General features: G+C 68.2%; 57 protein-coding genes (1 of these 57 cut by a window edge). 23 read left to right on the forward strand and 34 right to left on the reverse strand.

What is annotated here, in order from left to right; translation table 11 throughout:
* Nucleotides 1–39: 39 nt before the first annotated feature.
* Nucleotides 40–1,220, reverse strand: a protein-coding gene (locus D466_RS0110915) for an IS3-like element ISThsp4 family transposase (protein WP_156004198.1) whose coding sequence is annotated in 2 segments (ribosomal slippage) — nucleotides 40–974 and nucleotides 974–1,220 — 1,182 coding nt in all. Because the reading frame shifts where the segments join, the coding sequence is not laid out codon by codon here.
* A gap of 158 nt (nucleotides 1,221–1,378) precedes the next feature.
* Entirely contained in the window at nucleotides 1,379–1,888 is a 510-nt protein-coding gene (locus tag D466_RS23925; protein ID WP_156004200.1) for a hypothetical protein, read from the reverse strand.
* 419 nt (nucleotides 1,889–2,307) lie between these two features.
* On the opposite strand from D466_RS23925, the gene D466_RS0110925 reads away from it, so the two are divergent.
* A complete protein-coding gene (locus D466_RS0110925) occupies nucleotides 2,308–3,219 on the forward strand; it encodes a WYL domain-containing protein (RefSeq protein ID WP_038166031.1) in 912 nt (303 codons plus the stop codon).
* A 605-nt stretch (nucleotides 3,220–3,824) separates the two neighbouring features.
* On the opposite strand, the gene D466_RS0110935 is transcribed toward D466_RS0110925, so the two are convergent.
* From D466_RS0110935 to D466_RS0110945, 3 genes are all read right to left on the reverse strand, one after another.
* Nucleotides 3,825–4,844, reverse strand: a complete 1,020-nt coding sequence (locus tag D466_RS0110935) for a site-specific integrase (protein ID WP_018913757.1) — start codon at nucleotides 4,842–4,844, stop codon at nucleotides 3,825–3,827.
* 211 nt (nucleotides 4,845–5,055) lie between these two features.
* Nucleotides 5,056–6,462 (reverse strand): replication initiation factor, encoded by a 1,407-nt coding sequence (locus D466_RS21465; protein WP_156004202.1) that lies wholly within the window; start codon nucleotides 6,460–6,462, stop codon nucleotides 5,056–5,058.
* 99 nt (nucleotides 6,463–6,561) lie between these two features.
* Entirely contained in the window at nucleotides 6,562–7,335 is a 774-nt protein-coding gene (locus D466_RS0110945; RefSeq protein ID WP_156004204.1) for a hypothetical protein, read from the reverse strand.
* Nucleotides 7,336–7,376: 41 nt separating this feature from the next.
* Between D466_RS0110945 and D466_RS23330 the strand changes: the two genes are divergently transcribed.
* Nucleotides 7,377–8,966 (forward strand): RNA-directed DNA polymerase, encoded by a 1,590-nt coding sequence (locus D466_RS23330; protein WP_081629921.1) that lies wholly within the window; start codon nucleotides 7,377–7,379, stop codon nucleotides 8,964–8,966.
* A gap of 339 nt (nucleotides 8,967–9,305) precedes the next feature.
* On the opposite strand, the gene D466_RS24450 is transcribed toward D466_RS23330, so the two are convergent.
* The 6 genes from D466_RS24450 to D466_RS0110970 all read right to left on the reverse strand — a co-directional run bounded on the left by D466_RS24450 (nucleotide 9,306) and on the right by D466_RS0110970 (nucleotide 17,411).
* On the reverse strand, nucleotides 9,306–9,758 hold the full coding sequence (locus D466_RS24450; RefSeq protein WP_196803465.1) for a hypothetical protein: 453 nt from the start codon (nucleotides 9,756–9,758) through the stop codon (nucleotides 9,306–9,308).
* Nucleotides 9,755–10,516: a hypothetical protein gene (locus D466_RS23930; RefSeq protein ID WP_156004206.1), complete on the reverse strand. Its 762-nt coding sequence runs from the start codon at nucleotides 10,514–10,516 to the stop codon at nucleotides 9,755–9,757. The genes D466_RS24450 and D466_RS23930 overlap by 4 nt, the downstream gene beginning before the upstream one ends.
* A gap of 284 nt (nucleotides 10,517–10,800) precedes the next feature.
* On the reverse strand, nucleotides 10,801–11,370 hold the full coding sequence (locus D466_RS25140; protein ID WP_018913760.1) for a HigA family addiction module antitoxin: 570 nt from the start codon (nucleotides 11,368–11,370) through the stop codon (nucleotides 10,801–10,803).
* Between the two features lie 166 nt (nucleotides 11,371–11,536).
* Nucleotides 11,537–12,475, reverse strand: coding sequence for an HD-GYP domain-containing protein (locus D466_RS22830; RefSeq protein WP_231385703.1), 939 nt, complete (start codon nucleotides 12,473–12,475; stop codon nucleotides 11,537–11,539).
* 18 nt (nucleotides 12,476–12,493) lie between these two features.
* Complete coding sequence (locus D466_RS21480; RefSeq protein WP_081629922.1) at nucleotides 12,494–16,555, reverse strand: EAL domain-containing protein; 4,062 nt, start codon at nucleotides 16,553–16,555, stop codon at nucleotides 12,494–12,496.
* A 199-nt stretch (nucleotides 16,556–16,754) separates the two neighbouring features.
* Nucleotides 16,755–17,411, reverse strand: coding sequence for a DsbA family protein (locus tag D466_RS0110970; protein ID WP_018913763.1), 657 nt, complete (start codon nucleotides 17,409–17,411; stop codon nucleotides 16,755–16,757).
* A gap of 109 nt (nucleotides 17,412–17,520) precedes the next feature.
* On the opposite strand from D466_RS0110970, the gene D466_RS21485 reads away from it, so the two are divergent.
* The 4 genes from D466_RS21485 (at nucleotide 17,521) to D466_RS0110990 (ending at nucleotide 20,411) form a co-directional block, all read left to right on the forward strand.
* A complete protein-coding gene (locus D466_RS21485) occupies nucleotides 17,521–18,189 on the forward strand; it encodes a TetR/AcrR family transcriptional regulator (RefSeq protein WP_156004208.1) in 669 nt (222 codons plus the stop codon).
* Between the two features lie 9 nt (nucleotides 18,190–18,198).
* Nucleotides 18,199–18,924, forward strand: coding sequence for a glutathione S-transferase family protein (locus D466_RS0110980; protein ID WP_018913765.1), 726 nt, complete (start codon nucleotides 18,199–18,201; stop codon nucleotides 18,922–18,924).
* Nucleotides 18,921–19,607 (forward strand): haloacid dehalogenase type II, encoded by a 687-nt coding sequence (locus D466_RS0110985; RefSeq protein ID WP_018913766.1) that lies wholly within the window; start codon nucleotides 18,921–18,923, stop codon nucleotides 19,605–19,607. Before D466_RS0110980 ends, D466_RS0110985 begins: the two co-directional genes overlap by 4 nt.
* A gap of 162 nt (nucleotides 19,608–19,769) precedes the next feature.
* Nucleotides 19,770–20,411 carry a thiol:disulfide interchange protein DsbA/DsbL gene (locus D466_RS0110990; RefSeq protein WP_018913767.1) on the forward strand — a complete coding sequence of 214 codons (642 nt, stop codon included), beginning with the start codon at nucleotides 19,770–19,772 and terminating at the stop codon, nucleotides 20,409–20,411.
* A gap of 44 nt (nucleotides 20,412–20,455) precedes the next feature.
* Here D466_RS0110990 and D466_RS0110995 read toward each other — a convergent pair whose 3' ends face one another.
* Together D466_RS0110995 and D466_RS0111000 are read right to left on the reverse strand one after the other, a co-directional pair.
* Nucleotides 20,456–20,842 carry a type II toxin-antitoxin system VapC family toxin gene (locus D466_RS0110995; protein ID WP_018913768.1) on the reverse strand — a complete coding sequence of 129 codons (387 nt, stop codon included), beginning with the start codon at nucleotides 20,840–20,842 and terminating at the stop codon, nucleotides 20,456–20,458.
* Nucleotides 20,839–21,084, reverse strand: coding sequence for a type II toxin-antitoxin system Phd/YefM family antitoxin (locus tag D466_RS0111000; protein ID WP_018913769.1), 246 nt, complete (start codon nucleotides 21,082–21,084; stop codon nucleotides 20,839–20,841). Before D466_RS0111000 ends, D466_RS0110995 begins: the two co-directional genes overlap by 4 nt.
* Nucleotides 21,085–21,280: 196 nt before the next feature.
* Here D466_RS0111000 and D466_RS0111005 point away from each other — a divergent pair, with 196 nt between their 5' ends.
* From D466_RS0111005 to D466_RS0111020, 4 genes are read left to right on the forward strand one after another with little or no spacing between them, the layout of a single operon-like run.
* Nucleotides 21,281–21,625: a cupredoxin domain-containing protein gene (locus D466_RS0111005; protein ID WP_018913770.1), complete on the forward strand. Its 345-nt coding sequence runs from the start codon at nucleotides 21,281–21,283 to the stop codon at nucleotides 21,623–21,625.
* Nucleotides 21,626–21,642: 17 nt separating this feature from the next.
* Nucleotides 21,643–22,470, forward strand: a complete 828-nt coding sequence (locus tag D466_RS0111010; RefSeq protein WP_018913771.1) for an FTR1 family protein — start codon at nucleotides 21,643–21,645, stop codon at nucleotides 22,468–22,470.
* Nucleotides 22,467–23,921, forward strand: a complete 1,455-nt coding sequence (locus D466_RS25040) for a 4Fe-4S binding protein (RefSeq protein ID WP_018913772.1) — start codon at nucleotides 22,467–22,469, stop codon at nucleotides 23,919–23,921. Before D466_RS0111010 ends, D466_RS25040 begins: the two co-directional genes overlap by 4 nt.
* A 56-nt stretch (nucleotides 23,922–23,977) precedes the next feature.
* The gene (locus D466_RS0111020; protein WP_018913773.1) at nucleotides 23,978–24,520 is read left to right on the forward strand and encodes an iron transporter; all 543 of its coding nucleotides are present in this window, start codon (nucleotides 23,978–23,980) and stop codon (nucleotides 24,518–24,520) included.
* A gap of 43 nt (nucleotides 24,521–24,563) precedes the next feature.
* Here the strand turns inward: D466_RS0111020 and D466_RS22835 are convergent, their stop codons facing one another.
* Nucleotides 24,564–25,337: a Spy/CpxP family protein refolding chaperone gene (locus tag D466_RS22835; RefSeq protein WP_051083742.1), complete on the reverse strand. Its 774-nt coding sequence runs from the start codon at nucleotides 25,335–25,337 to the stop codon at nucleotides 24,564–24,566.
* A 162-nt stretch (nucleotides 25,338–25,499) separates the two neighbouring features.
* Here D466_RS22835 and D466_RS0111035 point away from each other — a divergent pair, with 162 nt between their 5' ends.
* The 6 genes from D466_RS0111035 to D466_RS0111060 all read left to right on the forward strand — a co-directional run bounded on the left by D466_RS0111035 (nucleotide 25,500) and on the right by D466_RS0111060 (nucleotide 30,668).
* Nucleotides 25,500–26,210, forward strand: a complete 711-nt coding sequence (locus D466_RS0111035; protein WP_026285158.1) for a fumarylacetoacetate hydrolase family protein — start codon at nucleotides 25,500–25,502, stop codon at nucleotides 26,208–26,210.
* Complete coding sequence (maiA, locus tag D466_RS0111040) at nucleotides 26,207–26,851, forward strand: maleylacetoacetate isomerase (protein WP_018913775.1); 645 nt, start codon at nucleotides 26,207–26,209, stop codon at nucleotides 26,849–26,851. Before D466_RS0111035 ends, maiA begins: the two co-directional genes overlap by 4 nt.
* Complete coding sequence (locus tag D466_RS0111045; RefSeq protein WP_018913776.1) at nucleotides 26,848–27,510, forward strand: LysE family translocator; 663 nt, start codon at nucleotides 26,848–26,850, stop codon at nucleotides 27,508–27,510. Before maiA ends, D466_RS0111045 begins: the two co-directional genes overlap by 4 nt.
* A 319-nt stretch (nucleotides 27,511–27,829) precedes the next feature.
* The gene (locus tag D466_RS0111050; RefSeq protein WP_018913777.1) at nucleotides 27,830–28,357 is read left to right on the forward strand and encodes an OmpA family protein; all 528 of its coding nucleotides are present in this window, start codon (nucleotides 27,830–27,832) and stop codon (nucleotides 28,355–28,357) included.
* A gap of 155 nt (nucleotides 28,358–28,512) precedes the next feature.
* The gene (gene queE, locus D466_RS0111055; protein ID WP_018913778.1) at nucleotides 28,513–29,145 is read left to right on the forward strand and encodes a 7-carboxy-7-deazaguanine synthase; all 633 of its coding nucleotides are present in this window, start codon (nucleotides 28,513–28,515) and stop codon (nucleotides 29,143–29,145) included.
* Between the two features lie 86 nt (nucleotides 29,146–29,231).
* Nucleotides 29,232–30,668 (forward strand): DEAD/DEAH box helicase, encoded by a 1,437-nt coding sequence (locus D466_RS0111060; protein WP_018913779.1) that lies wholly within the window; start codon nucleotides 29,232–29,234, stop codon nucleotides 30,666–30,668.
* Nucleotides 30,669–30,696: 28 nt separating this feature from the next.
* Here D466_RS0111060 and gluQRS read toward each other — a convergent pair whose 3' ends face one another.
* From gluQRS to D466_RS0111085, 5 genes are all read right to left on the reverse strand, one after another.
* Nucleotides 30,697–31,650, reverse strand: a complete 954-nt coding sequence (gene gluQRS / locus D466_RS0111065) for a tRNA glutamyl-Q(34) synthetase GluQRS (protein WP_018913780.1) — start codon at nucleotides 31,648–31,650, stop codon at nucleotides 30,697–30,699.
* 22 nt (nucleotides 31,651–31,672) lie between these two features.
* Nucleotides 31,673–32,572, reverse strand: coding sequence for a heme o synthase (locus D466_RS0111070; RefSeq protein WP_018913781.1), 900 nt, complete (start codon nucleotides 32,570–32,572; stop codon nucleotides 31,673–31,675).
* Nucleotides 32,569–33,678: a COX15/CtaA family protein gene (locus tag D466_RS0111075; RefSeq protein WP_026285160.1), complete on the reverse strand. Its 1,110-nt coding sequence runs from the start codon at nucleotides 33,676–33,678 to the stop codon at nucleotides 32,569–32,571. The genes D466_RS0111070 and D466_RS0111075 overlap by 4 nt, the downstream gene beginning before the upstream one ends.
* Nucleotides 33,679–33,749: 71 nt before the next feature.
* Entirely contained in the window at nucleotides 33,750–34,448 is a 699-nt protein-coding gene (locus tag D466_RS0111080; RefSeq protein ID WP_018913783.1) for a hypothetical protein, read from the reverse strand.
* On the reverse strand, nucleotides 34,445–35,140 hold the full coding sequence (locus D466_RS0111085; RefSeq protein WP_231385705.1) for an SURF1 family protein: 696 nt from the start codon (nucleotides 35,138–35,140) through the stop codon (nucleotides 34,445–34,447). The genes D466_RS0111080 and D466_RS0111085 overlap by 4 nt, the downstream gene beginning before the upstream one ends.
* Nucleotides 35,141–35,245: 105 nt before the next feature.
* On the opposite strand from D466_RS0111085, the gene D466_RS0111090 reads away from it, so the two are divergent.
* The gene (locus D466_RS0111090) at nucleotides 35,246–35,458 is read left to right on the forward strand and encodes a twin transmembrane helix small protein (protein WP_018913785.1); all 213 of its coding nucleotides are present in this window, start codon (nucleotides 35,246–35,248) and stop codon (nucleotides 35,456–35,458) included.
* 81 nt (nucleotides 35,459–35,539) lie between these two features.
* Here D466_RS0111090 and D466_RS0111095 read toward each other — a convergent pair whose 3' ends face one another.
* The 6 genes from D466_RS0111095 to D466_RS0111120 all read right to left on the reverse strand — a co-directional run bounded on the left by D466_RS0111095 (nucleotide 35,540) and on the right by D466_RS0111120 (nucleotide 39,293).
* Entirely contained in the window at nucleotides 35,540–36,397 is an 858-nt protein-coding gene (locus D466_RS0111095) for a cytochrome c oxidase subunit 3 (RefSeq protein ID WP_026285162.1), read from the reverse strand.
* Nucleotides 36,398–36,413: 16 nt separating this feature from the next.
* On the reverse strand, nucleotides 36,414–36,608 hold the full coding sequence (locus D466_RS0111100) for a DUF2970 domain-containing protein (RefSeq protein WP_018913787.1): 195 nt from the start codon (nucleotides 36,606–36,608) through the stop codon (nucleotides 36,414–36,416).
* Between the two features lie 40 nt (nucleotides 36,609–36,648).
* Nucleotides 36,649–36,762 carry a cytochrome oxidase small assembly protein gene (locus tag D466_RS24790; RefSeq protein ID WP_018913788.1) on the reverse strand — a complete coding sequence of 38 codons (114 nt, stop codon included), beginning with the start codon at nucleotides 36,760–36,762 and terminating at the stop codon, nucleotides 36,649–36,651.
* Nucleotides 36,763–36,801: 39 nt separating this feature from the next.
* Nucleotides 36,802–37,650 carry a cytochrome c oxidase subunit II gene (gene coxB / locus D466_RS0111110; protein ID WP_018913789.1) on the reverse strand — a complete coding sequence of 283 codons (849 nt, stop codon included), beginning with the start codon at nucleotides 37,648–37,650 and terminating at the stop codon, nucleotides 36,802–36,804.
* 30 nt (nucleotides 37,651–37,680) lie between these two features.
* Nucleotides 37,681–38,166 (reverse strand): DUF2244 domain-containing protein, encoded by a 486-nt coding sequence (locus D466_RS0111115; protein WP_196803466.1) that lies wholly within the window; start codon nucleotides 38,164–38,166, stop codon nucleotides 37,681–37,683.
* A gap of 224 nt (nucleotides 38,167–38,390) precedes the next feature.
* A complete protein-coding gene (locus tag D466_RS0111120; protein WP_026285163.1) occupies nucleotides 38,391–39,293 on the reverse strand; it encodes a methyltransferase domain-containing protein in 903 nt (300 codons plus the stop codon).
* 157 nt (nucleotides 39,294–39,450) lie between these two features.
* On the opposite strand from D466_RS0111120, the gene D466_RS0111125 reads away from it, so the two are divergent.
* Both D466_RS0111125 and D466_RS0111130 read left to right on the forward strand, forming a co-directional pair.
* On the forward strand, nucleotides 39,451–40,161 hold the full coding sequence (locus D466_RS0111125) for a ComF family protein (RefSeq protein ID WP_018913792.1): 711 nt from the start codon (nucleotides 39,451–39,453) through the stop codon (nucleotides 40,159–40,161).
* Between the two features lie 14 nt (nucleotides 40,162–40,175).
* On the forward strand, nucleotides 40,176–40,646 hold the full coding sequence (locus D466_RS0111130) for a tRNA (cytidine(34)-2'-O)-methyltransferase (RefSeq protein ID WP_018913793.1): 471 nt from the start codon (nucleotides 40,176–40,178) through the stop codon (nucleotides 40,644–40,646).
* Here D466_RS0111130 and D466_RS0111135 read toward each other — a convergent pair whose 3' ends face one another.
* From D466_RS0111135 to argB, 8 genes are all read right to left on the reverse strand, one after another.
* Complete coding sequence (locus D466_RS0111135; RefSeq protein WP_018913794.1) at nucleotides 40,647–41,411, reverse strand: enoyl-CoA hydratase; 765 nt, start codon at nucleotides 41,409–41,411, stop codon at nucleotides 40,647–40,649.
* A gap of 3 nt (nucleotides 41,412–41,414) precedes the next feature.
* Nucleotides 41,415–42,644 carry an acetyl-CoA C-acyltransferase gene (locus tag D466_RS0111140; protein WP_018913795.1) on the reverse strand — a complete coding sequence of 410 codons (1,230 nt, stop codon included), beginning with the start codon at nucleotides 42,642–42,644 and terminating at the stop codon, nucleotides 41,415–41,417.
* Between the two features lie 44 nt (nucleotides 42,645–42,688).
* Entirely contained in the window at nucleotides 42,689–45,085 is a 2,397-nt protein-coding gene (locus tag D466_RS0111145; RefSeq protein WP_018913796.1) for a 3-hydroxyacyl-CoA dehydrogenase/enoyl-CoA hydratase family protein, read from the reverse strand.
* Between the two features lie 58 nt (nucleotides 45,086–45,143).
* On the reverse strand, nucleotides 45,144–46,940 hold the full coding sequence (locus D466_RS0111150) for an acyl-CoA dehydrogenase C-terminal domain-containing protein (protein ID WP_018913797.1): 1,797 nt from the start codon (nucleotides 46,938–46,940) through the stop codon (nucleotides 45,144–45,146).
* A 41-nt stretch (nucleotides 46,941–46,981) separates the two neighbouring features.
* On the reverse strand, nucleotides 46,982–47,563 hold the full coding sequence (locus tag D466_RS0111155) for a TetR/AcrR family transcriptional regulator (protein ID WP_018913798.1): 582 nt from the start codon (nucleotides 47,561–47,563) through the stop codon (nucleotides 46,982–46,984).
* Between the two features lie 266 nt (nucleotides 47,564–47,829).
* On the reverse strand, nucleotides 47,830–48,450 hold the full coding sequence (gene slmA, locus D466_RS21495) for a nucleoid occlusion factor SlmA (RefSeq protein ID WP_018913799.1): 621 nt from the start codon (nucleotides 48,448–48,450) through the stop codon (nucleotides 47,830–47,832).
* A gap of 78 nt (nucleotides 48,451–48,528) precedes the next feature.
* Nucleotides 48,529–49,296 (reverse strand): pyrimidine 5'-nucleotidase, encoded by a 768-nt coding sequence (locus D466_RS0111165; protein ID WP_018913800.1) that lies wholly within the window; start codon nucleotides 49,294–49,296, stop codon nucleotides 48,529–48,531.
* A 2-nt stretch (nucleotides 49,297–49,298) separates the two neighbouring features.
* Nucleotides 49,299–50,204 carry an acetylglutamate kinase gene (argB, locus tag D466_RS0111170; RefSeq protein WP_018913801.1) on the reverse strand — a complete coding sequence of 302 codons (906 nt, stop codon included), beginning with the start codon at nucleotides 50,202–50,204 and terminating at the stop codon, nucleotides 49,299–49,301.
* A gap of 202 nt (nucleotides 50,205–50,406) precedes the next feature.
* On the opposite strand from argB, the gene D466_RS0111175 reads away from it, so the two are divergent.
* The 4 genes from D466_RS0111175 (at nucleotide 50,407) to D466_RS0111190 (ending at nucleotide 53,859) form a co-directional block, all read left to right on the forward strand.
* The gene (locus D466_RS0111175; protein WP_018913802.1) at nucleotides 50,407–51,054 is read left to right on the forward strand and encodes a DUF1345 domain-containing protein; all 648 of its coding nucleotides are present in this window, start codon (nucleotides 50,407–50,409) and stop codon (nucleotides 51,052–51,054) included.
* 82 nt (nucleotides 51,055–51,136) lie between these two features.
* Entirely contained in the window at nucleotides 51,137–51,808 is a 672-nt protein-coding gene (locus tag D466_RS0111180; protein ID WP_018913803.1) for a phosphoribosyltransferase, read from the forward strand.
* A gap of 12 nt (nucleotides 51,809–51,820) precedes the next feature.
* Nucleotides 51,821–52,285 carry a CBS domain-containing protein gene (locus D466_RS0111185; RefSeq protein WP_018913804.1) on the forward strand — a complete coding sequence of 155 codons (465 nt, stop codon included), beginning with the start codon at nucleotides 51,821–51,823 and terminating at the stop codon, nucleotides 52,283–52,285.
* Nucleotides 52,286–52,521: 236 nt separating this feature from the next.
* A complete protein-coding gene (locus D466_RS0111190; protein WP_018913805.1) occupies nucleotides 52,522–53,859 on the forward strand; it encodes a class I SAM-dependent methyltransferase in 1,338 nt (445 codons plus the stop codon).
* Nucleotides 53,860–54,083: 224 nt separating this feature from the next.
* On the opposite strand, the gene D466_RS23935 is transcribed toward D466_RS0111190, so the two are convergent.
* Nucleotides 54,084–54,871, reverse strand: the 3' portion of a protein-coding gene (locus tag D466_RS23935) for a hypothetical protein (RefSeq protein ID WP_156004210.1). The gene runs 16 nt beyond the window's last position; 788 of the gene's 804 nt are visible here — the last part of the coding sequence; its start codon lies off the right edge, out of view; its stop codon occupies nucleotides 54,084–54,086.

The raw sequence follows: 54,871 nt of genomic DNA on the forward strand, positions 1-54,871 counted from the left end.
TGAGGTGCCCGTCGAATTTCGCCTTCCAGATGGCCGCTCTCATGCCGCCATGGATGGCTGATCGCCATGCTTGCTGAGCCACTCCTCCAGGAAGCGAATCGGCGAGCAGTAGCCCAGCGTGGAGTGGCGGCGACTCCGGTTGTAGAACGCCTCGATGTACTGGAACAGGTCGGCCTGCGCATCGGCGCGGGTCGGGTACGACGTGCCGTGCACCCGCTCGTTTTTGAGGCTGTTGAAGAAGCTCTCGGTCGGCGCGTTGTCCCAGCAGTTGCCCTTGCGACTCATCGATGCGCTCATGCCGAAGTCGTGCAGCTTGGCCGCCATGGCGGCACTTGCGTATTGACTTCCGCGATCGCTGTGAAACACGATTCCAGCCTCGGGCTTGCGCCGGAACCACGCCATGGTCAGGGCATCGGTGACGATGTCCGCGGTCATGCGCGGTTTGATCGACCAGCCGACGATCTCGCGGTTGAACAGATCCAGGACGATGGCCAGGTACAGCCAGCCCTCGCCGGTCTGGATGTAGGTGATGTCACCGGTCCAGACTCGATTCGGCGCCTCGGGCGCGAAGTTGCGCGCCAGCAGATTCGGCGCGATGGGCAGGGAATGCCTCGAATCCGTCGTCGCCTTGAATCGTCGCTTGTGGCGCGCCCGGATGCCGTGCTCGCGCATGAGTCGTTCCACCCGCCGCAGGCCGATGCGATGGCCGCGCCCCTGCAGCTCGCGGTGCATGCGCCGCGAGCCGTAGGCAGCCTTGAACTCGGCGTGGATGCTGCGCATCAGCGTCAGGGCCTGCGCATCGCTCAGGCGGGTGCGATCGGGCTTGCCGCCGCGGCGCCAGGCGCGGTAGCCGCTGATGCTCACGCCGAGCACCTCGCACAGCTCAGGCAGGGGATGGTCGCGGCGCTGCGCGTCGATCCACGCGTACTTCACAGCGCATCCTTGGCGAAGTACGCAGTCGCTTTTTTTAAGATGTCCACGTGCATCCGCAGCCGGGCGTTCTCCGCCCTCAGCCGCGACAGCTCCATCTGTTCCGGCGTCACCGGCTTCGCGCCGGCGCCCGCCAGATGGCCGGCCTGGGCAGCCTTCACCCAGTTGCGCAGCGTCTGCTCCACCAGCCCCAGTTCGCGAGCTGCCGCACCCACGCCAACCGCCTGGGCATGCTTGACGGCCTGCTCCTTGAACTCGGCCGTGTACTGCTGTTTCGGGATCGTCTTCACTTCGTCTCGTCCTTCAGGTCTCGATGCTACACATCGGCTCCTGGAAGACGAAAAACGGCAGGCAGCTCATTTTCTTGTTCATGATTGTTCCTATTTTTTGACTGCTTTGAACATGCCGACTGCTCGGCATGTTCACGGTATGAGGTGACCTGCGGAGTCTAAGCACCCGAGAGGATGTTTCTTACCGCGACATCTTTGGACCCCTTCGCGCTCGGCGGAAGCATCTTTCGCAACGCTGTCGCCGCCACTTGGGCGCGAATTCCACGGTTTTTCAATGCTTCCGGGGCCCTCGAGAGCGGATTTTGTACGGTCGAAATGATTTCATCCAATGGCCGCACTGATTGCCTCGACCTATCGCGCCGCTCACCGGTGTAGTGCTGACTTAGCTCAAGGGTCTCTTCGATGACGTGGCAATCGACGAGTTGCTGAATGAACCAGCTCAACTCTTCGATTTTTGGCGCCGACTCCAAAAGCTCCATCTCAACCTCGACGTCTGGGTACGGGAAGTCCCGACGCTCGTGCCACCCGAGAACCCAATTTGCAAATGCGACCCTCACGAGAAAGGAGTCGGATTCACACTCCGCACGAAATTTATAGGACACGCCCTTCGGGCGGGTTGAAGGGGCGACCTCGGTGTTCAGGTCGTGGTGATTGCTATCTTTGTTCATGTTTTTATCCGTAGTTGATGGCGAACACTGTGTTCGCGCATGGTGTTCAAGACAGTTCGTGCTTGTCATGCGCAGCACTGAACTGCCCGTCAAGTTTCTGGCGCTTTCCGCGCCGCTTCCTGGGGTCTTTCAGGCGCCCCGTGCCTATCCAACAATGCTGTGACTCTCTGGAGCCACCCTGGCAGCATGTGCCGCCGCTCGCTCGTTCCGGGCGAACACGTATCAAGTCAGCGGCTGGGCCGGGCGTTTCTACTCCGGGAGGCCAGTCGATGCTTGAGCCCAAGCTGTTAAGGAACTTGCGAGTCGCCACGTGGCGGCTCGCGGGCGGTGGGGGTTCCGCACTGCGCTTAAAACGAATAGAAAGTGTACGCGTAGAAAACATACGCGTCCAGTTTGTGTACGTGTGGCACAATGCGGCCATGGACAACACGCAACACACACCCCCAGGCGCGGCCTCGGGCCCCTTGGACCCCGCTGGTCACTGGGGACAAGGACGCCGTCTCGAGTTCATCGACTTCCGACTGCGGTGGGAAGGCCGCCTGAACCGGTCGGACTTGATGTCGTTCTTCAGCATCTCCACGCCCAAGGCATCGATGGATATCGGGCGCTATCTCGAGCTCGCTCCGCGCAACGCTGTGTACGACCGTAGTTCGCGCACCTACGTCGCCACCGAGGAGTTCCAGCCCCTCTTCCCTGCAAACAACCCGGAGCGCTACCTTGCCGAGTTGTTGTCCCGCGCTGCCGGGACTACCCCGAAAGAGCTCAGCTTCGTGGGCTGGTCACCGGACATCGGCGTGATGCCACGGCCGAGTCGCATCGCACGTCCCGACGTGCTGCTGCAGATGCTGGAAGCCATACGCGGCCGCAAGGCGCTCAGGGTGCTCTACCAGTCCATGTGGACTCCACACCCTGAGGAGCGAGTCCTTGCCCCTCACGCCCTTGCCCATGATGGGATGCGCTGGCACGTGCGAGCCTATTGCTCGCTACGGAAGAAATTCTTGGACTTCCAGATGGGGCGCTTCCTGGAAGTGAGTCCGAGCGATGTTCCCGGCAGCGATGGGAGCCAGGACGAAGCTTGGCACCGACTTGTCCCCCTTGTTCTGGCGCCGCACCCCGCCCTGAGTCCCGAGCAGCAGCATGCGATTGCGTTGGACTACGGCATGGTCGACGGCAGCACCACACTGCAGTGCCGCCAATCGATGCTCTTCTACACGCTGCGCACGCTGCGGCTGCTCAAGGAGGGCGTCGAGCCCCCGCAAGACCAACAAATCACGCTACGTAATCGAGCCGACATCGCCGACTTCTTACCCAACGACGCTGCGAAGGGGTGAGGCTGCTCAGGAATTATTGAGTGGCCGAAGCACTGCAGCCTGACGTGCCGCCTGACGAGCTGCCGAGCGTCCCTGGGCGGGGTGTGGATGGCCGGACAAGTCGTCATGAGAGGGACATCACCCCTTTCGCGAGACCATTGCCATCTACGGCAGCTTAATCCTGGGGAGCGCAGGCACTCTCGGCCTAGACCCGCTCGATGAGGCGTTCAACCGCTGCTGTCGATGGGAGCTGGCCCTCGACCAGCTTATGCTCGCGCTAACGACTGCTCGCAAACCGGTGCCGCTGCCTGGCGGAACTTCTAGACCAGGAGAGGTTCCCAACATCTGCGCTGCGGTGATGCGTCTCAGGCGTGGCTAACGCAAGACGGCGGGGCATCCGCTTGCCGGACGTTCGTGTACATGCATGTACATTTTTTGAGCCCACTTCGCACATCGCACACGTTTATTTTCAACAACTTACGAGCATGTATATCCTATTATGACGGACTCATAATCCGTTGGTTGCGGGTTCGAGCCCCGCAGGGCCCACCAGCATTCCCGGGACTCCGAGCGCTCTCACAGCCTGCGACGGCCGCGAAAACGTGACGCAAACGTGACGTGAAGCCTCACGCCGTGTCACGCGCCCGGACCGACTCGATCCGGGCCGCAGCCGCCAGCAGGTTCTCGGTTGCGAACTTGGCATAGCGGTCCACCATCACCCGCGACTTCCAGCCGCCCAGGTCCTTCAGCTCGTCGCAGGACGTTCCCGCCTGCCGGTGCCAAGAGGCCCAGGTGTGCCGCAAATCGTGGAACCGGAAGTCCTCGATCCCCGCCTTCCTCAGTGCCGTGTGCCACCCGGTGTTGGTCATCTCCCAACCAATGGGCTGGCCCCGGTACACGAAGCAAAAGCGCGGATGCTTGCCTTGCTGCTCCGTTAGTACTGCCACTGCATCGACATTCAACGGAACTCCCCTCGGACTGCCGTTCTTGGTCCGGTTGAGCCAGGCCACTTGCCGCGCCAGGTCCACCCTTGACCATTCCAGCCCGGTGATCTCGGACGCACGGCACCCCGTTGCAAGGGCAAACCGCACCAGGGCCGCCAGGTGAGGGGCGCAGGCCGCGATCAGTCGATCGGCCTCTGCCCGGGTCAACCAGCGGTCCCGCTCCACCTCGCCAGGAAGCATGCGGATCTTGGGGATCACGTCGATCCACTGCCAGTCGTCGCGTGCCATGCGCAGCACGGAGCGCAACCAGGCCAGGCGTCGATTGATCGTCGCGGGCTTCAGCCCTTGCTTGCGGCCTGCCTCGATGATCTTCCAGATCACGTCGCCGTTGATCTGATCGAGCATCAAAGCGCCGAGGAAAGGGTCGAGCGCGCGCAAGATCTGCTGAGTCGTGGTGAAGCTTCGCAGGTTCCTTTTCAGTTCGAGATACCGAACGGCAGCTTCCTGCCAGGATCGCTGGGGCTTGATGCCGAAGTGATGCCCTCGGTAGGCGTCGAGCTTGAGCTTGGCAAGCAGCGCCTCGGCATCCTCTCGGCTTTCAGTCCCAGCGCTTTGGCGTACTCGCTGGCCGTTGGGGAGCGTCGCATTGATCCACCAGAATCGGGAATCCTTCCTCCGGTAGACACCTTCTGTACGGGCCATGTTGAATCCTCCTTTCTGGCCCGCCTTCGCTCGCCCTTATGTTCGTCGAGCCAGGCATCGAGGTCAACGCGATCCCACACGCGCCGACGGCCCAGGCACACGCACGGCACCCGGAGCTGATCGAACAGCGTGACGCCGATCCCGAGATAGGCGGCGGCCTGGTCCTTCGACAGACACCGGGCCGCAGGCAAAGGCAGGCCAGGGTCTTCCATCACTGCCCCCTGGAGGCCCGTTCGTACGGGTTCAGGGACTCGCCGTCCTTGAGCTTGATCGCGCCGGTATCCACGCCGAGCGGAACCGCCGAGGCCGGAGGCTTCGGCACCAGCGGCGGATTGAGCGCGACGTTGTAGCGCCGGTTGTTGGCCTGGACCATCTCGGCGAAGCCGTCATCCAGCGACAAGCCGCTGAGCGCGTACCGATTGGAGAGCGCCTGGCTGGCTTGCAGCATCAGTTCAGCAGCGGCGGCATCGAGCGATGGCAGCCCCGCCACGCTGGCCATGGACGCGAGCAGCGACAACGTGCGCTGGCCCAGCCAGGCCCGACTCGGTGCACGAGTCGCCTCATAGGACCGCAGCAGCGGCCCGCCAGGGCTTTCCCAGTCCACCGAGGACAGCAACCCCCACAGCGGATGAATCGGCCAACGCGAGCGCGTCTGGTCCGTCTCGGAGGGGATCGCCAGCTTGAGCCATTCGGTCGTGGCGTAGCTCCACAGCCCACTGCGCGCAGCCAGGATGGCATGCAGGCCACGCAGAGCAACTCCCCCCTCGTCCTCCCCGATCTGCATCTGCCGCAGGCAGTCCCGGTGGAACTCGAATTCGAGTCTCCACACCGGCAAGTGCTCCTGCCACCCGACTTGTCGCCACAGATCGAGCAGGTAGGTCTTGCCGCTTTGCTCGCACTCGATGCCCTTGTTGTACAGACGCGCCATGAGCGCTCCGCCGTCGCCGATGCTCCATCCGGTGAATTTCCCCTTTCTGGCGTACTGGCTGACGGCACCGGCCCGCGTCACCCAGGCTTCCCGGCCCCAGGATTCCATGTCCACGCTGCACGCGAAGTCCACGAAGAGATCAACGCGGCTGACGGTGGCCGAGCGAATGTCGCCAAGGGCCCCGAGCACCAGGCGTAGCTCCTCCTCGATGGCCTCCGGCGTGCGATGGCTGAGCAGGCGGCTCGACACCTGCACGTAGGCCATGGGAAGGCTCTTCGACTGACTCCCGCTGATCTGGAGGCGGAAGGCGTCGTCGGACAGGACGTAGGGAAACAGACCGGCTCCCTTGTCGCGTACCTCGAAGACGTGCACCCCGAGTTGGATCTGCGCACGGCTTGCAAGGTCCTCGGACCCTTGAGCCAACGCCTTCAGCTCCCGCAGCTTGGCTTCTGCCTCGGGGCTGAGTTCTCCGGGGTAGGAGAGGTAGAGGCTGTCGATCCCCCAACGAAGGGCCTGGAACTGGAAATTGCAGTTATCAGGTGCTGTGTTACTAGGCGGCGCACCCGTTCCGCCCCGCCCGGCGGCAGCGCCTGAGGCGCTGTCACCGCCCGGGGCGGCCGATGGGTCGAGGTCTTGCCCGGGCCCCCGCATCTGCGGTTGCCGTTCCGGGCCATTGTGAGGTTGATGCATGGTCTTGCTCCATCCGCGCCAGGCATGCAAAAGCTTCCTGGAACGGATACGCATTCCATACATCGCTAGTCGATCCGGCGACCATCTCAGATCGGAAATTCAGATGGTTCCCAGCTTCCGCGACTGCTGGTACTGCGCACGCAGGTTCTTGCGCGCTGTGGGCGTGTTCGGGTAGACCTTCAGGTCATGCACCAGAAGCTGCTCGAGCTGATTGTCGGTGAGCTTGTCGAAGCCCAGCTCCCGCAGGACGACCAGGGAGTAGCGAAGATCTGCCATGCCCTCCCAATGCTTGCGTATGGGGCCTTTGAGCGCATTGCGCAGTCGGGTGAAGAACCGCTTGTCGCCTCGCAGCTCAGCGCGAGCGATGTGCTGGGCGATGCTGGGGCAACTCATCGCGGCGCGGTCAACTCGTATGACCTTGAACAGAGAGTCCAGATTGCCAGTCTCCCTAACATCCTTCACCAAGGCAGATAGGCTGCGTTGGTACAACTGGATGCTCAGAACCGTCCTCTGCAGGGAGAACACCAAAGCGACCACGTGTCCCTTCTCCACCCCGGGCGGCAGTTCATCCGGCCCATCGTCATCCTCATCCATAGCGTCAAGGACGCGCTGCTGGGGGTCCGGGGCTGCCGCCGCGGCTGTCAGCCACTCGGTACGGCCAAAGCCGGTGAAGACAACAGCCAAGTGCTCGACAAATGACAGCTCGTAGATCCCGCCCCAGCTGAAATCCTCGCCCATCAAGGCGTCGAACTTCGCTTCAGACATGTTGTGCAACATGCTCGCCATCTCGTCGCGCTGCCCCTTCACTTCTGGAAGTCTCGCGATTAAGTTCTGGAACTGCGTCTTTGACAGACTGCCGAATTCTTTGCTCACCAGGACATCCCCTTTTCCCGCCGCTGACGTCATCCATCATCATGAGCAAACTCCGCCACTACATAGATGAAGCAGTCCTGGACTTTGCTCTTCGCCATGTCACAGATTACTACGATACCGACTTTTATCCTCGCATCGAAGAGTTTATTGCAATATCCTATTCATGGAGGGATGTGCGGGAGGCGATTTTAGACTCAACTCTGGATCAAATTCAGTCTCCTGCGCCCGTCATCATCGCTTGGCCAAAACCGACAAGTGGATTCCGAATCGTCCACCGACTGGAGCCGATTGATTCAATAATTTACACTGCCCTAGCAAAAGCGGTTGCACCCAAGGTTGAGGCGGCGCGTGCACCTCGGGACGTCGCTTGTTCATATCGAATCATCGAAGATCATTCTAGCTTCTTTTCTCATGGCTCTGGGTTTCAAGTTTATCGTCAGCGGTGTGAACAACTTGGCGCTTCCAACAAGTACGTGCTATCAATAGATATCGCGGACTTCTACAACAAGATATATCTGCATCGCGCACAAAACGCCATTCAATTGGCACTGAATAGCGATGGCGGAACGGGCGCAATTTCCAAAGAGATCGAAAATCTCTTGCTCGCAATGAACACAAAAGCTTCCCAAGGCGTGCCAGTTGGACCGGCGGCCAGCATTGTGATTTCCGAAGCCGTATTAATAGACGCAGATCAATTCATCCATACGCGAGGCTTCGAGCACGTACGATATGTTGATGATTTTCGAGTTTTCGGCGAATCGAAGGAGCAACTGCAGGCGCTACTGCAAGATTTCTGCGTCTATATGCATGAGACGCAGCGTCTATCGTTGGCGCCGATAAAAACAAAAGTTAGCGAATCGACAGATTTTTTGCGACGAGAGCTGAACAATCAATACCAGCTTGAAAAGCTTAACATATTGGAAGCCATCGAGGTCGTTAATCCCTATGACATGGAGGTAGCTACCAATGAAGCTGAGGCAGCGCCAGATTCAGGCGAGATCCTGGTTGACGCGATAACCCGCATCTCGCGATTTGACACCATAGACCTCGGTGTCATTCGCGCTATCGTGCGCAGAGCGCGTGCAAACTCCATATCAGCCATAGCACCGCCCCTGCTAGATAACTTGGAATTTTTTGCACCCGCTGTTAACGACATAGCGCTCTACCTGGACGCCGTCACAGACGCAAATTTTATAGCCATCCATTTGCCGCGCCTCATTGCAATCGCGCAAAGCCACGTAATGTATCTCCAATCCGTCCGAATGTGGTTTGAGTGGTACTTTTCTCGACACGAGACCCTGCTTCAGGCGCGCGCTATTCGCCAGTTCGTGTACGCAAGCAAATCGCTCCGCCCCCAGGCAGTGGCCTCGATTACATTACGCAATCAATCGTGGGTAAAAGCGCACAAGAGCGAAGTGCTGCGATCCTCGTCCTGGGACAGGAGATCGATAATATTAGCCGCTCAAATACTATCGAGCGACGAACGCTCTAAATGGCTGCAGACGCTAACGCGAGCGCCGCAACTAGATCGCTTGGACAAGTGGCTGATCAAGTGGGTCCTTGATGGCTCACCGGTTTCTGTGCCACCCAAAGCGGCGGATCCGTGGGACGACGACGATATTCCATATTAATCGTCAATGACACCCCTTGCACTCATTAGAAGCTTACACGCCCCCCGGCTAATATCTTACGTGACGCCCCAATTTTCCAATGAAACAGGCCATCCGCAAATACCTCCACTGAAGCAGCCTCCGACGCGGTCACAGCTTCTTTAGGCGCGGAATGTGAAGGGTTAGCTTCGAGAATTGCGTGGATTTCCCAAATGCGCAAGATCTCGTTCAAAAGAGCCATTTTAAATTCGGGAAAACCTTCCTGGCGACATCGCAGTCATGCGGCGAAACGATTTACCAGACAAGATCAGTTGCCAAACCTCCACCCCCCCTGTTCGACGCTCCGCCAGGAGCATGAGCCTAGTCAGATGAGATGACGGATCGCAGCGAAAATTTGAGCGGAATGTAATGACCCGCCCCGTCGAAAACCCAATCGGTGCTCTCTATCCGCGTAATTCGGTAAACGGCCAGCTTCACTTGCATGCATAGCGAAGCATGACCGGAGATTATTATGTTTACGGACGACCATTTCTTGCTCTTAAGAAATGAAGCTAACGCTTTTAATCGACTAATTAGAAGACTTTCGAGTGATTCGGCAGACGAAAGGTCCAGCGACCCTTCCGAGAAGATAAAAGTTTCGCCCACGAATAAATGCGCCGGAAAGAAATGGAGACCTTTATTGACCAGAATTGTGCAACTCTCAGGCCGATCTTCTGGGGCAACCAGTTCGTTTAGTGCCCTGTCAATTTCGGCTCGGCTGTGCTGCTCTAGCAGGTGCGCCAGTTCTCTCGTGAGATCATTTGTGATTTTCATGTTCGCTGAAGAAGCATTAAAATGTCTTTTTCAAAATGATCAAACCAAGGCGTGCCGTTCGAAACAAAAAACCCGGGAACTGCTCGCCTGCCGAGGCCGTTGGTGCCAATAACTATCCAGATTCTACCATCGAATTTCACGAACGAATATCGAAGAATTGTATCGACCTCCAAGATCTCAATGAGCCGCCTACTTGGATCTGCATGGTTAGCATCTATATGCGCAACCAACTCGCGAATTTTTCTTAACCCACCTTCGACGTCTGCACTACTATAGTCTTTGATGAGGAATTTTGCAGCGTCCCCGCCTGATTTCACGGCGACAATAGTTGTTCTTTTCTTGTTTTCCGTACGAGAGCGCAATAGGTCAATGCAATTATCGATTAACTTACTCGAATAGTTTACGCCGATTGTTATTTGACTAGATGTAGCAAAGAACTCATTAAACACCACGGACTTCGAGTCAATATAAAAATCAGCAATTCCAGATTGCGCGACGCGAGAATTCCCAACTATTTCCTCGCGGATCTCCGAAAAAAAGGAGGCTCGGACGTACCGATCAAAAAACCATTGCAGGACACCAATAACTAGAAATAAAGCCCCAACGCTAGCAATTGTCTGCCCGAAGTTGATATCCCAGTACGTGAAATTTACGGCATTCCCGATAATTATCAATACCAAGCCAAGCAAGGCCAGCAGTAACACGACCACTTGCGATTTGGTCCGAACGAGCGGTGATTGATCAGGAGTGCGTGACATGTTTATTAATCTTTTGTGCCTCTGCATACGCAGGCCGGCGTCTCGACAACTACGAACGACTCCATCAGGAACGATAGCCGTCCGAGGGCACGGACCTGGAAGTCAGTGGAGGATCGGCGTGACACTCTTGGCGAGCCTTGACGAAGATCGGTGAGCGAAGGCGAGTCTAAGGTATTGAAAGAACTTAGTAAAATTCCGCTCATAATCCGTTGGTTGCGGGTTCGAGCCCCGCAGGGCCCACCACGACCCGATCGGACTGCCCCTCGCTCAGCAGCGCCGAGCGCTCAGGCAGCCCTTCGCAGGGGCTTGATGTCCGGAAGCCGCACCTTGCGGGCTTGCCACAGGTCGTGGTTCGCCTGCATGTTGACCCACATATCGGGCGAGGTACCCAGCCAGACGGCAAGCCGCCGCGCCATCACGGCGGAAATGCCGGCTTGCCCGTTCAGCACCTTGGACAAGGTCACGCGCGCCACGTGCAGCTCTCGCGCGGCCTGGGTCACCGTCATGCCCTCGGGCAACCATTCGCGCAACACCTGGCCGGGGTGCGCCGGGTCGTGCATGCTCATGTTCTTCCCCTGGTGGTAGTCCTGGTAGTCGACAAGTTCGGCGTCCGCGACTTCGAAGCGGAACGTCAAGCGCCAATTGCCGTTCACCCACACCGACCAATGCCCGGCCGGTCGGCCGGGCAGCGGGTGCAGTCGCCACGCCGGCGCACCCATGTCCTGCGCGCTCCTGGCAGCATCCAGGGCGGTCAGCAGCAGCCGTAACCTGGCCGCGTGGTGCGGCTGGATGCCAGCCTTGCCGCCCGTGCGGTAGAAGGCTTCCAGGCCCGCACGGCGGAAGGTGCGGATCACGGGCCGATTGCAAGGTGTCGCGTATCAGCTATCAATCGTGCGGGATGGCGAAGCGATGGCGTAGTCGGCACCCCGACCTACGCAAGGGTTCCGAGCTTGCCGTGAGGGGAACGACGGACTTCAACGGGCAACAGCGCGCGAAGACGGGCCCGAGAGGACGCCGGGATCATGCGGCGGAAAGTTCCGCCCCCCCCCGGCTGCCGGGCTGCTCGCACTCGTGCACGTACACCGGTTCCACGACGGAGTTCATGCCGCGCAGGACGCGCAGCCTCAGCACGTTCGCCTCGGCCAGCACTGTTCCCTTGGTCAGCAGCACCAGCCCCTCCACGTTCATCAGGTCGCGCGACAGGCAGCGGCCCACTTGCAGCTCCGACAGCGCCACCGGCAGTTCCCCCTGGGGGAGCTTGCGCTCCTCCTCGTGCGGGGACGATACCTCGACGATGCTCAGGAACATGTCCACCACGCGGGGGTCGAACTGGTGCCCGCGATGCTGGCGCAGATGCTCCAGGACCTCCAGTTCGCTGAACTGCGCCGGGGCATCGGCCGGCTTGTTGAGCATTTCATCGTAGGTGTCGCAGACCGCGAGGATGCGCGCGCCGATCGGAATGTCCTCGCCGGCCAGGCGTCTGGGGAATCCGTTGCCGTCCCAATGCTCGTGATGCGCGGCCACCGCGACCGCCGAGGCCTCGTACCAGGGGAGCACCCGCAAATGCGAGGCTCCGATGTCCGGGTGGGAAAGGATCAGGCTGCGATCGGTCTCCGTCAACTCGCTCCAGGGAGTGAACAGCACGGCGCGTTGCACGCCCAGCATGCCGATATCGTGGAACAGCGCGGCGTGGCGCAGTGCCTGGTGGGCCGGGTAGGACACCTTGAAGCGCACGGCCAGCAGATCCACAAGGCGGGCCACACGCCGCCCGTGCCCGCCGAGATGCGGGTTGAAGGTATCGATCAGGCCGCACAACATGGCTTCCACACCGGCCCGGTTGGCCGTGACCTGGGCCTGCAGGTGTTCGCGGGCATCCGCCATGGAGCGCACGTCGCGCGCCAGCCGGTTGGCCATTCCGATGACGCCTCCGCTGGGAGGCTGGCCTGGATGGATGGGCATGGGAACTCCGGAAGTCGATCAGGCCGAAGCCTTGGCAGCGCGTGGGTCCGCGGTCTCGGAGCGCGCCTGACGGGCCAGCCAGTCCAGCCAGCCGCCGCCGCGCGATTCGTCCGCATCGCCCGGATCGCCCGTCGACGCCAGGCGGGCATACCAGTCGGCGAGCCCGCTGCGTGCCGGTTCCCGCTCGCTCAGGAAGCGTCGGACCGAATGGTCGTCCCGAAGCATCCGCGCCGGCGACAGCGGGGGTTTGCGCAGGTTCGCGCAGCGTGCGAGCAGGCCCAGGTAGGTGGTGATCTCCCTGGGCCGCGCGCAGGGCCTGTAGTCGCGCACCCACCCGGGAAACATCGACGCGGGCATCGGCCGCGCGATGCCGTAGCCCTGCGCGTAGCGCGCACCGCACTCCAGCGCGGCCTCGATCACGCCGAGGTCCTCGACGCCCTCGACCACCAGGGCGCGCCCCAGTTCGGCGGCCAGGCGCACGATGGAACGCATCAGACCCAGGGTCTGCAGCGGGTCCTTGCGCATGTTCAGGCAGATGCCCTGGTCGACCTTGATCACGTCGAAGGGCAACTGCGCCAGGCGCTGCAGGCTGCTGTAGCCGGCGCCGAGATCGTCCATGGCCAGGCGCACGCCCAGGGCCTTGAGCCGGTGCAGCGCCGAACTCTGATCCTTGAAGTCGATCTCCTGGGTCTCCAGCAGTTCCAGGGTCAGCCGCCGCGGCTCGATGCCATGACGCGCCAGCGTGGATTCGACCCAGCCGGGGCACTGGCGATCCAGCAGCGAGGAAGGCGGCAGGTTGATGGCCGCCTCGACCCGCAGGCCGCGCTCGTCCCATTCCCGCAGTTGGCGGCACACCTGCTCCAGGCCGCCGCGAAACAGGCCGTCGAGCTCGGCCTCGCCCATCACGGGCAGGAACATGCCCGGCGGGACCATGCGGCCGTCGGCCAGTCGCAGGCGTGCCAGGGCCTCGACCTTCATGCACTCGCCGGTGTACAGGTCGACCACCGGCTGCAGGTGCATCTGCAGCCCGCCGTCGAACAGGCGCTCGCGGTAGGTCTGGGCCTCGCTGCGCGACACCAGCAACGCCGCCGAGGGCGCGCGCGCACCCCGCCAGGCATGGCTGGCGCGGGATTGCAGGCCGCGGATGAACTCGCGCATCCAGGGGGATTCGAACTGCGCCGGGTGGCGCCCCAGCAGCACGATCACCATGGCGCAGCGGCCCGGGGTCGGGACCACCGGAATGGCCGCCGCGCTGCGCGCGCCTACCGCGCGTGCCACGGCGTGCCAGCGCTGCAGCCGGCCGTCGCGCTGCATGTCGGAGGTCGTCTGCACGCGGTGCGTCTGCCAGGCCGGCAGCACCAGTCCCTGGCCTTCGGCCTTGTCGCGCCGCAGCGGCAAGGCCAGGTTTCCGGCGCGGGAAAGGGAGATCAAGGCATCCGCGGCCGCGCCGGCCGAGGCCTCGACCTCGAACATCTCCTGCGCGTTGGGGCGCAGCACCGAGCAGGCGACCAGGCCCGGCAGCGTGCCCACGGGCTCGATGAGCGCCTGCAGTACGTCGCGCCACGGCGCGCCCGGTTCGGGGGCGCGGCCCAGGGTGAGGGTACCGAAGTAGGTGCCCAGGGTGCGGCAGGCCGCGCGCAGCTGGGCCTGCAGGTCGTCCTGCAGGCGTTCTTCCAGCAGGCGCAGCAGGCGGTAGCGGGTGCGCGAGGTCAGGCGCGCCGCGAGAGCGCATTCCATGGCCATGCGCCGCAGCAGGGCCATCGGCGGAATCAACTCCGCCGCCTCGATCCCGACCAGGGCCTGCAGCTGCCCCAGCGGCTCGGCGCGTTGCTGCACGGCCGGCGGCGTCAGCCCCTGCGAGACCAGGAATTGGAGATGCTCCGCGTACCTGCGCGCCAGCCGCGCAAGCTCGTCGTCTCGCAGACAGCGCAGCAGCGCCGCGCAGGCGCCGTCGCCCGCGGAGTCGTCGGCCACGGACTGCTGAAGTTGCTCCACGAAGCGTGAGACCGCCTCGAGCAGGATCCCGCCATGCGCGCGCAGCAGGGTGTCGGCGTCGGCGCCGTAGGAGGGGTACTCCCGCGGCTCGACGTCGTCAGCGTCCTCGTCGCGCACGCTGAGCTGCCACCAGCTGGGGCGGTCGAGCTTGCGGGCCTTGAGCTGGTACAGCGCGGCGTCGGCCTGGCGCAGCAGCGCGTCCGCGTCCGCGCCGTCCTGCGGAAAGGCGGCCAGCCCGAGAGTCATGCCGACCCGCACCGGATGCTCGGCGTCCAGCTCGAAGGGCGTCTCGACCGCCCGGTGCAGGCGCGCGAGAATCGATTCGAGCTGTGCGTGCAGCTCGTGCTCGTCCAGGTCCTCCAGCACCACGACGAACTCGTCGCCGCCCAGCCGCGCCAGCATGTCGGCATCGCGCATCAGCCCGGCCAGGCGCCGCGCGATGCCGCGCAGCAGTTCGTCGCCGGCCTCGTGGCCCAGGGTATCGTTGACAGCCTTGAAATCGTCCAGGTCGATCAAGCCGACCGCCACCACCTTGCCGGAGCGGCGCGCGCGCGCCAGCGCCCTGGGCAGGTGCTCCTCCAGCGCGCGGCGGTTGGGAAGCTGGCTGAGCGCGTCGTGCAGCGCCTCGTGACGAAGCTCGCGCTGCAGGCGCACCCGCTCGGTCACGTCGACGAAGGTCCAGACCATCGTGCCGGGCGCGCCCTTGCGCACCATGCCGGCGGAGGCATCGCACAGCAGCTCGCTGCCGTCGCGGCGGCGCAGGCGCACGTCCATCGCGCGCACCTGGCCGTGCCTTGCCAGTTCCTCGTGCAGCCCGGTCACGCGCGCGTACTCGGCATCGTCCGGGTAGAGCATGCGCGCGGGCCGGCCCTCCAGCTCCTGGGGATGGTCGTAGCCGAGCATCGCGGCGAAGCTCCGGTTCAGGCTCACGATGCGCCGCTCGCACTTGATCAGGATGCCGGCCAGGGTGTGGTCCAGCAGCGTGCCCTGCAACTCGAGCAATTCCAGCTCGCGCTGCTGCGCGTCGATCCAGTCCAGCCCCTGCGACAGGTTCAGCGCCAGCTCGACCAGGATCTCCCGCGCCTCCGCGTCCAGCGCGTCGGGCTGGCCCAGGTGCGCGCTCAGCGTGGCCCACACCTTGCCCCCACGGCGCACCGGCACGGTGGCGGTCGACCTCACGCCAAAGCTGAGCGCGCGCTCGCGCCAGGGCGCGAGTTCGGGGGCCGCGTCCACGCTGGCGGCGAAATAGGGTTGCCCCGTTCTCCACACCTGCGAGACCGGGCCCTTGCCCAGCGCGTGCGCGGCGTCCACCCGCAGGTCCAGCCCGTCCAGGTAGGCCGCATCCCCCGCGCTGGCGACGAATTCGAAGCGCCCGCCGGCGCCGGGGCGGGACATGAACGCCAGGCGGATGTCGCCATGTTGCACGGCCGTATCGCAGACGGCCTGCAGCATCGGCAGCTCTTCCTTGGCCGTGGCGATGATCTGGCTGGCCCGCGCATGCATGGCGTTGAAGGCCGCGCGGCGTTCCAGCTTGGCACGGGCCGCCAGCAGCTGCTGCATGGCCCGGCGCGCTTCCAACGCCGCCACCGCCTGGCGCCCCAGGCGCAGCAAGGCATCGCGCTGGGCCTCGTCGAGCCGGTGCGGCTGGTAGGCGACGACGGCCAGCGCGCCCACGTTCAGCCCGTTCGACAGTCTCAGCGGCACGCCGGCATAGAAGCGCGCGATGCGCCCGCCGGGTAGCGCGATGGCGTCGGGGTGCACGCCGGCCTCGAGCGTGTCCTCGATGTGCAGCAGGGCATCCTGGGCGACCACGCGGGCGCACAGCGAGCCGGTGCGGGGAACCTGGCGCAACGGCAATCCATGCGAACTCTTGAACCACAAGCGGTCGCTGTCGACCAGCGAGATCACCGCCGCCGGGGTGCCGCACCAGCGCGCGGCCAGCGCGGTCAGGTCGTCGAATACCGCCTCGCTGGGGGTATCCAGGACGCCGAGATGGCGCAAGGCGGCCAGGCGCAGCGCCTCCGTTTCCCCGCCGGGGGTCTGCACGGGCAACTGCAAGGCCGCGGCTAGGGTCGACGAGTTCATGGCGGTAGGCACGGAGGCAGTGCCGGGCAAAGCCTGGCTTATGCGGAAATTGTCCGCCAGCTCCCGCCGCCTTGACAGTGAAATATGTCACGGAACATGCATCTTCGGCGCAGGGCCTGCGGCCCGCAAACCGAGCAGGCAGCGTGCACCCCGGTGCGCGGCGCCCCGGGACCTGCGCGGGGAATGCGTGGGAACTCGCTCAGGCGGCTCGTCCACCCAGTTCGGCCAGCCAACGCTCCAGCGCAGGCAGCACCCGCTGCGCCGGCTGGAAGCCGTGGGTGATCAGCATGTAGTCGCGCGCGCCGCCGGTGCCGGCGATCAGCGTGGGAAAGCCGCGTACGCCTGATTGCGCCGCCAGCGCGAAGTCCGCCCGGGTCTCGTGGATCAGCGTGATTTCGTCGAGTCCGGCTCGGAACTCCCGTGGCTCGAAACCCAGCTCGCCGGCCAGCGCGGCGAGCTGGTCGCGGTCGGTGATGTCGCGTCCCTCGGCATAGAAGGCACGCTGCAGGCGACGCAGCCCGGCCAGGGCCTCGGCGGGACCGCGGCGGCGCATCAGCACCACGGCGCGGCTGGCCGGTTCGGTGTCGTAGACGAAGCCCTCGCGCTCGAAAAAGCTCCAGTCGAAGGGCTGGCCGCTGGCCTCGTGCACGTGGCGCCAGTGCCCCAGGGTCTCGGCCCGGGCCTCCTGGTCCATCGGCTCGGTGGTGCCCGGGCGCAGGCCGCCGAGCACCAGGCGGATGGGCAACTGCTTGCCGAAGCGTTCGCCGATGGCCTCGATCACCGGGGAAAAGCCCCAGCACCAGGAACACATCGGGTCGGCGAAGTACACCAGATGGGGTCCGTCGGGTCGATCCATGTCGCGCGCCTCCCCGCCGGCCCGCGACAGCGGATCCGGGCGGAATTGAATTGAAACGAACGTTCTATTAAAGTACCCAAACTTCCTTCGCGCAACAAGCGGGACATCCATGCCCAGAGGCCGAAGCCTTTCCGACGACATCGTGCTCGAGCGCGCCATGCAGGTGTTCTGGCGCCACGGCTATGCCGGCACCACGCTGCGCGAGCTCACGCAGGCCACCGGGCTGGGCAGCGCCGCGCTGTACCACCGCTACGCCGACAAGCAGACGCTGTTCGTGCGCGTGCTGGGCCGCTACGCGGACCGGGGCCTGGCACCGCGCATCGCGCGCCTGGCGGCGCAGCCGTCGCCACTGCAGTCGCTGCGGAGCTTTTTCGAGGAACTGGTCGCTGCCTCACTGGCCGACCCCGAGCGCCGCGGCTGCCTGCTGGTCAACACCGCGCTGGACGGAGCCGACATGGGCGAGGCGGCGCGCGAGACGGTGCGTGCGCGCCTGGGCGAGGTGGAGTCCTTTTTCGCCTCGCGCCTGGCCTGCGCGGTGGCGGCCGGCGCGCTGCCGCCCGACACCGACGTGGCCGCGCGGGCGGCGGCGCTGCTGGGCAGCGTGTTCGCCATCCGCGTGGCGGCCCGGCTGTACGGCGACGCGCAGCGCCTGCGCACGCTGGCCGCGCATGCCCTTGCTTTCGCCGAAGCCGTCCCGCCGGTCACGCGCGCCGTGCACCGCGGCGCGCCCGGCCCGCGCGCACCGCGCAGGCGAGCGGCACGCACCCCCTCCACCTGAGACTTTCCGATGACCCACACCCCTTCGCTGCGACTTTTCGACCTGGCCGGTGCCGACGAGCAACGGCGCTTCAGCCCCTACTGCTGGCGTACGCGCATGGCGCTGGCCCACAAGGGGCTGCCGGTGCACACCATCGCCTGGCGCTTCACCGACAAGGAGGCCATCGCCGCCAGCGGCCAGGGCAAGGTACCGGTGCTGGTGGACGGCGAGCGCTGGATCCACGACAGCTGGGCCATCGCCGAGTACCTGGAGGACACCTACACCGACACGCCGTCGCTGTTCGGCCCGGGTGCCGGGCGCGCGCTCGCCCGCTTCCTGAACCAGTGGGCCGCCGAGACCCTGCAGCCGGCCATCGCCCGCGTGGTGGTGCCGGACATTCCGGCGATCCTGCACGAGAAGGACCAGGCCTATTTCCGCAGCACCCGCGAGGCGGCCTTCGGCCAGAGCTTCGAGGCGCTGGCCTCCCAGCGCCCGCAGGCGCTGGACAACGTGCGCCGGCTGCTGGCGCCGCTGCGAAGCACCCTGGGCGCCCAGGCCTACGTGGCGGGCGCGCAGCCCAGCTACGCCGACTACGCGGTGTTCGGCGCCTTCCAGTGGGCGCGCACGGTCAGCCCGGTGGCGCTGCTGGAGCCGGGCGACCCCGTCGCCGCCTGGATGGAGCGCATGCTCGACGCCCACGGCGGGCTGGCGCGCGGCGTCGCCCCGGTGCGCGCCACCGAGGAGGCCCGATCATGAGCGCGCTCACGGGAATCCGCGCCTGTGTGTTCGACGCCTACGGCACCATTTTCGACTTCGCCTCGGCGGCGGCGCGCTGCCCCGAACTGCCCGAGGACAAGCGCGCGGCGCTGACGGCCACCTGGCGCGACAAACAGCTGCAATACACCTGGCTGCGCTCGCTGCAGGGGCGTTACGCGGACTTCTGGCAAGTCACCGGCGATGCGCTGGATTTCGCGCTGGACAGCCTGGGGCTGCTCGAGCCGGGGCTGCGCGCCCGGCTGATGGACCTGTACCTGCACCTGACGGCCTTTCCCGAGGTGCCCGCCACCTTGCGCGCCTTGCGCGACGCCGGCCTGGTCACGGCGATCCTGTCCAACGGCACCCCGACCATGCTGGAGGCCGCCGTGCGCTCGGCCGGCCTGAACGATCTGTTCGACGCGGTGCTGTCGGCGCACGCCGTGCAGGTGTTCAAGACCGATTCACGGGTGTATTCCTACGGGTTGCGCCAGCTCGGTCTGGGCGGCGATCAGGTCTGCTTCCTGTCGTCGAACGCCTGGGACGCCTTCGCGGCGAAGGCCTTCGGCATGCGCGTGGTCTGGTGCAATCGCTACGGCCAACGCCCGGAGCGCCTGCCGGGCCGGCCCGACCACGAGATCCGCAGCCTCGACCAGTTGCCGGCGCTGCTGCAGCCCGCCGGCTGATCCCCGGGGGGCGCGACCGGCGCGCCCCGGGGCCGCCATGGCGAGCCCGCGCACGGGCCGCGTCGGCGCGGATCGGCTTGACCTGGGGCAAGGACGGCCCCGTGCGACGCACTATGGTTCCTAGGTGCACGCAACGGGCCCGAAGGGCCGAAAGGATTCCCGATGAAACGCCGCCTCACCCTGCTCGCCACCCTGGCCTTGCTGGCCTGCGCGCCCCTGGCGGCGCGCGCGGCGGCGCCCTTCCAGAAGGGCAGCGGCTACGAGGTGCTCAACGTCCCGCAGCCGGTGGGCCACCCGGGCAAGGTCGTGGTCACGGAGTTCTTCTGGTACAACTGCCCGCACTGCAACGCGCTGGAGCCGGAGTTCGACGCCTGGGTGCGCAGGCAGCCGCCCTACGTGGTGGTGGAGCGCGTGCCGGTGGCCTTCACCGAGCAGTTCGTGCCGCAGCAAAAGCTCTACTACACGCTGCTGGCGCTGGGCAAGGCCGACAGCCTGCAGGGGCCGATCTTCCAGGCCATCCACCAGCAGCACATCGCGCTGAACACCCCCGAGCAGATGGCCACCTGGCTGGCCGCGCACGGCGTGCCGCGGCAGAGCTTCCTGTCCACCTTCAACTCCTTCGGCGTGGCCATGCAGGCCCGGCGGGCTTCGCAGTTGACCAAGGACTACGGCATCGACGGCGTGCCGACCGTGGCCGTGCAGGGCCGCTACGAGGTCTCGGCGGATCTTCCGCAGACCCCCGACGACGCGCGCATCCTGCAGGCCGTGGACTACCTGGTCGCGCAGGTGCACGGGGCCCGATAGCCGGGCTTCACGCGCGTGGCCGGCTGCACGGCGCGGCCGGGCGATCAGAGCCCGCGGATCGGCCCGGGGTAGCTCGCGACCACGGGATCGGCCGTCAGCAGCACGACCCCCTCGACCAGGGCTTGGGCGACGAGCATTCGGTCGAAGGGATCCTTGTGCAGTGCCGGCAGCCCGTCTACGGCCATCGCATGCGCGCTGGTGATCGGCAGCTCGTTGTAGCCGGCGTCCAGCAGCCCCCGCCAGATGAGGCGGGGATCGGCCCGAAAATCGGCGCGCCCGAGTCCGCGCTTGATCGCGATCTCCCAGAGGCTGGCCGGACTGAAGCACAACTCGTTCGACGCGTCCTCGATCAGTTCCAGCGCGGCTGCCGGCAAACGCTCGGGCTGGCCCGCAGCCCAAAGCAGCAGATGGGTGTCGAGCAGGAGTTTCATCGCCCCCCCCCGAACAAGGCTTCGATCTGCTCCTGGCCCATTCGATCGAAGTCGTCCGGCACGGCGATCTCCCCGACCAGGAATCCCACCCGGCGTCGGGCCAGCGCCGACGGCGGCTCCACTGCGACCACCTTGACCAAGGGCTTTCCGGCCTTGGCGATGATGAAGGACTCTCCCCTGGCAGCGCGCTCGACCAGCCGGGAAAGGTGCGTTTTCGCCTCGTGCATGTTGACGATTTCCATCGACGGTCTCCGAACGGCCAAATCAGACTAAGTTCACTTAGTCTAGTCCACAAGCCGTTTCCCCGCTGGTATGCCGGCTCGGCTCGGCGCTTCCGTTCCGCAACGTTAAGAATCGTTCGCATTTACATTCCGAATGCGAACATGTAGCATTTGCAGAAACGGAGGCGCCCTGCTTTCGTGCGACCGGAGTCGTTCGATGAAGTTGTCGGGAATCCTGCGCAAGACCGGCTGGATGCTGGCCGTGGCCTCGCTGCCCTGCGCGGCGCTCGCCGCCGGTGCCGCGCCGACCCTGCGCATCCACGGCCAGGCCTTCCAGCCCGCCAGCATCACCATCCCCGCGGGCCAGCGGGTGAAGATCGTGGTGGACAACCAGGACGCGCTGCCCGCCGAATTCGAGAGCAACGACTTCAGCGTGGAGCAGGTGATTCCCGGCGGCACGGCATTGCCCGTGTACATCCCGCCGCTGAAGCCCGGACGCTACAAGTTCTTCAACGATTTCCATCCCTCGAGCACCGGCACGCTGGTCGTGCAGGGCCGCTGAAAGCCCCGGAGTCCGCCATGCTGGCCACCGCCATCATCATGTTCCGCGAGGTCCTCGAGGCCGCGCTGATCGTCTCCATCGTGCTGGCCGCCGCCAAGGGCGTGGCCGGGCGCGGGCGCTGGGTGAGCCTGGGCGTGCTGCTGGGCGTGGCCGGGGCCTGCGTGGTCGCCGCCTTCGCCGGCGCCATCGCCACCGCGGTGCAGGGGCGCGGTCAGCAATTGCTCAACGCGGCGGTGCTGCTGCTGGCCGTGGCCATGCTGGGCTGGCACAACGTGTGGATGAGCCGCCACGGCAAGGAACTGGCGCAGACCATGCGCGCCGTGGGGCACGACGTGGCCGTGGGCGACAAGCCCCTGTCGGTCCTGATGGTCGTGGTGATGATGGCGGTGCTGCGCGAAGGCTCCGAGGCGGTGCTGTTCGGCTATGGCATCTACGCCAGCGGAGCCGGCGCCGGCTCCATGCTGGCGGGCGCGCTGGCCGGGCTGGCCGGGGGCGTGGCCGCGGGCACGCTGCTGTACAAGGGTCTGCTGCGCATTCCCACGCGGCATCTGTTCACCGTCACCGGCTGGATGATCCTGCTGCTGGCCGCCGGCATGGCCACCGACGCCGCCGGCATGCTGACCCAGGCGGGCTTGCTGCCGGCCATCCGCGAAGGGGTGTGGAACAGCTCCTGGCTGCTGAGCCAGCAGTCCATGGCCGGACGCCTGCTGCACATCCTGGTGGGCTACACGCAAAGCCCCTCGGCGCTGCAACTGATCTTCTACGTGGTCACGCTGCTGGGCATCGGCAGCCTGATGTGGCTGGTCAACCGCCCGCGCCCGAGCCCGGCCGGGAGCCTGTCGTGAGCGGCGGCGGCGCCGGCCCGCGCCCCTTCCCCATCCCCGTGCGCACCGAGGCGGCGCGCGACTGGCGCCGTCGCAGCCCCTGGGTGGCCCGGGTGGAGGCCTTCGCCTCGCGCAACCGCGACCGCCTGGCCTGGGTGCACGTGGGCATGTTCTTCGGTTTCATGGCGCTGATGGTGGTGCCGCTGTTCCTGCCCCAGCCCGGTGACCACGCGAGCTTCCTGAACAACTTCACCCTGCTGGCCAACTTTGTCATCTGGGGCCTGTGGTTCCCGCTGGTCTTCGTGTCGGTGATCTTCACCGGGCGCAGCTGGTGCGGCATCCTGTGCCCGCTGGGCGCCAGTTCGGAATGGGCCAACCGCATCGGCCTGAAGCGGCCGGTGCCGCGCTGGGTGCGCTGGGAGGGCACGCCGGTGCTCAGTTTCGTGGTCATCACCGTGCTGGCGCAGACGGTGGACGCGCGCGGCTTCCCCCAGGGCATCGCGGTGGTCTTCGGCCTGGCCTTCGCCTGCGCCGTGGTGCTGGGCTTCGTCTACGGCCAGGGGCGCAACAAGCGACCCTGGTGCCGTCACATGTGCCCGATCGGCCTCATGCTGGGGGTGTTCTCGCGCATCGGCGCGGTGCAGTTCACGCCCAAGCAGCCGCGCCCCGGCGGCGACGCCTACGCCGACAAGGGCGTGTGCCCGACCATGATCGACATCAAGCGCAAGCAGGAGTCGCGCCACTGCATCGAATGCTTCCGCTGCGTCAACCCCGGCGGCCGCGGCGGCCTGGCGCTGCTGCTGCGCCGCCCGGGAAGCGAGGTGGCCGACATCCGCCACCACAACCCCAACCCGGCCGAGGTCTGGTTCCTGTTCCTGGCCACCGGCCTGGCGCTGGGAGGTTTCCTCTGGCTGATCCTGCCGCAGTACGGCCATCTGCGCCAGGCGCTGGGCGTGTGGGCCATCGACCGCGGCTGGGACTGGATCGGCACGCCGGGGCCGTGGTGGCTGATGTCGGTGCATCGCCAGGGACGCGAGGTCTACACCTGGCTGGACTTTTTCACCATCTCGGGGTTCATGGTGGGCTGCGCGCTGGCGCTGGCCGCGGTGCTGAGCCTGCTCACCGCGGCCTCGAGCTGGCTGGCGGGCCGCCTGGGCGGCGACCTGGACCTGCGCCGGCGCTTCGTGGAACAGGCCTACGCCTACATGCCGGTGGCCATGGTCTCGCTGGTCGTCGGACTGGGCGGCGAGCTGTTCGACGCGCTGGCCGCGGCCGGCCTGCCGGCACGCGCGGTGGCCCTGCTCAAGCTGGCGCTGTTCGCGCTGGGCATGCTGTGGAGCGTGGCGCTGGGCCTGCGCCTGCTCGGCGCGCAAAAGCTGCGCGGAGCGCGGCGCCTCGCGGCACTCACGCCCCTGCTGGCCGGCGTGGCCCTTCTCGGCTTGGCCTGGTGGCCGGCGATTTTCGGGCTGTGAAGGCGGCCCGCCCCCCGGCCTCGGCCGGATTTCCAGGATGGAAAGGAAACTTGCAGATGCGCATGCAGCACCTTGCGATCGCGGCCGCGCTGGCCGTGGCGGCCTCGGCCGCGGTACCGGCCTCGGCGGCTGAACACTCGATGGGCAACCCGGTGGTGATGGACGGAATGATCCTGCACCCCGTGTACCTGCAGCCGGTGGACATGGCCCCGATGCTTCCGGGCATGGACGCGGCCAAGGCCGACGCCCACCTGGAGATCGACATCCACGCCGACAAGAACAACCCGCAGGGCTTCCCTCCGGGCGCCTGGATTCCCTACCTGACGGTGAGCTACCAGATCCAGAAGCTGGGCAGCAACTGGTCGAGCTTCGGCACGCTGATGGAGATGGTGGCCAACGACGGCCCCCACTACGGCGCCAACGTCAAGTTCGACGGCCCCGGCAAGTACCGGGCCAGCTTCCGTTTCGAGCCTCCGCCCTATGCGGGCTTCTTCCGCCACATGGACAAGGAGACCGGGGTTCCCGAATGGTGGGCCCCCTTCGTGAAGAGCTGGGACTTCACCTACGTCGGCGGCGTCGGCCACAAGGGCGGGTACTGAGCGCAGCGCGGCACCCCGGCGCGCGCCGCGCGCCGGGAGCCGGTCAACGGCCCCAGGGGCCGTATTCCTCCAGTTCCTTGCGCTGCTTGGCCGTGAGCACGGCCTGGAACTGCTGCTGGCTTTCCAGGCGGTTGCGCAGCATCTGCAGACGCAACTCGGACAGCGCCTTGGCGCGCTTCATCACCGCGTCCACGTCGAGCTTCGCGCCGGGCGCCGTCCAGGCGCCCTGCATCATGGTCTCGTGCATCGCCTGCATCAGCGGCCATTGCTTGTCGAACAGCGCCTTCTGGATCTCGCCGATCTTCTTGACCTGGGCCTGGCTGAGATCCAGGCCGTCGCCCCAGGCGCCGAATCCGTAGCCCATCATGCCGGGACCCATGCCCCAGGCGCCGGGGCCAGCGCGGCCCATCATGCCGGGGCCCCAGCCATGCCCGAAGCCCCCGCCCATCATGCCTGCGCCGTAGCCGTAGCCCATCATGCCGGGACCGTAGCCTTGCCCATAGCCTTGCCCATAGCCTTGCCCATAGCCTTGCCCATAGCCGTGCCCATAGCCGGGCCCGTAGCCGCGGCCCGGCCCTGGGCCATAGCCGCCGCCCCCGCCTGGACCGTAGCCGCGGTGGTAGGCGCCGCCATAGCCGGGACCGTAACCTCCCATCATGCCGGGCCCGTAGCCGCCAGCCGGGCCGTAGCCGGGCGCCGATGCGGCCGCCGCGGGCGTGCTGCCCGCCGCCGCGGCGTGCGCGCCGGCCGTCGCGGCGGCGAGCAACAGGGGTGCCGCAGCCAGCAGCCAGGCACCGCGCTTGATTCGCTTGTTCATGATCTTCTCCTGGAACACATCCAGGGACGACCTTAGGCCCGCCCGGCGCGCGTGGCGTTGATCTGCCACAAGCAGACTGCGCCGCGACAAAGCCCGGCGCAGGACGCTAAGCTTTCAGGCGGTGCGCGGCCGCTCGCGCCGTGCCGCAATCCTGGGCTCGCAATGACTTCGATCCGTTACGTCTGGGCGCCTCCCGAACCCGCATCCGTCGCCGTGCAGGGCAGCGAGGAGCGCCTGCCGGTGCAACGCCTGTTCTTCGTCGGCCGCAACTACCACGCCCATGCGAGGGAGATGGGCCGCCCGGTGGACGAGAAACGTGACCGCCCCTTCTACTTCACCAAGTCGCATTCGGCCTTGCTGGCCTCCGGCTCCAGCGCGCCCTACCCGCAGGCCACGTCGAACTACCACTACGAGTTGGAACTGGTGGTGGCGCTGCGTTCGGGCGGCGCCGACATCGCGCCCGAATCGGCCCATGAGCACATCTACGGCTACGGATGCGGCCTGGACATGACCCGGCGTGACCTGCAGTTCGCGGCGCGCGACCAGGGCAAGCCCTGGGACACCGCGAAGGATTGCGAGAACTCGGCCGTGATCTCCCCCATCGTCCCGATGCCGGGCCAGGTGATCGAGCGCGGGCGCATCGAACTGCGGGTGGACGGCGAGCAGCGCCAGGATTCCGACATGTCGAACATGATCTGGGGCGTGCGCGAGCTGATCGCCGACCTCTCGCGCATGTACCACCTGCGGCCCGGCGACCTGATCTACACCGGCACCCCCGAGGGCGTGGGCCCGGTGCTCGCGGGCCAGCGCCTGGACGGCAGCATCGAGGGCGTGGGCACGATTTCCCTGCAACTGCTGGCGGCCGGCGCATGAAGCTCTACAGCTACTTCCGCAGCGGCACCTCGCACCGGCTGCGCATCGCGCTGGCCCTCAAGGGCCTGCACCCCGACTACGTGCCGGTGGACCTGCTGCACGGCGAGCAGGCCGGCGCGGCCTACCGCGCCGTCAACCCGCAGGGCCTGGTGCCCGCGCTGGAGGTGGACGGGCAGGTGCTGATCCAGTCGCCGGCCATCATCGAGTGGCTGGACGAGACCTACCCCGAGCCGCCGCTGCTGCCGCGCGAGCCCCTGCTGCGCGCCCGCGCTCGCGCGCTGGCGGCCGTCGTGGGGTGCGACATGCACCCGCTGAACAACCGCCGCGTGGTCGAGTACCTGCGCGCCGAATTCGACTGCGACACGGCCGCGGTCAACGCTTGGTGCGGCACCTGGATGAGCGCCGGCTTCGAGGCGCTGGACGCGCTGCTGGCGGCCGACCCCGCGCGCGGGCGCTTCTGCGTGGGCGGGCGCCCCGGAGTGGCCGAGGTGTACCTGGTGCCGCAGATGACCACGGCACGCCGCTTCCAGGTGGACCTGTCGCGCTGGCCGCGCCTGCTCGACATCGAAGCCGCCTGCCTGGAACTGCAGGCCTTCCGCGATGCCGCGCCCGCGGCGCAACCCGACGCACCGAAGCCATGATCTCCGCCCCCGCCCTGGGCCTGTTCGCGGGGTTCGCGATGGTGGCCTCCTTCACCCCCGGGCCGGCGGTGATGCTGGCCGTGAACAACGCCATGCATTTCGGCTGGCGCCGCGCGCTGTGGTCGTCGCTGGGCAACATCAGCGGGCTGCTGATGCTCAGCCTGCTCAGCGCGCTGGGCATCAACGCGGTGCTGCAGAGCTCGGCGACGGCCTTCACGCTGCTCAAGACCGCGGGTGCGCTGTACCTGATCTGGCTGGGCGTGCAGCAGTGGCGCAGGGCCGGCGCGATGCGCAGGGCCGCCGCCGCCGCGGGCAGCGCGGACTGGAACGCGCAGGCCGCCGAGCCCGCGCAGGTGCGCCCGCGGGTGCTGTACAGGCGCGGCCTGGGCGTGGCCATGACCAATCCCAAGGCCATCGCGTTCATCGCGGCGCTGTTCCCGCAGTTCCTTCGCGCCGGGCATCCGGCGCTGCAGCAGTACGCGCTGCTGACGGGGACCTTCATGGCCATGTCGCTGCTGGCGCTGAGCAGCTACGCGGCACTGGCCGTGCTGGCGCGCCGCCCGCTGCGGCGCTGGTTCGACACGGGCTGGCCGCAGCGCGCCGGAGCGGGCGTGTTCTGCGCCTTTGGTCTGGCGATGTTGCGCCTGCATCGCAATTGAATGGATGGCCCCCACGCTCGCTGCGCTCGCTGCCCCCCGTGGGGGCCCAGTCGGCTTGGGGCGGCCCGGCGCCGACTGGGGCCTCCTATGCTGAAGTTACGTTACGTTACCTTCGTGTCGATCCGATACGCGCGGGCGGTCAACTGAGCAGGCAGGCATCGCGTTTCCGTGTGGGGAGCCTTATGCTCGCAAAGGGGGCTCGTTCGCGCAGGCATGATCGACCAGGCCCCCCTGCACGCCGATTCGCCGGCTCGCCCGCGGACCGGCGGTGCTTGTCGTCCCGCATACCTGACCATTTATTCCTACAAAGGGGATTGTGATGAAGCGTCATCTGTTGTCCACCGTGCCGGCAGCGCTGGCCCTGGCCGTGCTCGGCACCCTGGGCGGCTGCGCCTCGAGCAGCAAGCCGACGGCGCCCGTGCAGGCCGCCGCGCCGGCGCCTGCGAACCATTCGGCGCAGAGCAGCGTCGCCGCCGTGCAGGCTCCCGCCGAGGAAAACCTCGGCCCGGCGCCGAACGTGCCGCGCAGCGTGTTCTTCGCCTTCGACAAGTACAACGTCGAAACCAAGTACCGTCCGGTGATCGCGGACAACGCGCAATACCTGGGTGCCCACCCGGCCGCCCACGTGCAACTGCAGGGCAACACCGACGCCCGCGGCAGCCGCGAATACAACCTGGCGCTGGGCCAGAAGCGCGCCGACGCCGTGATGAACGCGATGGAACTGCTGGGTGCCAAGCCGGCCCAGATGGAAGCCATCAGCTTCGGCAAGGAAAAGCCCAAGGCCATGGGTACGTCGGCGGCGGATTACGCCGAGAACCGCCGCGTGGACATCGTCTACCAGCGCTGAACCCGAGCTTGCCCGCGCAACGCGCGGGCCTCGTCGACCCGCGCCGGCCCCTGGCGGCCCGCGCGGGTTTTTCATGCGCGCGGCGCGGGCTTGCTGCGACGCACAAGCGGTCCGTGGGATAATGCGCACTGCTTGCCACCCGCAGCACCTCATCGATGACCTATTCGGTCAAGGAAATCTTCTATACCCTGCAGGGCGAAGGAGCCCAGGCCGGCATGCCGGCCGTGTTCTGCCGCTTCGCCGGCTGCAACCTCTGGAGCGGCCGCGAACAGGACCGCGAACAGGCGGTCTGTCGCTTCTGCGACACGGATTTCGTCGGCACCGACGGTGACGGCGGGGGCCGCTTCGCCGACGCGCGCAGCCTGGCCGAGGCCGTGGCGGCGCGCTGGCCGCAAGGTACCGCGGGCGGGCTGTGCGTGCTCACCGGCGGCGAACCGCTGCTGCAGGTGGACGAGGACCTGATCGATGCGTTGCACGCGCGCGGTCTGCGCATCGCCGTCGAGACCAACGGCACCCAGGCGGTGCCGCCCGGAATCGACTGGGTCTGCGTGAGTCCGAAGGCCGGTGCGCCGCTGGTGCAGCGCAGCGGGCAGGAGATCAAGGTGGTCGTGCCGCAGCCCGGGCTCGACCTCGACGAACTCGCCGGGCTGGATTTCGGCCATCGCCTGCTGCAGCCGATGGACGGAGCGCTGCGGCGCGAGAACACCGAATGGGCGCTGCGCCAGTGCCTGCGCGATCCGCGCTGGCGTCTGAGCCTGCAGACCCACAAGCTGCTGGGCATCCGCTGAACGCGCCGGCAGCGCACGGGCCGCCCCCCGCCCGTGCGGCACTTCCTGGGGGTGCCGATATTGCGAGCCAAACAGGAACCGAACCAATGAATGAAACCACCCCCACCGAAGCCACCGCGACCGAGGCCCCGACCGTGCAGCGCTACAGCGATCTCGCGCTGGACCCGAGGCTGCTGCGCGCGGTGGCCGACATGGGGTACGAGAGCCTCACGCCGATCCAGCAGCGCGCCATTCCGGTGGTGCTGTCGGGCCGCGACATGATGGGCGCGGCGCAGACGGGCACCGGCAAGACGGCGGCCTTCACGCTGCCCATCCTGCAGCAACTGCTGCCGCTGGCCAGCACCAGCGTGTCGCCGGCGCGCCATCCGGTGCGCGCGCTGATGCTGGCACCGACCCGCGAACTGGCCGACCAGGTCTACGTCAACGTGGCGGCCTATGCGCGCCACACGCCGCTGCGCAGCGCCTGCGTGTTCGGCGGCATGGACATGGCCCCGCAGACCGCGGCGCTGCGCCTGGGCGTGGAGATCGTGGTGGCCACGCCGGGCCGCCTGCTCGACCATCTGGAAGGCAAGACGGTCAACCTGTCGCAGGTACAGTTCGTCGTGCTCGACGAAGCCGACCGCATGCTCGACATCGGCTTCCTGCCCGACCTGCAGCGCATCCTCGCCTACCTTCCCTCGCAGCGCACCACGCTGCTGTTCTCCGCCACCTTCTCCCCCGAGATCCGGCGCCTGGCGCAGAGCTATCTGCGCGATCCGGTGACCGTCGAGGTGGCGCGTCCCAACGCCACCGCGACCAACGTCGAACAGATCTACTACAAGGTGGCCGAGGACCTGAAGCACGCGGCGCTGCTGCAAGTGCTGCGCGAGCACGATCTGCGTCAGACCATCGTGTTCGTCAACAGCCGGCTCGGCGCCGGGCGCCTGGCGCGCATCCTGCAGCGCGACGGCCTGAAGGCCCAGGCCATGCACGGCGACAAGTCGCAGGCCGAGCGCCTGGCCACGCTGGACGCCTTCAAGCGCAACGAGGTGGAAGTACTGGTGGCTACCGACGTGGCCGCTCGCGGCCTGGACATCGCCGAACTGCCCGGCGTGATCAACTACGACGTGCCCTTCAACGCCGAGGACTACGTGCACCGCATCGGCCGCACCGGCCGCGCCGGCGCCTCGGGTCTGGCCATCACGCTGTGCAGTGAGCGCGACATGCGCTCGCTGGGCGACATCGAGAAACTCATCAAACGCAAGGTGGAGCTGCGCGAGGTGGACGTGCAGGCGCCGCGGCGCATGCCCCGGGCGCCGCGCGACTCCGGACTGGGAGCCACGCCGCCGCGCTCCGGCGCGGCGCGCTCCGCGAACCAGGACCCGTGGTTCGACAAGCCCTACGAGGCCGACCCCAACGCCCAGCCCGCCTGGGAGCAGACGCCGGCCGCGGGCGCCGCCCGCGGCGCCGTACCCGCCAACATCCGCTCGCGCCGCAAGGTGCCGCTGCTGCTGGGCGGCAAGCCGCCCGCGGCCGGCAAGTAGGCAGGCTCGGGCGCGCCGCGGCGCGCACTCAACCCCGACCCTCCGCTCCGTCCGGATCCGCTTCGCATGCGCGCAGCGGGTCCACGCCGGGCCGCTGGCTTCCCTGGGCGTGGGCATGCTCCCAGCGATCCCTCAGGCTGGGCCATTCGCGCAGCGCCGATTCCAGCACCTCACCCAGCGTCGTGCCCGCCGGGCGCAGCCCCAACACGCCCGCGGCGTCGCGCAGGGCCTGCACGCCCGGCACCACCCCCGCCGCCCGCTCGGACTTGGACAACTTGCGCCCCTGCGCGTCGCGCAGCAGCGGCAGGTGCAGGTAGCGCGGCGTGGGCAGGCCCAACGCGCGCTGCAGCAGGATCTGGCGTGCGGTGGAGCCGGCCAGATCCTCGCCGCGCACCACGTCGCTGACCTGCTGCGCGGCGTCGTCCACGACCACCGCGAGCTGGTAGGCCCAATCGCCGTCGGCGCGCTTGAGCACGAAATCGCCCACCGTGCGGTCCACGCATTCGCGCTGTTCGCCCAGGCGGGCGCAGAGCCAGCGCACGCAGGCGGCCTCGCCCGGCGGCAGGCGCAGGCGCCAGGCGCGCGGCGCGCCGCGCGCGCCGTCGCGGCAGGTTCCCGGGTACACGCGTTCGCCCCCCGGACCCACCGGCGCGCCGGCCAGCTCCAGGTCGCGGCGCGAGCAACTGCAGGGGTAGGCGGCCTGGGCGAGCAGCAGGCCTTGCAGCGCCTGCGCGTAGGCCTCGCCGCGCCGCGACTGCCACCACGGCGGCTCGTCAGGCTGCAGCCCGCAGCCCTCGAGCTGCTGCAGGATGCGCGCATCGGCGCCCGGCACGCAGCGCCGGGTGTCGACGTCCTCGATGCGCACCAGCCAGCGCCCGCCCCGGGCACGCGCATCCAGCCAGGAGCCCAGCGCCGCCACCAGGGACCCGGCGTGCAGCGGGCCGCTGGGCGAAGGGGCGAAGCGGCCGACCGGGGCGCTCACGGCGCGCGCGCGGCGTGCAGGCTCAGAAGGGCAGGTAGTGGTCGACCAGCATGGCCGCGAACAGCAGCGACAGGTAGACGATGGAGTAGCGGAACATGGCGCGGGCCAGCGCGTCGCTGTACTCGCGCAGCAGCTTCCAGGCGTAGCCGATGAACACCCCGCCCAGCGCCAGCGCGCTGAGCGCGTAGATCAGACCGGCCGAGTGCATGGCCCAGGGCATCAGGCTGACCACCGTCAGCAGCAGGGTGTACAGCAGCGCCTGCAGGCGCGTGTAGCGCGAGCCGTGGGTCACCGGAAGCATGGGCAGGCCCGACTTGCGGTAGTCCTCGGTGCGGTACAGGGCCAGCGCCCAGAAATGCGGCGGGGTCCACAGGAAGATGATGAGGAACAGGATCAGCGCCTGCGCCGACACCGAGTTGGTCATGGCCGCCCAGCCCAGCACCGGCGGCATGGCGCCGGAGGCGCCTCCGATGACGATGTTCTGCGGCGTCGCCGGCTTGAGCAGCACGGTGTAGATCACCGCGTAGCCGATGAAGGTGCCGAAGGTCAGCCACATGGTCAGCGCGTTGACCTGGGTGTACAGCAGCGCCATGCCGGCGCTGCACAGCAGCCCCGAGAACACCAGGATCGGCGCCGTGCCCAGCTCGCCGGTGGCCGAGGGGCGCCAGGAGGTGCGGCGCATGACGGCGTCGATCTTCTGCTCCACCAGGCAGTTGAAGGCCGCGGCCGCGCCGGCCACCATCCAGATCCCCGCGGTGGCCGCCAGCAGCGGACGCCAGTCGGGCAGCCCGGGCTGCGACAGGAACATGCCGATGACCGCGCAGAACACGATCAGTTGCACCACCCGCGGCTTGGTCAGCGCGTACAGTTGCCCGGCGACGCGCAGCGCGCCCGGGGGTTGGGAGAGGGAGCCGGTTTTCATGATGGGTTTTGCATTCCTCGCATTCCCGCCGGCGGCGCCGCCGGCTGGCGCGCCCTGCGCCCACCCGAGGTGCGCCAGGCCGCCGTGGTCAAAAGCAGCACCATCAGTGCCGCCACTCCATTGTGAGCCACCGCGGGCACCAGCGGGTGCTGCAGCAGCACCACGCTGACGCCCAGGGCGATCTGCGCCGCCAGCGCCACCACCAGCCAGCCGGCCAGGCGGCGCAGCTCGCGCAGGCGCGCCAGCAGGCCGGCGGCGCCGAGCACCAGCACCGTGGCCACCACCGCGAACAGGCGGTGGGCCCAGTGGATGGCGATCAGCGCCTGCAGCGTGACGGCCGATCCGTCGGGCATGCGGCCGAGATCGCGCCACAGGGTGAAGCCGGCGCTCCAGTCGGCCGGGGGATTCCAGCTGCCGTTGCAGGTGGGAAAGCCGCTGCAGGCCACCGCCGCGTAGTTGGTGCTGACCCAGCCGCCGAGGAAGATCTGCACCAGCAGCGCCAGCAGCGCGGCGCGGGTGAGCCAGCGCGTGGCCGCGCCGGCGTTCAGCGGCTGCATCTCGGGGCGGTTGCGCATCCAGAACCAGGCCGCCAGCAGCAGCAGCACGATGCCCCCCATCAGGTGCAGGGTGACGATCAGCGGCTTGAGCAGCAAGGTGACGGTCCAGGCGCCGAACATGCCCTGCACGACGATCCAGGCGAACAACAGCAGGGGCAGCCCCACGCGCATGCCCTGGCCCTTCCTGCGCGCCCACAGCGCGCGCGCGGCCATCACGGTGATCAGCGCGCCGATGATGGTGGCCACGTAGCGGTGGATCATCTCCACCCAGGCCTTGAAGGGGCTGACGTTACCCTGGGTGCCGCCCTCCTCCTGCACCGCCTGGTGGATCTGCACATGGGCCTGGGCCGGCGTCAGGCGCCCGTAGCAGCCGGGCCAGTCGGGGCAGCCCAGCCCGGCATCGGTCAGGCGAACGAAGGCGCCGAACATGATCAGGTCCAGGGTCAGGAACACCAGCAGCGCCACCAGGCGCGCCCAGCGCATGCGCATGCCGGCCCAGATCACCAGCCCCAGCCCGAGCAGCCACAGGCCAGCCTGCAGCCAGTGCAGCGAGAACAGCCAGACGGTAGGAACCGCCTGGTACATGTTGTGCACCAGGTTGGACGGAAGGGACGGACTCATCATGAGCGCTGCCCCGGCTGGACCCCGGAAGGGCTGGCGCCCGGGGCCTGGGGAGCCAGCGGCAGGGGCTGCAGCTTGCGCGCCTTCCAGGACTGGGTGTTGTACAGCAGCTTGCCGAACACCCCGAGCGCGCGAACCGGATCGAAGCGGGCCGGGAAACGCAGCATCAGGTTGCCCAGCGGGTCGACCAGCCACATCGGCCCCTGCAGCGCCTCGCCCGGGTTCAGCGGCAACCAGGCGCGCAGCTGGGAGGGGTCGGCGCGCAGGATGACCGTGCCGGCGGCGGGCGCCAGCACCCCGGGATTGAGCGGGGCGCCGTCGGTGACCAGCCAGACGCGGGCCACGCGGTACTGGTCGTTGCCGGCGGCGAGGTAGAACTGGCGCATGTCGAACAGCAGCTTCTGGCAGGCCGCGTCGCAGGAGGCGGGCGCCGCCACCAGCATCAGCCAGTAGCCGTTGAGGCTGCGCAGGTCGAAGGCCTTGCCGTCGAGGGTGCGCAGGCTCAGGGGCGGCACCGGGCGCTGCGGCTGCACCAGTTCCCCGTAGGCGGGCCTGCCGCCGCGGTGCTGGACCAGGCCGATGTACAGCGTGGCCGCCAGCGGCAGCAGCACGACGGCGGCCAGCAGCCACAGCGCCGCGCGCCTGCGCGGCACGCCCGGGCGCCCCGCCGGGGCCCGACGGGCCTGCGCGGCGTTCATCGCGCACTCCCGGCGCGCCTGCGTCGCAGCGTGCGCGTGGTGAAGTAGACGAGCAGGCCCATGCAGGTCGCGCTCATCGCGAACCACTGGAAGGCGTAGCCGTAATTGGTCTGCATGCCGAGATCCGGAGCGGGCCAGTCGCGCACCAGGCCCTCGCCGTCCGTGCCCAGTTGCTGGATCACGTAGGGCAGCAGGCGGATGTGGTGATAGGCCGCGAACTGGGGAAGTTGAACATTCTGGCGCACCATGGCACCAGGAGGGTCTTTAGCGAAAGAAAACCATTGTGACGGTGCGGGTGCAATGCGCCCGCGCACCTCCACCGTGCCCTGCGGGCTGGGAATGGGCGGCACCAGCATCGGCGCGTGGGTGTCGGGCCCGGCCCAGCCGCGCTCGACCATCACGTAGGTGTCGGAGCCTTCCAGGCGCAGCGGCGTGAACACCCAGAAACCGCTGACTCCGCGGTATTGGCGGTTCTGCAGGTAGACGGTCAGCGCGCCGGCCCAGTTGCCGCGCGCGCTCACCGGGCGCCACTCGGCGCTTGCGAAGTCCACCCCTTGCGGGCCCAGTTCCAGCCCCGGCATGCGTTCCCGGCTGGCGATGCTGGCGGCCAGCGCCTGCTTGTAGTGCGCGCGATGCAATTGCCACACGCCCAGGCGCGCGAGCAGCGCGATCAGAGCCAGCGAGGCGATCACGGTCAAGATTTCCCGCGCTCGCAGGCCAGGCGCCGCGCCTGGCGCCGCCGCTGGTGGGACAATCGGCTTCGGCATCACCCTGTTCACCCAAGCCGGAGCCAAGCCTTGCGCATCGTCGTACTCATCGCCTTCGTGCTCATCCTCGGCAGCCTGTTCTCCGGGCTGTACTTCGTGATGAAGGACAAGGGCAAGTCCAATCGTGCGGTCAACGCCCTGACCTTCCGGATCGGCTTCTCGATCCTGTTGTTCCTGTTCATCCTGCTGAGCTACAGGATGGGGTGGATCCACCCCAGCGGCATGCCGCTGACTTCGCGCTGAGCCCGCGCGGCGCTCACGCGACGGCCGGGAGGCCGCCGCTCGCGGGGCGGCGCCGCACACGCGGCGCGGCGCCGCGGTGCATCACAGCCAGTACACCAGCACGTACAGCAGCAGCCACACCACGTCGACGAAGTGCCAGTACCAAGCGGCGCCTTCGAAGGCGAAGTGGTGATCGGCCTTGAAATCGCCGCGGATCATGCGGTACAGCACGACCGACAGCATGGTCGCGCCCAGGAACACGTGGAAACCGTGGAACCCGGTGAGCATGAAAAAGGTCGCGCCGTAGATGCCCGAGCTCAGCTTCAGGCCCATCTCGGTGTACGCGTGGTGGTACTCGAAGCCCTGCAAGAACAGGAACAGCACGCCCAGCGCGATGGTCAGCGCCAGCCAGAAGATGGCCTTGCCGCGGTGATCGGCGCGGACTGCGTGGTGGGAGATGGTCAGGGTCAGGCCGGAGCTCAGCAGCAGCGCGGTGTTGATGGTGGGGATGGGCCACGGGTCCATCGCCTGCACCGCCGGGATCAGCCCACCGGGGCCGACGCTGGGCCAGGCCGCCTGGAAGTGCGGCCACAGCACCTGGTTGTGCAGCGCGGCCAGGTCGGGCAGCGCCCACACCCGCGCGTAGTACAGCGCGCCGAAGAAGGAGGCGAAGAACATCACCTCCGAGAAAATGAACCAGCTCATGCTCCAGCGGAAGGACGAATCCACCGCCTGGTTGTGCATGCCGCCTTCGCTTTCGGCGATGGCGCGGCCGAACCACTTGTACAGCGTGGTCAGAAAGCCCAGCAGGCCCACGAGCAGCAGCCACTGCGCATGCGGCACGTCGTTGAACCACAGGCCGGCGCCGAAGGCCATCGCCACCAGGCAGGTGGCCGCCATCACCGGGAAGGGTGATGGACTCGGAATGAAATAACCCGAGGGTTGGCTGGATGACGACATATTGTCTTCCTCGACGTTAGGAGTGAGGGTTGGAAATGACCCAGTGCACGATGGTCATCAGCAGGCCGACGAACAATGCGGCAGCGATCAAGCCTGCGATGACGATATGGACGATGTTCAGGTTCGCGAAATCGCGCTCCCGGTCCGCCGACTTGCGCACACCCAGGAAGGCCCAGAAGATGGCGCGGAAAGCGCTGAGAAAGGAGCCCATGGTGCGCGAGGGATTCAGCCTTGTCCGTGCCGGCGCCGCGTCACAGCAGGGTCCAGCGCAGGATGAACCCGACGAGCAGCACGACGGCGATGCTCAGCGTGATCAGAGCCAGGCGCAGGTTGCTGCGACGCTTGTCGGCGGGAAGTCGGGACATGATGGTCGGGGATCGGGAGAGGCGCCGGAGCCGTGGCGATCAGCTGACCGCGCCGGAGGGCGGGAAGGAGCCGCCGTCCTTCTTCAACTCGGCCTGCGTGGACTGCACCCAGGCCTGGTATTGATCCAGCGGGAGCACCTTGACCACGATGGGCATGAAAGCGTGGCCCTTGCCGCAGATCTGCGCGCACTGGCCGTAGTAGGTCCCGGGCTTCTCCGCCTTGAACCAGGTCTCGCGCGTGGCGCCGGGGATGGCGTCCATCTGCACGCCGAAGGCCGGCACGTACCAGCCGTGCAGCACGTCGGCCGAGGTGGTCAGGATGCGCACCTTCTCGTTCACCGGCACCACCAGCGGATGGTCCACCTGCAGCAGGTAGTTGTCGGGCTTGGCTTCCTTGCCGTAGACCTCGGCCATCGGCGTGGTCAGCGTGGAGTAGAAGGAAATGCCCTTGCCCGGGCCGTCGAGGTAGTCGTAGCTCCACTTCCACTGGTAGCCGGTGACCTTGACGGTCATGAAGGAGTGTCCGACGTCCTCCTGCGCGAGCACCACCTTGGTGGCCGGGATCACCATCGCGATCACGATGATCAGCGGAATGACCGTCCAGATCACCTCGACGGTGGTGCTCTCGTGGAACTTGGCAGGCACCGCGCCCTTGGACTTGCGGTGCTTGAACACCGAATAGAACATGACGCCGAACACCAGCACGCCGATGGCCAGGCAGATCAGCATGACCATGTAGTTCAGCCAGCGCTGGTCGAAGGCGATGCTGGTGACGGGCTGCTGGAAGTCGATCCCGTTGACCTGCGGCCCCCCGGGCAGGCTCTTCGCGGCGAACGCCGTGGAGACGAACAAGGCCGAAGCCAGGGTCGCATAGTGCTTCAGTTTCATCTTCGATGTCACCTTATGGAAAGATTTCACTCAGGCCGCAATCAACGCGCGCCGCAGTTCGCGCGCCAGCTTCTCGCGGCGCTCGGCCCGCGTGTAGCGTCCGGCGAAGGCCTGCGCCTGCCCCGCCTTGAACACGATCAGGCCGTTGTCGTGCAGCAGGATGCGGGTCTGGCGGGTCGGCAGCTCGAGGCGCTCCACGCGCCCGGCGCATTCCCATTCCACGACCACGCGCTCCGGCCCGAATTCCACGCGTTCCCGGTCGGCCGCGTGGCGGGCATAGGCCAGCAGCGCGCCGGCCATGGCCAGCAATTCCAGCAGGGTGAACGGCGTCACCAGCTTGGCTCCGCTCACCCAGCACATGCCCGCCACCAGCAGGGAAAGCAGGCTCAGCGACACGAAGAACCCCAGCAGCTGGCGCGGACTGATCGAGCAGTTGCGGCGGGACACCCAGACCTGCGCACGACCGGAATCCTCCGGCGCACGGAAATCGAAGGTATCCATCCACTGCGCAGACATGTCGGGTGTCCTGTCTCCAGGGCCGCACGCGCCGTGGCGTGCCGCCGGTTCACGAATTCTGGGGCCGCAGGTGTTCCCGGGCCTGAACCGCCACATTATAGGGATGCCCCCGGGGCGCGACGATGCGCGGCGCCCCATCGGCGGGCATTTTGCGTCGGGTCAACATGCCCGGACACGAATGCTGCTCCAGCGCGCATCCTGGACGCCCGGCCGGCCCCGCGGGCTCAGCCCGGGGAGCGGGAACGGCCGCGCCCGCCGATCTGCTCCAGCCCGATGCTGGCCACCCCGGCCTCGGCGCGGCTGGTGGCGGGCTTGAAGGCGTGGCCGTAGACCAGCTCGAAACTCAGCTCCACCTGGCCGTGCCCGCTGGCCGCGGCGCGTGCGCGCAACAGTTCGAGCAGCCGGCGCCAGTGGCGCGGCGTGCGCAGGCCCGGCCGCGCGGCGGCGTGGGGCGCGCGGCCGAGCTGCGCCAGTTCGCGCAGCGCGGCGTCGGCGTCGGCCCAACGCAGGCGCAGCACTTCCATGTCCATGACCGGCGAGGCGAAGCCCTGCTCCACCAGCAGGTCGCCCAGGTCGTGCATGTCCGGCCACGGCGGCGCCCCGGCGCCGAGCGCGGCCACCTCGGCGTCGCGCAGTTCGCGCAAGGTGTCGGGGCCGAAGGTGGTGAACATCAGCACGCCGTCCGGGCGCAAGGCCCGGTTCCAGGCCGCGAACAGCGCGGCCGGATCGGCAGCCCAGCCCAGCGCCAGGTTCGACCACAGCAGCTGCGCCGACCCCTGTGCCACGGGGGGCGCCTGCAGGTCGCCCTGCTGCACCTCGGTGGGCCCGCCGCCGCGCAGGCGCCGCAGCCAGCCGCCGCCGTGCCGGCGGCGCGCCTGCTCGGCCAGCCGCGGCGAGGGTTCCACGCCGAGCAGCCGGGCCTGCGGGTACTGCGCGCGCAGCAGGGCCAGGCCGTCGCCCCAGCCGCAGCCCAGGTCCAGCGCCAGCTCGGGGCGCAGGCGCAGCAGCGGCAGGCGCTCGGCCATGCGCCGCGCCGCCTCGCTCCACAGGAAGGGCACGCCACGGCCGGCCAGGCGGTCGCGCGCGAAACGCACGCCGGCACTGGCGCTGACGGGAGGCGGCGGCATCGGGGGCATGGCGCTAGGCGGTCGCGGCGGCGTGGATTCGCCGCGTGGAAGTCCCGCGGCGCACGCAAGGACTTGCGGCGCGCGCCGGGCACGGCGGGGCGAAGCCGAGCACTATAGCGTGATGTACGCGCAGCCGCCGACGCCCCCGCGAAACCCCTTGGGCGGGCTGCTGCGGGCGCTGCTGCCCGAGGGCCGCTGCCGCCTGTGCGGGCTGCCCAGCCGCGCGCCCCTTTGCAGCGCCTGCCAGTGCGAGCGCCCGGCTCGCTGGCGCTGCCCGCGTTGCGCGCTGGCGCTGCACGGCCCGGTCGCCGCCTGCGGCGCCTGCGCGCTGCGCCTGCCCTGCTTCGCCGGCACGCTGGCGTGGAGCGACTACGCGGCGCCCTGGGACCGCCTGGTCGCGCAGTGCAAGTTCGGCGACGATGCGGCGCTGGCGCGATGGCTGGGCAGGCTGCTGGGCCAATGCCTGCGCGCCGAGCGCCCGGGCTGGGGGCCGGCGCGCTGCGTGCTGCCGGTTCCACTCGGCCCCGCGCGCCTGCGGCAGCGAGGCTACAACCAGGCCTGGGAGCTGGCGCGCGGCCTGGCCGCGGAACTGGGCTGGCCCTGCGACTGCCGGCTGCTGCAGCGCCGGCGCGAGGGCCCGGCGCAAAGCGCGCTGGCGGGGCAGCGGCGCGCGGCCAACGTGCGCGGCGCCTTCGCCGCTGCGCCGCTGCCGCGCGGCGCGCGAGTGCTGCTGGTGGACGACGTGATGACCAGCGGCAACACCGCCGAGCATGCGGCCCGCGCGCTGCTGCGCGCCGGCGCCGGGGACGTGCGCGTGGCGGTGCTGCTGCGCACCCCTGCACCCGGGCCGGGGGGCCCCGGCTGCTAGGCTAGCCGCCCATCATGTTCCACATCGTGCTCGTGCATCCGGAGATTCCCCCGAATACCGGCAATGTCATCCGGCTGGCCGCCAACACCGGCTGTTCGCTGCACCTGGTGCGCCCGCTGGGCTTCGAGCTCGACGACGCGCGCATGCGCCGCGCCGGGCTGGACTACCACGAGTGGACCCGCCTGCAGGTGCACGAGGACTGGCCGGCCCTGCGCGCGCGGGCGCTGGCCGAGGGCGGCGCGATGTGGGCCTTCACCACCCGCGGCGCGCAGCCCCTGCAGCACGCCCGCCTGGCGCGCGGCGACTGGCTGGTGTTCGGCGCCGAGACCCGCGGCCTGCCCGAGCCGGTGCTGGGCGATTTCGAGCCGGCGCGGCGGGTGCGCCTGCCCATGCGCGCGGGCCAGCGCAGCCTGAACCTGTCCAACGCGGTGGCGGTGTCCGTGTTCGAGGCCTGGCGCCAGAACGGCTGGGAAGGCGCGGTCTGATCAGAGCTTGGAGAAATCCGGCTTGCGCTTGGCCAGGAAGGCGCTGAAGGCCTCCTTGGCCGCCGGGCCCTGCAGCATGCGCGCGAAATGCCAGGCCTCGTCGGCCATGGCCGCGTGCACCAGCTCGCGCTGGCCCTTGCGCAGCAACTGCTTGGTCAGCGCCAGCGAGGCCGAGGGCTTGGCCGCCAGCTTGCGCGCCTGGGCCTGCGCGTAGTCGCGCAGTCCCTCCGGCGGCAGCACGCGGTTGATCAGGCCCACCGCGAGCGCGTCGTCGGCCCCGAAGGGCTCGCCGAACATCAGCATCTCGGCGGCCGCGGCGGGCCCCACGCGCAGCGGCAGCAACAGGCTGGAGGCGGCCTCCGGCGACAGGCCGAGGTTCACGAAGGGCAGCGAGAACAGCGCGTTGTCGCCGGCGTAGACGAGGTCGCAGTGCAGCAGCAGCGTGGTGCCGATGCCCACCGCGGGCCCGCCCACCGCCGCGATCACCGGCTTGGGGAAATCCGCCAGCGAACGCAGGAAGTCGAACACCGGGGTGTCCAGGCCTCCCGGCGGGCGCTGCAGGAACTCGGTGACGTCGTTGCCCGAGGTGAACAGGTCCTGCTGGCCCTGCAGCACCACCACGCGCACCGCCTCGTCGGCCTGCGCCGACTGCAGTTCGCGGTGCAGCAGCGCGTACATCTCCTGGGTGATGGCGTTTTTCTTCTCGACCCGGTTGAAGGTCAGCGTCAGCACCCCGGATTCGCGCAAGGCGAGGATCGGCTCCATGGCTCAGACCCGCTCGAAAATGCCGGCGGCGCCCTGCCCCGTGCCCACGCACATGGTGACCATGCCGTACTTGAGCTGGCGCCGGCGCATGCCGTACAGGGTGGTGCAGGCGCGGATGGCCCCGGTGGCACCCAGCGGGTGGCCCAGCGCGATGGCGCCGCCCAGCGGGTTGACCCGGGCCGGGTCCAGCCCGCAGGTGTCGATCACCGCCAGCGACTGCGCCGCGAAGGCCTCGTTGAGTTCGATCCAGCCCATGTCGTCGAGCTTCAGCCCGGCCACCTTCAGCGCGGCGGGAATGGCCTCGATCGGGCCGATGCCCATGATCTCCGGCGGCACGCCGCGCGAGGCGAAGCCTACGAAACGCGCCAGCGGCTGCAGCCCGAAGCGCTTGATCGCCGATTCGGAGGCCAGCAGCAAGGCGCCGGCGCCGTCGGAGGTCTGCGAGCTGTTGCCGGCGGTCACCGTGCCCAGCCCGGTGGCCTTGCCGGTGGGGTCCTTGGGCGCTGCGAACACCGGGCGCAACTTGCCCAGCGCGGCCAGCGAGGTGTCGGCGCGCGGGCCCTCGTCGACGCCGATGCTGCGCCGGATCTCGCGCACGGTGCCCGAGGCGAGGTCGGCGCCGCGGTCGATCACCTCCATCGCTGCGATCTCGTCGGCGAATTCGCCGGCGGCGATCGCCGCCAGCGCGCGCTGGTGGCTTTGCAGCGCGAACTCGTCCTGGCGCTCGCGCGAGACCTTCCAGCGCTGCGCCACCTTCTCGGCGGTCAGGCCCATGCCGTAGGCGATGCCGATGTTCTCGTCGCGCTCGAAGATGCGCGGGTTGAACGAGGGCTTGTTGCCGGTCATCGGCACCATGCTCATGCTCTCGGCGCCGCCGGCCAGCATGACCTCGGCCTCGCCCACGCGGATGCGGTCGGCGGCCATCTGGATAGCCGTCAGCCCGGAGGCGCAGAAACGGTTGACCGTGACCCCGCCCACGCTGTCGGGCAGGCCGGCCAGCAGCATCGCGCTGCGCGCCATGTTCAGGCCCTGTTCGCCCTCGGGCATCGCGCAGCCGATGACGGCGTCCTCGATGGCCTTCGGATCCAGGTTCGGCACCTGCGCCAGCGCCGCCTGCACGGCGCGGATCAGCAGGTCGTCCGGGCGCGTGTTGCGGAACACGCCGCGATGCGAGCGGCCGATCGGGGTGCGCGCCGCCGCGACGATGTAGGCGTCCTGCACTTGTTTGGACATGATGTTCTCCGGGAATTCGGTGGGGGGTTGCGTGGCGCGCTGGCTCAGTTGCGCACCGGCTTGCCGGCCTGCAGCAGGCTCATGATGCGTTCCTGGGTCTTGGGGTGTTCCAGCAGGCGGCAGAAGCGCTCGCGCTCCAGGCGCATCAGCCAGGCCTCGTCCACGCGCGTGCCGGGGTCGACGTCGCCGCCGCACACCACCTCGGCGATCATGCGGCCCAGCAGCTCGTCGTGCGCGCTGATCTGGCCGCCGTCGCGCATGTTGGCCAGCTGGCCGCGGATGGTGGCGATGGCGCTGCGCCCGGCCACCGGGATCAGCGCCGGCACCGGCGGGCGCCAGCCCGAGGCGGCCATGGAGCGCGCCTGCTCGACGGCCACGAACAGCAGCTCGTCCTTGTGCAGCACGACGAGGTCGTCGTCGCGCAGCCAGCCCATGCGCCGCGCCTCGATGGCCGACTTGGACACCGCGGCGGTGGCCGGCTGCATGTACAGGCCCTTGAGGAACACCATCGGGTCCGCGTCGGCCCCGGCAGCCTGCGCCAGTTCGGCGGCGCGGCGCGCCAGGAAGCACAGGCCCCCGCCGCCGGGGATCAGGCCCACGCCCACCTCGACCAGGCCCATGTAGCTCTCCAGCGCAACCACGCGGCGCGCCGCGTGCACCGCCAGCTCGCAGCCTCCGCCCAGCGCCATGCCGCGCACCGCGGCGATCACCGGAACCTGGGCATAGCGCAGGCGCAGCACCAGGTCCTGCAGCTTCTTCTCTTCCGGCTCGATGGCCTTGGCCCCGCCGCTCATGAAGGCCGGCAACATGGCCTGCAGGTCGGCGCCGGCGCTGAAGGGCTCACCCGTCTGCCACACCACGAGGCCGCGGTAGGAGGCCTCGGCCAGCTCGACGGCGCGGTTCAGCCCGGCGACCACGCCCGGGCCCAGGGTATTCATCTTGGTCTTGAAACTGGCCACCAGCACGTCGTCGGCGCCGGGCGCCGTCCACAGGCGGATGGACTCGTCCTCGAACACCGTGGCGCCGCCGGTCCTGGCGTCCGGCGCGGCCTCTCCCAGCACGCTCTGGCCGAACAGCTGCCGGCGCATCACCGGCAGCTCGCGCCGCGGCTTGTAGCAGCCCTGCGAGGCCGACCACGAACCTTCCGGGGTGTGCACGGCGTCGATGCGCTGCACCCAGTCGGGCAGCGGGGCCGCGCACAGCGCCTTGCCGGCCGCGATGTCCTCGGCGATCCAGCCGGCGATGCGCTTCCAGCCCGCCGCCTGCCAGGTCTCGAAGGGGCCCTCGTTCCAGCCGAAGCCCCAGCGGATGGCGAAATCGAGGTCGCGCGCGTTGTCGGCGATGTCGCCCAGGTGCAGCGCGATGTAGTGCCACACGTCGCGGAAGATGCTCCATAGGAACTGCGCCTGCGGGTTGCTGGAATTGCGCAGCAGCTCGAAGCGCTCGGCCGCCGGCTTCTTGAGCATGCGCGCGACGATCTCCTCGGCCTTGCCGCCGCCGGGCACGTACTCGCCTGCGGCCGGGTCCAGGCGCAGGATGTCCTTGCCCGACTTCTTGTAGAAGCCGGCGCCGCTCTTCTGGCCCAGCGCGCCGCGCTCGACCAGCTGCGCCAGCACCTTGGGCGTGGCATACAGCGCGGCGAAGGGGTCCTTGTCCACCGGCAGGGTGTCGCGCATGGTGCCGATGACGTGGGCCATGGTGTCCAGGCCCACGACGTCGGCGGTGCGGAAGGTGGCGCTCTTGGCGCGGCCCAGCTTGGAGCCGGTGAGGTCGTCGACCACGTCGAAGCTCAGGCCGAAGCGCTCGGCTTCATGCATCACCGCCAGGATGGAGAACACACCCACGCGGTTGGCGACGAAATTGGGGGTGTCCAGCGCGCGCACCACGCTCTTGCCCAGCGTGGTGGTGAGAAAGCTCTCCAGGCGGTCGAGCACCTCGGGGCGCGTGTGCGCGGTGGGGATCAGTTCCACCAGCGGCATGTAGCGCGGCGGGTTGAAGAAGTGCACGCCGCAGAAGCGCTGGCGCAGGGCCTCGTCGAAGCCCTCGCCCAGGCGCGTGATCGACAGGCCCGAGGTGTTGGTGGCGAACAGCGCCGAAGGGGCCAGGTGGGGCGTGACCTTGCGGTACAGGTCGTGCTTCCAGTCCATGCGCTCGGCGATGGCCTCGATCACCAGGTCGCAACCCGCCAGCAGCGCCAGGTCGTCGTCGTAGTTGGCGCAGCGGATGAGTTCGGCCTCCTGCGCCAGGCCCAGCGGCGCCGGGCTGAGTTTCTTCAGGTTGGCGACGGCGCGCTCGGCGATGCCGTTCTTCGGGCCTTCCTTGGCCGGCAGGTCGAACAGGATGACCGGCACGCGGGCATTGACGCAGTGGGCGGCGATCTGCGCGCCCATGACGCCGGCGCCGAGCACGGCGACCTGGCGGACGGGAAAGTTCTGGCTCATGGTGGGTAGGCCCTCGGACGGGCGTTGGCAAGAGGGGAACAAGGGGCGCGGCGCCGGCTCAGGCGAACACCGCGTCGGTGTCCATCAGCACCGCCGAGCCGCTGCGCGCCTGGCGGATCGCCGTGGCCGTCTCCGGCAGCAGGCGGGCAAAGTAGAAACGGGCGGTCTGCAGCTTGGCCTGGTAGAAGCCGTCGCCGGCGTTCTCGGCCAGCCGGCGCTGCGCCACCTTGGCCATGCGCGCGAAGGCGTAGGCGAACACCAGGTGGCCGAGCACGCGCAGGTAGGGCGTGGCCGCGGCGCCGACCTGCTCGCGGTCGGTCATGGCCTTCATGCCCAGCTCCATGGTGAGCTTCTGCACCTTCTCGGCCAGGTCGGCCAGCGGGTTGACGAATTCCTGCATGGACTCGACCACGCCTTCGGCCTCGACGAAGTCGCGCACGATGCGTCCGAACTTCTTCAGCCGGGCGCCGCCGTCCATCAGCACCTTGCGCCCGATCAGGTCCAGCGCCTGGATGGTGTTGGTGCCTTCGTAGATCAGGTTGATGCGGGCGTCGCGCACGTACTGCTCCATGCCCCATTCGCGGATGTAGCCGTGCCCGCCGAACACCTGCAGGCATTCATTGGTGGCCGAGAAGCCATTGTCGGTGATGAAGGCCTTCACGATGGGCGTGAGCAGCGCCACCAGGTCGTCGGCGTCCTTGCGCACCTCGGCGTCCGGATGCTGCTGCGACTGGTCCAGCATCAGCGCCACCCAGTAGGCGAGGAAGCGGCCGCCCTCGGCCCAGGCACGCGCCGTCAGCAGCATGCGCCGCACGTCGGGGTGCACGAGGATGGGGTCGGCAGCCTGCTGCGGCGCCTTCGGGCCGCTGAGCGAGCGCATCTGCAGGCGGTCGCGCGCGTAGTCCAGCGCGTTCTGGTAGGCCACCTCGGTCAGGCCCAGGGACTGCATGCCCACGCCCAGGCGCGCGCCGTTCATCATCACGAACATCGCCGGCAGGCCCTTGTTGGGCTCGCCCACCAGCCAGCCCCGGGCGCCGTCCAGGGTCATCTGGCAGGTGGCGTTGCCGTGGATGCCCATCTTGTGCTCGATGCCCGAGCAGAAGATGCCGTTGCGCTCGCCCGGCTCGCCGGAGGCGTCGGGCAGGAACTTGGGCACCACGAACAGCGAGATGCCCTTGGAGCCCTCGGGCGCGTCGGGCAGCTTGGCCAGCACCATGTGCACGATGTTGGAGGCCAGGTCGTGTTCGCCGCTGGAGATGAAGATCTTCTGGCCCGACAGCAGGTACGAGCCGTCGGCCTGCGGCGCGGCCTTGGTGCGGATCAGCCCGAGGTCGGTGCCGCAATGCGGCTCGGTCAGGCACATGGTGCCGGTCCACTGGCCGGCGGCCAGGCGCGGCAGGTACAGCTCCTTCTGCTGCTGGCTGCCGTGGGTTCCCAGCAGTTCGGCCACGCCCTGGGTCAGGCCCGGGTACATGGTCCAGGCCTGGTTGGCGGCGTTCTCCATCTCGTGCACCGCGCTGCCCACCAGATGGGGCAGGCCCTGGCCGCCGTACTCGGGCGCGGCGGTCAGCAGCGGCCAGCCGGCCTCGACGTACTGCTGCCAGGCCTCGCGGTAACCCTCGGGCGTGCTCACCGCGTGCGTGGCGGCGTCGTAGCGGCAGCCTTCGACGTCGCCGCTGAGGTTCAGCGGGAACAGCACGTCGGAGCAGAACTTGCCGGCCTCCTCGCAGACCTGGTCGATGAGTTCGGCATCGAGGTCGGCGTGCGCGGGAAGCTCGCGCAGGGCCGGCACGACCTCCAGCACTTCGTGCATCACGAATTGCATGTCGCGCAACGGCGGGGTGTAGCGGGGCATGGCGAAACTCCTGGGGGCGAAAGGGATGATCGGAAAGAGAATCAGACGGACTCGGCCTGCAAGGCCTGCAGCAGCTGGACTCCGGCCGGCGTGGTCCACGGCGCCAGCACGCGCAGGTAGGCGCTGCGCACCAGCTCGGCGCAATCGGGAATCTGCAGCAGGCGCGCGTCGTGGTGCAGCGCCAGGATCAGGCCGTGCAGTTCGAACAGAACCTGCTGCACGGGCGTGTCCTCGCGCAGGTGTCCGGCCTGCACCGCCTGCTCGATGGCACGGCGCAACGCGGACTGCCAGGTCTGCACCATCAGCACCAGCGCGTCGCGCACCGGCCCCGGCCGGTCGTCGAACTCGACGGCGCCCGAGATGTAGATGCAGCCCGTCTCCACCTCCAGGCTGACCTGCTGCAGCCAGCGATGAAACATGGAATGCAGGCGCGGCAAGCCCCGAGGCCGTTCCAGCGCCGGCTGGAACACCGCCGCCTCGAACATCTCGTGGTAATGCCGGATGACCGAGATCTGCATCTCCTCGCGCGAGCCGAAGTGCGCGAACACCCCCGACTTGCTCATGTGCATGCGGTCGGCCAGCACGCCGATGGACAGGCCCTCCAGCCCGATGCGCCCAGCCATCTGCAAGGCGCAGTCGAGAATCGCGCGGCGGGTCTGCCGCCCCTTGCCGGCCGGCTCGGCGAGCGCGGCGGCCTCGGGGGAGGAATCGGAAGGGGAAGCAAGAGCCCTGCGGGATGTCGACACGGTCGCTGCGCCTGCTGGGCGCCTGGAAGAAAACGAACGGTCGTACTATTTCTGATTTCGCGGGCTTTGTCAATCGCGAATTCGCGCAAGCAGCCGGAAGGCGGGCCCGCCCCCCCCGAACCGGCGGGGACGGCGGGCCGGGATCAGCCCAGCAAGGCCAGCAGCGCGCCCTCGTCCGCGCCCGCTGCGCCGGCACCGCGCCCGCGCAGCGCCAGGCTTCCGCTGGCGTAGGTCAGCAGCCAGCGCGCGCGCTCGGCGGGATCGAAGCCGGGTGCCACGCCGCCTTGCTGCTGCGCCACCTTCAGGCTCTGGCGCACCGAGGCCTCGAATCGCGTGAACAGGCGCTGCACGCGCTCGCGCAGGCGCGCGTTCTCGCCCACCAGCGCATCACCGGTGAGCACGCGGTTCAGCCCGGGGTTGCGCTCGGCGAAGGCCAGCAGGGCCTGCACCATGCGCGCCGCCTGCACCAGCCCGGAAGGCTGCTGCGCCTCGATCTGGGCGATCAGTCCGAACAGGCTGCCCTCGATGAATTCGATCAGCGCCTCGAACATCTGCGCCTTGCTCGCGAAATGCCGGTACAGCGCCGCTTCCGACACCTGCAGGCGCGCGGCCAGCGCTGCCGTGGTCACGCGCTCGGCGGGCGCGTCCTCGAGCATGCCCGCCAGGCATTGCAGGATCTGCTCGCGCCGCTGCCCCGGCGCCGGGCGGCGCCGCAGCGCAGCGGGGGTATCGGCAGGGGCGGGAGCTTCGACGGGCTCGGACATGGTGGGCCGATTCTCGCACGCGCGCGCACCGCGCCCCGGCGGCGCCGGCGGCGGACCCGCCGCATCAGGCCCGCGAGCTCAGATCCGCGGCCCGCCCGGAACCAGGCGCGGCAACTGCCACAGACTCGAGGTGCGGGCACTCACGTAGCCCGGCCGGCCGTGGCGCCCGGCACGGTGCAGGCGCGGCGCCTGCGCCGAAGCCGACGCGGCCGCCGCCCCCGCCTGCCGGCGCGCGGCGCGGTGCGCATAGCGCGTGAACCACACGCCGCGCAGCCCCAGCGCGCGCGCCGAGCGCAAGTGCCCCAGGGTGTCCTCGACCAGCACGCACTGGGCCGGACGCAGGCCCAGGCGGCGCAGCACGTGGCGCAGCATGCGCGCATCGGGCTTGGGGCGCAGCTTGCCGAACTGCCGCATGTCCTCGACCGCGATCACGCCGTCGAATTCGCGCAGCATGTCGAAGGCGCCCAGCACCCGCAGCGCGTAGGCGCGCGGCGCGTTGGTGAGCACGTACTTGCGCCCGGGCAGGCGGCGCAGCGCGGCGCGCTGCGCCGCATCCGCGCGCAGCAGGCGCGCCAGGTCGGAGAAGCGGTGGGTCTCCTCCAGGAAATGCTCGGCGCGCACCCCGTGCTCGTGCATCAGGCCCAGCAGCGTGGCGCCGTATCGCAGCCAGAAATGCCGGCGCAACTCGTCGGCACGCTGCTCGTCCACCTGCAGATGCCGCTGGATGTAGGCGGTCATCTCCAGGTTCATGCGCGGGAACACCTGCCACGAGGCATCGTGCAGGGTGTCGTCCATGTCGAACAGCCACACCGTGCGGCGCGGCGCCTCGGCGTGACTGCCGCGCATGGTCAATGCGAGCGGATCATGGTGCCGAAGGCCTGCTCGGTCAGGATCTCCAGCAGCATCGCGTGGGGGATGCGCCCGTCGATGATGTGCACCGAGTTCACGCCCGAACGGGCCGCATCCAGCGCCGAGGAGATCTTCGGCAGCATGCCGCCGGAGATACTGCCGTCGGCGAACATCTCGTCGATCTCGCGCGCCGACAGGTCGGTGAGCAGTTCACCGGCCTTGTTCAACACCCCGGGCGTGTTGGTCAGCAGCACCAGTTTCTCGGCCTTGAGCACCTCGGCCAGCTTGCCGGCCACGACGTCGGCGTTGATGTTGAAGTTCTCGTTGTCCTCGCCGAAGCCCAGCGGCGAGATCACCGGGATGAACTGGTCGTCCTGCAGCGCCTTGACCACCGCCGGGTCGATGGACTCGATCTCCCCCACCTGGCCCACGTCGTGTTCCACCTCGGGATTGGCGCGGTCGCGCATGCGCAGCTTGCGCGCGCGGATCATGCCGCCGTCGCGCCCTGTCAGCCCCACCGCCTTGCCGCCGGCGAAATTGATCAGACCCACGATGTCCTGCTGGACCTGGCCGGCCAGCACCCACTCGACCACCTCCATGGTTTCCGCGTCGGTCACGCGCATGCCCTGGATGAAGGTGCCCTTCTTGCCGATCTTGGCCAGCGCCTCGTCGATCTGCGGGCCGCCGCCGTGCACGACCACCGGATTCATGCCCACCAGCTTGAGCAGCACCACGTCCTCGGCGAAGTCCTGCTGCAGCGCCGGGTCGGTCATGGCGTTGCCGCCATACTTGATCACCAGGGTCTTGCCGTGAAACTTGCGAATGTAGGGCAACGCCTGGGCGAGGATCTCCGCCTTGTCGCGCGGGGAGATGTGGGCCAGGTCGGGTACGGCGGCTTCGGTCATGGCGGAAGGCGTGGGCAGGAAATGAGGGTGGGCGGAAGGCGGGCTTGCGGGTGGGCCGCGGGTCGATGCCCCCCTGGACAGGGCAAATTCTAGGGACAACCGCCAGGGCGGGCCGGGTCCTGCCCGCGCGGGGCGCCGCACGGGCGACGCGGGGCGCCCCGCGGGCGGCTCTGTACACTGGCTGCGACCCTGGCCCCGCACGATGTCCCGCGCCCCTCGCCCCCTGCTGACCGCCCTGCGCCACCCGCGCCTGAGCGCCTCCACGCTGCTCGCGCTGGCCCTGGCCGCCGCGCTGCAGACGCGCCTGGGCCCGGCGCGCGCGCTGCTGCTGGCTTTCGACCTGGCCAGCGCCGTCTACCTCGGCTCCATCGGCTGGATGATGGGCCACAGTGCGCCGCAGGCGCTGGCGCGCCGCGCCGAGCGCCAGCTGCAGGGCCGCTGGGGCGTGCTGGTGTTCTCGCTGCTGGCCTCCGGCGTGGTGCTGCTCGCGCTGCGCCTGGAGTTGCACTCCGGGCACGGCGGGCACGCGGGCGACCTGCCGCTGGCCGCCGCGAGCATCGTGCTGTCCTGGCTGTTCTTCAGCGTGGTGTTCGCGCAGGCCTACGCGCACGCGGACCACCTGGAGCGCGCGCACGGACGCCCGGCGCTGCGCTTTCCCGACGACGCCGCGCCCGACTACTGGGACTATGTGTATTTCTCGGTCGTACTGAGCATGACCTTCCAGACCTCGGACGTGAACATCGCCGGCCGAGGCGTGCGGCACATCGTGCTGCTGCACAGCGTGGCGGCCTTTTTCTTCAACGTGTTCATCCTGGCCCTGACGGTCAACGTGGTCGCGGGCGCGCTGTAGCTGACTTGGGTCAAGGACGCCCTGCCGAGCGCTTCCTAGGCTTCATGCAGGCGCCCGCCGGGTGCCGCGAGGAGGCCCAGGCATGTCCGATCCCTCATTCGCCGACCGCCGCGACGCGGGCCGCGCGCTGGGCGGCGCGCTGCAGACCCTGGCCGGCACGCCCGACCTGCTGGTGCTGGGCCTGCCGCGCGGCGGCGTGCCGGTGGCCTTCGAGGTGGCGCGCAAGCTCGGCGCCGAACTCGACGTGCTGGTCGTGCGCAAGCTGGGATTGCCGCAGCAGCCCGAACTCGCGATGGGCGCGATCGGCGCCGGCGGTGTGCTGGAACTCAACCCCGAGCTGATCGTCGAGGGCCACGTGAGCCAGGAGGCGCTGGACGCCGTGGTGCAGCGCGAACGCCTCGAATTGCAGCGCCGCGAGGCGGCCTACCGCGGCGATCGGCCGGCACCGCGCCTGCGCGGGCGCTGCGTGGTGCTGGTCGACGACGGCATCGCCACCGGCGCCTCGATGCGCGCCGCGCTGGACGTGCTGCGCCGCGCGCAGCCCGCGCGCATCGTGGTCGCCGTGCCGGTGGCCGCCGCGCAGACGCTGCTGGAGCCGGGCCTGGCCGAGGCCGAGGTGGTGACCCTTGCGCGCCCATGGAACCTTGGGGGCGTCGGACGCTTCTATCAGGATTTCGGGCAGACCAGCGACGACGAGGTCCGCGAGCTGCTGGTGCGGTCCGCGGCCGGCCGCCCCGGGCCTGTCGCCCCATGAAAGGAGAATCTCATGCGAGTACAGGACATCTTCACCCGAGGAACCGTGCACATCCCGCAGGACCGCAATCTGCAGGAAGCCGCGCAGCAGATGCTGCACCAGCACGTGGGCGCGCTGATCGTCACCGACGGCGCCCCGGACAACCGCCTGCTGGGTATCGTCACCGACCGTGACATCGTGCTCAAGGCGGTGGCGGCCGGCTCGGCGCCGCGCTCCACGCTGGTGGCCGAGGTCATGAGCACCGGCGTGGCCTCGGTGGGCGAGAACGACGACCTCGTCGACGCGATGCAGGCCATGTTCACCCACGGCGTGCGCCGCCTGGCCGTGATGGGCGCGGGCGACGCGGTGGTGGGCGTGGTGTCGCTGGACGACGTGATCGAGGCGATGGTGCGTGACTGGGTGCTGCTGGCCAGCATCGTGCGCAGCGGCCAGCAGCGCGAACGTTCCGGAAGCGTGCAGTCGGCCTTGCATCCCTGAGGGCGCGGCATCCCCGAGGCCGGGGCCCGGCGAGCTCCGGCAGGATTTCCAAGCCTGGCCTACACTCGGCTGGTCCCGTGCGTCGCCGTCGATCGGGCAGCGCCCATGTGTAGTGCGCTGCGAAGCACGATGGCGGGCGACGTCCGCGGCCGTGGCGTGTGGCCGGACGACCAGCGCGCCGCCAGGAGCCGACGTGCGTGGTCGTCCGTGGTATGCCCGTACGGAGACCCCTCGCCATGCTTTCCAATCGCCTGCTGCAGCCCGCCGAACAGCGCCTGGCCGCGCTCCCGCTCTCGTGTGCCGTGCAACTTCCCGGAGGCCGGCGCATCGGGCCCGCCGAGGCCAGGCTGCGCCTGATCGTGCGCGACATGCGCACGCTGATGCACCTCGCGCAAGGCGCGATCGGGCGGCTGGCGGAGGACTACGTGGAAGGCCGCCTGGAGATCGAGGGGCGCCTGCGCGACCTGATGACCGCGGCGCCGGCGCTGCTGGGCAGCGACCCGACGGCGGCCGAGCAGGCCCCGCTTTCGCGCTGGGTGCAGCACTTGCGCCGCGGGCTGTGGGAGCGCACCCATCACAGCCGCACGCGCGACGCCTCGCAGATCCAGCACCACTACGACATCAGCGACGACTTCTACGCGCTGTGGCTGGATCCGCGGCGGGTGTATTCCTGCGCCTATTTCGCCGAGGATTCGATGAGCCTGGCGCAGGCGCAGGAGGCCAAGCTGGATCACATCTGCCGCAAGCTGCGCCTGCAACCGGGCGAACGCTTCATCGACATCGGCGCGGGCTGGGGCGGACTGCTGCTGTGGGCGGCCGAGCATTACGGGGTGGACGCCACCGGCATCACGCTGTCGCGCAACCAGCACGCCTACGTGAACCAGCTGATCGAGCGCAAGGGCCTGCAGGGGCGCGTGCGCATGCTGTTGCAGGACTACCGCGACGTCGACGAATCGCAGCCCTTCGACAAGGTGGCCTCGGTGGGCATGGTCGAGCATGTCGGGCGCCCCAACCTGCCGCTGTATTTCTCCAAGATCCGCAGCCTGCTGCGCCCGGGCGGCCTGGTGCTCAACCACGGCATCACCGCCGGCGGCACCGACAATCCGCAGCTCGCCGGAGGCATGGGGGATTTCATCGAGAAGTACATCTTCCCCGGCGGCCAGCTGGTGCACGTCGGCGTGATGATGGACACGCTGGCCCGCGGCGGGCTCGAACCGCTTGACACCGAATGCCTGCGCCCCCACTACGCGCGCACGCTGTGGTGCTGGGTGGACGCGCTGGAGTCGCAGCTGGACGAAGCCCGGCGCGTGCTGGGCGATCACGCCGACCGCGTGCTGCGGGCCTACCGCCTGTACCTGGCGGGCTCGGCCATGGGCTTCGAGCAGGGCTGGATCTCGCTGTTCCAGATCCTGGGCTCGCGCCCCAACGGCGTAGTGGAGAGCCGCGGCGAGGACAGCCCGCGCATCCGCGCCGCGCAAAGCGACTACCCCTTCCGCCGCGACTACATGTACACCCGCCCCGCCGCGGCCGCACCGGCCGAGCGCCAGGCCGAGGTGCCTGTTTCAGGCTTCTGACGAAGGCCACCTTTCAGATTGCTCGTTGAGCGCATCGACGCTCAAGCAATCTCGAGGCCCCTGAGCAGAGCCATGGCCGCTCCGTTCCACCTCGCACCCAGCAGGCTGCCCGGATTTGGCGCGTGAGTGGCTTTGCGCAGGCACAGCCGCCGGTCCCACCTAACCCCCTTGGGGGTTGGGGGATTTTGGGTCGACCCTGCAATTTCTTGAGGCTTCATTACTCATCAATTCTGATGCACAACCCACTGCTCATCGGCATTGCAAGCCGAGCCATGACAACCAGTTATTCCTGACTTGACGGCTTGGTTGAACCCAGCCATACAGGCTACTGCATAACTTATGGACCTATACGAAGCAGGCTTCATGAGCCCCCCTTCATTCCATTTGCACACACCAGCCTCGTACACGATCGACTCCACACTATATTGCGCCTCCTCGGATATATTATAATAATCAACATAACTTGATGGGTAGTATAGAACTCCTTTTGCAACATCCCCCTGCGCCGCATGCGGCTCAATGATCAGTGGAGAGGTCAGCGGCTCCGAAGGCTTTCGGAGCCCCAGGTCGGAGCTTTGCTCGGAATCCGGGACAAACGAAGTTGATGCTGGATGAATCGGTACCCACCGAAGCAACCGCCCCTCCGGGTCAACGGGATTTCCCGGAGGGAACGGTGGCTGTTGTCGCGTCCTGAAACCGCGTGCGGATCGAGGATCGGAAAATTCGCAGCTGAAACCATCCCCGACCACGCCCTTGAAGCGAACTTCGTATAGATCGGTATTGTCAACACCCCCGTATGATTCGCAAAGCTCTGCGTGATAACGATTTGCAACCGGGCTATGCGTTCCTGGCCGGAAGACCATACTCCCATCGGATTGAAGGACCGCGCCCCGAATAAGTTCGACAAGCGGAGGGCTTCTGGTCAATTTATAACCATCACGTTCAAGACCCGTGTCGAATTCGCCGGCAAAAGCCTGCGCCGCAGCACAGGAAGTTGCGACCAGCAATAGCC

It is taken from the genome of Thiomonas sp. FB-6 (assembly GCF_000377645.1).
GTDB lineage: Bacteria > Pseudomonadota > Gammaproteobacteria > Burkholderiales > Burkholderiaceae_C > Thiomonas_A.

Coding starts and splice junctions, on each gene's coding strand:
- queE (WP_018913778.1), top strand. CDS start 28,513: ATGACCTATTCGGTCAAGGAAATCTTCTATACCCTGCAGGGCGAAGGA.
- D466_RS0111165 (WP_018913800.1), bottom strand. CDS start 49,296: ATGCGCGGCAGTCACGCCGAGGCGCCGCGCCGCACGGTGTGGCTGTTC.
- D466_RS0110925 (WP_038166031.1), top strand. CDS start 2,308: ATGGACAACACGCAACACACACCCCCAGGCGCGGCCTCGGGCCCCTTG.
- D466_RS0110935 (WP_018913757.1), bottom strand. CDS start 4,844: ATGGCCCGTACAGAAGGTGTCTACCGGAGGAAGGATTCCCGATTCTGG.
- D466_RS0111185 (WP_018913804.1), top strand. CDS start 51,821: ATGCGAGTACAGGACATCTTCACCCGAGGAACCGTGCACATCCCGCAG.
- D466_RS0110985 (WP_018913766.1), top strand. CDS start 18,921: ATGAGCGCGCTCACGGGAATCCGCGCCTGTGTGTTCGACGCCTACGGC.
- D466_RS0111135 (WP_018913794.1), bottom strand. CDS start 41,411: ATGGAGCCGATCCTCGCCTTGCGCGAATCCGGGGTGCTGACGCTGACC.
- D466_RS21480 (WP_081629922.1), bottom strand. CDS start 16,555: ATGAACTCGTCGACCCTAGCCGCGGCCTTGCAGTTGCCCGTGCAGACC.
- D466_RS21465 (WP_156004202.1), bottom strand. CDS start 6,462: ATGCATCAACCTCACAATGGCCCGGAACGGCAACCGCAGATGCGGGGG.
- D466_RS0111120 (WP_026285163.1), bottom strand. CDS start 39,293: ATGCCGCCGCCTCCCGTCAGCGCCAGTGCCGGCGTGCGTTTCGCGCGC.
- D466_RS0111175 (WP_018913802.1), top strand. CDS start 50,407: ATGTCCCGCGCCCCTCGCCCCCTGCTGACCGCCCTGCGCCACCCGCGC.
- D466_RS0110995 (WP_018913768.1), bottom strand. CDS start 20,842: ATGAAACTCCTGCTCGACACCCATCTGCTGCTTTGGGCTGCGGGCCAG.
- D466_RS0111020 (WP_018913773.1), top strand. CDS start 23,978: ATGCGCATGCAGCACCTTGCGATCGCGGCCGCGCTGGCCGTGGCGGCC.
- D466_RS0110980 (WP_018913765.1), top strand. CDS start 18,199: ATGACCCACACCCCTTCGCTGCGACTTTTCGACCTGGCCGGTGCCGAC.
- D466_RS24790 (WP_018913788.1), bottom strand. CDS start 36,762: ATGTCCCGACTTCCCGCCGACAAGCGTCGCAGCAACCTGCGCCTGGCT.
- D466_RS0110990 (WP_018913767.1), top strand. CDS start 19,770: ATGAAACGCCGCCTCACCCTGCTCGCCACCCTGGCCTTGCTGGCCTGC.
- D466_RS0111070 (WP_018913781.1), bottom strand. CDS start 32,572: ATGAAAACCGGCTCCCTCTCCCAACCCCCGGGCGCGCTGCGCGTCGCC.
- D466_RS0111115 (WP_196803466.1), bottom strand. CDS start 38,166: ATGTCTGCGCAGTGGATGGATACCTTCGATTTCCGTGCGCCGGAGGAT.
- D466_RS23330 (WP_081629921.1), top strand. CDS start 7,377: ATGAGCAAACTCCGCCACTACATAGATGAAGCAGTCCTGGACTTTGCT.
- D466_RS0111005 (WP_018913770.1), top strand. CDS start 21,281: ATGAAGTTGTCGGGAATCCTGCGCAAGACCGGCTGGATGCTGGCCGTG.
- D466_RS0110970 (WP_018913763.1), bottom strand. CDS start 17,411: ATGGATCGACCCGACGGACCCCATCTGGTGTACTTCGCCGACCCGATG.
- D466_RS0111100 (WP_018913787.1), bottom strand. CDS start 36,608: ATGGGCTCCTTTCTCAGCGCTTTCCGCGCCATCTTCTGGGCCTTCCTG.
- D466_RS22835 (WP_051083742.1), bottom strand. CDS start 25,337: ATGAACAAGCGAATCAAGCGCGGTGCCTGGCTGCTGGCTGCGGCACCC.
- D466_RS0111045 (WP_018913776.1), top strand. CDS start 26,848: ATGATCTCCGCCCCCGCCCTGGGCCTGTTCGCGGGGTTCGCGATGGTG.
- D466_RS0111050 (WP_018913777.1), top strand. CDS start 27,830: ATGAAGCGTCATCTGTTGTCCACCGTGCCGGCAGCGCTGGCCCTGGCC.
- coxB (WP_018913789.1), bottom strand. CDS start 37,650: ATGAAACTGAAGCACTATGCGACCCTGGCTTCGGCCTTGTTCGTCTCC.
- D466_RS0111145 (WP_018913796.1), bottom strand. CDS start 45,085: ATGAGCCAGAACTTTCCCGTCCGCCAGGTCGCCGTGCTCGGCGCCGGC.
- slmA (WP_018913799.1), bottom strand. CDS start 48,450: ATGTCCGAGCCCGTCGAAGCTCCCGCCCCTGCCGATACCCCCGCTGCG.
- D466_RS0111095 (WP_026285162.1), bottom strand. CDS start 36,397: ATGTCGTCATCCAGCCAACCCTCGGGTTATTTCATTCCGAGTCCATCA.
- D466_RS0111000 (WP_018913769.1), bottom strand. CDS start 21,084: ATGGAAATCGTCAACATGCACGAGGCGAAAACGCACCTTTCCCGGCTG.
- D466_RS23930 (WP_156004206.1), bottom strand. CDS start 10,516: ATGTCACGCACTCCTGATCAATCACCGCTCGTTCGGACCAAATCGCAA.
- D466_RS0111190 (WP_018913805.1), top strand. CDS start 52,522: ATGCTTTCCAATCGCCTGCTGCAGCCCGCCGAACAGCGCCTGGCCGCG.
- D466_RS0111035 (WP_026285158.1), top strand. CDS start 25,500: ATGACTTCGATCCGTTACGTCTGGGCGCCTCCCGAACCCGCATCCGTC.
- argB (WP_018913801.1), bottom strand. CDS start 50,204: ATGACCGAAGCCGCCGTACCCGACCTGGCCCACATCTCCCCGCGCGAC.
- maiA (WP_018913775.1), top strand. CDS start 26,207: ATGAAGCTCTACAGCTACTTCCGCAGCGGCACCTCGCACCGGCTGCGC.
- D466_RS23925 (WP_156004200.1), bottom strand. CDS start 1,888: ATGAACAAAGATAGCAATCACCACGACCTGAACACCGAGGTCGCCCCT.
- D466_RS0111130 (WP_018913793.1), top strand. CDS start 40,176: ATGTTCCACATCGTGCTCGTGCATCCGGAGATTCCCCCGAATACCGGC.
- D466_RS0111150 (WP_018913797.1), bottom strand. CDS start 46,940: ATGCCCCGCTACACCCCGCCGTTGCGCGACATGCAATTCGTGATGCAC.
- D466_RS24450 (WP_196803465.1), bottom strand. CDS start 9,758: ATGAAAATCACAAATGATCTCACGAGAGAACTGGCGCACCTGCTAGAG.
- D466_RS0111080 (WP_018913783.1), bottom strand. CDS start 34,448: ATGAACGCCGCGCAGGCCCGTCGGGCCCCGGCGGGGCGCCCGGGCGTG.
- D466_RS0111180 (WP_018913803.1), top strand. CDS start 51,137: ATGTCCGATCCCTCATTCGCCGACCGCCGCGACGCGGGCCGCGCGCTG.
- D466_RS0111010 (WP_018913771.1), top strand. CDS start 21,643: ATGCTGGCCACCGCCATCATCATGTTCCGCGAGGTCCTCGAGGCCGCG.
- D466_RS22830 (WP_231385703.1), bottom strand. CDS start 12,475: ATGCCCATCCATCCAGGCCAGCCTCCCAGCGGAGGCGTCATCGGAATG.
- D466_RS21485 (WP_156004208.1), top strand. CDS start 17,521: ATGCCCAGAGGCCGAAGCCTTTCCGACGACATCGTGCTCGAGCGCGCC.
- D466_RS0111060 (WP_018913779.1), top strand. CDS start 29,232: ATGAATGAAACCACCCCCACCGAAGCCACCGCGACCGAGGCCCCGACC.
- D466_RS0111140 (WP_018913795.1), bottom strand. CDS start 42,644: ATGTCCAAACAAGTGCAGGACGCCTACATCGTCGCGGCGGCGCGCACC.
- D466_RS0111155 (WP_018913798.1), bottom strand. CDS start 47,563: ATGGCTGGGCGCATCGGGCTGGAGGGCCTGTCCATCGGCGTGCTGGCC.